Raw genomic sequence first — 57,671 nt, 5'->3', positions numbered from 1 at the left:
AGTGGTCCGACACCACGACTGGAAAGAGGCTCACCACGCCGCCGTACACCAGGCAGACGGCGGAGGCAAGGAGGGAAAAGAGGAGACCGGATGCCCGTGTGAGTCCGAGGACGGATATGGCGGACAGAAGATAGAGGGCAAAGAGCACCTTCCGGCGGCCGGTCCGGTCTGAGAGCCAGGGCAGGGCGAAGCGTCCGATGATGTTGGCCACGGAGGCGGCCATGACCGCTGCCAGAGCCTGGCCGGAGGTGAGGCCCCGCTCCATACCCAGGGACTTCATCACCGGGTTCACCAGCACGTAGGCCGGAACTGCCAGAGCCATGGTCAGGCTGATGACGTAGAAGGTCCTTGTGCGCATCATCTGGCCGGGGGTGTATTGCCTCCGGGACTGCTCCCGGATGTGGGGCGCCCTCTGCTTTGGCGGCTCTGTCACCAGGAGACCGCCCAGGCTCAGCACAGCGTAGATGGCGGTGACGCAGAGCATGGCGGTGCGGTAACCGAAGGAGGACAGGAGCCAGTCGCACAGCGGGTTCATGAGGATGCCGGAGATGCCCACCATGCCGATGGTGAGGCCGGAGACCATGCCCCGTCTCTCGGGGAACCAGGCCTGGGGCACGGCTGTCAGCATGCTGAAGGCGCACCCGGAGCCAAGGCCGCCCAGGGCTCCGTAGCCCAGGTCGATGAGCCAGGGCATGTGGAGGGGAGCCATGGCGGCCAGGAAGAAGCCGGCGCACATGACAAAGCTGCCCCAGAAGATAGTATTTCTGGCGCCGATCCGGTGCTGCAGATATCCGCCCAGCATGTTGCCGGCGGCAAAGATGCCGATGATGATGGTGAAGGGCTGGCTGGAGGCCGCTGTGGTGAGGCCGTACTCCTCCTTCACGCAGGGCTGAAAGACAGTCCATATATAGGGGTTCCCGTGGACGAAATTCACGATGGAGGCCACGGCGAGGATGAACCAGCGGTTCTTAAGGAGCTTCATCTCTTTTCTCCTTTCTCGCTTCAGATTGCGCTTTTGCACAATCATTATACCATGGACACAGAAAAGAAAGCGACGCGTCAGCTGGAAAATTTTTTGCTCCTGTGGTACACTTTTTTCAGGACAATCCGGATAGAAGGTGGTGCAAAAATGAAGATTGAGCAGGCTTCGATGGAAGATTTGGCGGAAATTATGTCCTTTTACAGCACAATGTGCGAAGTGCTGGGAGAAAAGGATTTTCTGCCCGATGGGAATAAGGGGGGCTTTCCTTCCCGGGACATGGTAGAGCGGGCTGTGGAAGACGGCTCCCAGTTTATCGGTATAGAGGATGAGAGGATCGTGGCGGCCTATATCATGGACCATGACTGCGACGAGGCCTACCACACTGTCCGTTGGCATATAAATGCCGCGGAAAATGAAGTGGTCATCCTTCACGCTCTGCGCGTCCTGCCGGACTACGGCGGAAGGGGTTTTTCTAAACAGCTTGTAAAGCACGCGATTGAGACTGCCAGGAGATGGGAACAGAAGGCCATACGCCTGGATTGCATCGTGGGAAATGACATACCTGTAAAAGTCTATCAATCTTTCGGGTTTGAGTATGTGGATACGGTCAGGATCACCTATGCGGATATAGGCGTTCCCATGGAGTTCAGGCTTTACGAGCTTGTCCTGCAAGGAAAGGGCGGAGAGTGAAAACAGATGATAAATCCCTCCTCCTGTGGTATAAATATCACAGGAGGATTTTTTTTATGGAAGACTATTCATATGTACTCCAGATGAAAAACAGAAAATTTTCGGACCTGTACCTGTGCTTCTGCGGCTATGCCAGGTGCCTGCCCCTCCACAGCTTTGGCCCGGCAGTCAGGCCCAACTATATCCTGCACTATATTTTGAAGGGGAAGGGCCGGTTCTCGGCCGGAAAGGAAGAACACCGCCTCCACGCGGGACAGGGCTTTCTCATTGAGCCGGAGGTGCAGACCTTCTACGAGGCGGATAAGGAGGATCCCTGGACCTACCTGTGGATCGGATTTGCGGGGGAGAAGGCGGGAGAGTACCTGCGGGATCTGGGGCTGAACAGCGGGCAGCTCATCTACCAGTGTGCCTGCGGGGAGGAGCTGGAGAGGATCGTCCTGGCCATGCTGGAGAACAAGAATTACACGGTGGCAAATGAGTACCTGCTGGAGGGGCTTCTCTACCAGTTCTTCTCCATCCTGGCCCGGAATATGGAGATCGAGGCGGACCGGGGCGGGAAGGACGACAATCTCTACATCCGCAAGGCGGTGGAGTATATCCAGCACCACTATTCCTACCCGGTGCAGGTGGGGGAGATCGCCGCCTATGTGGGCATCAACAGGAGCTATCTCTACACCCTCTTCCGGGACCAGCTCGGCATGTCTCCCAAAGAGTACCTGACCAGCTTCCGCATTACGAGGGCAGCCCAGCTTCTGGAGATCACCGAGCTTTCCATAGAGAGCGTGGCCCTGTCCTGCGGCTATCAGGATACCCTGGGCTTTTCCAAGATCTTCAAGGCCAGACTGGGAATGACGCCATCGGCCTACAGGAAGCGGAACGCGGAGCAGCAGAGGAAGACGAGAGAGGAAAACAGGGGGCCTCTTTAAGGAGAATGAAAATCTAACATTTTGACTGTTTTTTGTAACTTATTGTCCTGTTCTGACAGAGGCCTTCTGTATATAATAGATGCATAGATCGAAACGAGAAACATGCATTTTGGAAATGTATTGCAAAAAAACAGGAGGCAGTCAGAATGAACATCATATGGAGAGAAGAGAGCAGGACATTTCACCTGTACAATGACCAGGTCAGCTATATCATGAAGGTGCTCCGGTGCGGACAGCTGGGACAGCTTTACTTCGGAAAGAGAGTGCATGACAGAGACGATTTTTCCTATCTTCTGGAAAATCTGCCCCGGCCCATGGCGTCCTGCACCTTTGAGGACAGCAAGGCCTACTCCCTGGAGCATATCAAGCAGGAGTACCCTTCCTACGGCACAGGGGACTACCGCTCCCCGGCGGTGGAGATCCTGCAGGAGAACGGCAGCAGGATCAGCGCCTTTGTTTATAAGAGCCACCGCATTTCAGACGGAAAACCATCTCTTGAGGGACTTCCGGCCACCTACACAGAGGATGACAGCGAGGCCCGGACGCTGACCGTGACCATGGAGGACGCCGTCACAGGGATGACGCTGGAGCTGTCCTATACCATCTTTGCGCAGGGGGGCATTATTGCGCGCAGCGCCAGATTTGTCAACAGGGGAGAGCAGCCTCTTCACCTGACGACAGCCATGAGCCTGTGCCTGGACCTGCCGGATCACGACTATGACTGGATGCAGTTCTCGGGGGCCTGGGCCAGGGAGCGGTATCCGAGAGTGCGCCGCCTGGAGGAGGGCATTCTGTCCGTGGGAAGCAGAAGAGGACACTCCTCCCATGAGCACAACCCTTTCATTATATTAAAGCGCCATCAGGCGGATGAATTCCAGGGTGAAGCCATTGGATTCAGCCTTGTGTACAGCGGGAATTTCCTGGCTCAGGCGGAGGTCGGCTCCCACGACACGACGAGAGTTCTCATGGGCATCCATCCGGACGGCTTTGACTGGAAGCTGGAGCCGAAGGAGGCCTTCCAGACTCCGGAGGCGGTTATGGTGTACACAGACCGGGGGCTCAACGATCTGAGCCAGACCTTCCACAGACTCTACCAGAAGAGGCTGGCCAGGGGGTACTGGAGAGACAGGGAGCGCCCCATCCTCATCAACAACTGGGAGGCAACCTATTTTGACTTCACAGAGGGAAAGATACTGGAGATCGCAGGAAAGGCCAGAGAGTGCGGAGTGGAGATGTTCGTTCTGGACGACGGCTGGTTCGGAAAGCGGTGCAGCGATCGGGCCGGCCTGGGCGACTGGGTGGCCAATCGGGACAGGCTGCCCGGGGGCATTGCTGGTCTGGCACAGAAGATTGATGACATGGGCATGAAATTCGGTCTCTGGTTTGAGCCGGAGATGGTGAATAAGGATTCGGACCTCTACCGGGCCCATCCGGACTGGATCCTCCATGTGCCGGGACGCCCCTCCACCCACGGCAGATATCAGTATGTGCTGGATTTCTCCAGGAAAGAAGTGGTGGACTGCATTTACGGCATGATGGAAAAGATCCTGTCAGAGGCGAAGATTTCCTATATCAAGTGGGATATGAACCGGAGCATCACAGAATGCTACAGTCCCGCCCTCCCCGCAGACAGGCAGGGAGAGGTGTTCCACAGGTATATCCTGGGCGTGTATGACCTGTACGACAGGCTGACGCGGAAGTTCCCCTATGTGCTCTTTGAGTCCTGTGCCAGCGGCGGCGCCCGCTTTGACCCGGGCATGCTGTACTACGCGCCCCAGGCCTGGACAAGCGACGACACGGACGCGGTGGAGCGGCTGAAGATCCAGTACGGCACCTCCTACTGCTACCCTGTCAGCAGCATGGGAAGCCACGTGTCCACCTCTCCCAACCACCAGACAGGCAGGACTGCTCCCCTGCACACGAGAGCCAATGTGGCATGCTTTGGAACCTTTGGCTACGAGCTGGATTTGAACACCCTGACAGCAGAGGAGCAGGAGGCGGTGAAGGACCAGATCCGGTTCATGAAGGAGTACAGGCATCTCCTGCAGTTCGGTACCTTCTACCGCCTGCAGAGCCCCTTTGAGGGAAATGTGACTGCCTGGATGGCGGTCAGCAAGGATAAGAAGGAGGCCATCGCGGGCTGGTACAGAACCCTCTCCGGGGCCAACCTGGCCTACACAAGGCTGCCCCTCAGGGGGCTGGACCCGGAGGCCAGGTATGAGATCCAGGTGAGAAAAGAGACAGAGCAGCCCTTTGGCAGCTTCTACGGAGACGAGCTGATGAACATTGGCCTGATCACCACGGACGGAACCGCTGGGGAGGTGACAGACCGGGAGAATGCTCCGCGGGATTTCGACTCCAGGCTGTTCATCCTGAAGGCGGAGGAATAAAAACGGGATTTGCACTTGCCAAGCAGAGGAAGAACAGGCGTATTTTGCCCGTGCGGATTTAATCACGGGCAGGATGCGCCTTTTGCTGTTTGCTGTGCTGACACTTGCGTTTGAAACAGCATATGCCTATCCAAATGACCTGTCGGCGCTGGGAAATAAAGATCTGTGGAAAAAACTATGCGGCGGACAGCTATGCGTGGGGAACCGGGCAACATAGAATACTGGCACTGTGACGGCTCCTTTTTATATTCCGGGGTTAAATTCGTATTTCGTTACTTTCCAGATTATCAAGACCTGTACAAGAAGCAAAATACAGGAAACAATCAGGCCACATATCAACCCTGCTTTACCATACTCATAGACAGAATTCACGCTATAACTATAAAATACCCCTATTAAAATGGCAGATAATACCGGGATTAAATAATAGCAGCCATTCTTCTTTGTCAATATGTTCCAAAATTCTTTGTCTGTAATGCCTACCCGATATAAATTTAAAGCTATATGTTTTTCGTCATTTAATTCTGATTTCACTTTATAAAATATACTGATATTGGCCGTAGCAAAAAACATTGCATCCACAAAAAAGAGTAAGAAAGCCAGGACTTCTGAAGACTGCTTGGCAGTTTCATAGCTTTCAATTTTTGATGATAATGTGTATACATACTGATCTTCTTCAGATAAACTATTTTGTTTACTCATACTTTCCTGCAATTCTCTAATTGCTGTCCCTGATGTTTGCCAATCCCCAAACTGATACATAACTGCGGTTTCACACATGTATTCACTGGAATTTTCCTTAATCTTCATATAGTCCTGTTCATTTACAATAAGAGTCTTATCTGCCAGACTGCGACAGGAGTTCAGCAGTATTTTATTTTCTTGACCGTCTAATTCCAGATGAAGCTCGCTACCATCTCTGCATTTTACGGATATCTTTTTTACTGGCTGCAGATCATGTTCATATCCATCGTTTTCATCATATTGGAACAATTGGATGAACTGCCCTGGGGCCACCTTGAACTCACAGCCGAATTTGTCATTGACCTCATTAGACGGCAGAATGTTAAAGCTTTCATTTCTCAAGAAATCCAATGTTTTTTCTTCAGTAACGTTTACCCCATACTTATCCAAAATCTGAGTCATTTCACTCTTTGCCATATTATTGACCTGTGTAGAACGCACATAGAAAAGGTCATAAGGTGAGTATGCGAGCGCAGTATCTGCAAAGCTCGGAAAGGTCACTGCGCAATGTGCTGAAAAGAATATAACAACAATAAATAGAAAAGCAGAAATAAAACTTATCAGTCTCCATGATTTTATATACTGGAGAACAAGTGACAGGCTTATTTTCCACTTGTTATTTCTGTTTTTATAAAAAGTACAGTCAAAATTTCTGAATACAATGCTTAAACCGATGAATGCGATTCCAACACTTAAAAACCACACATTTGTACTTCCCAAATCATAATTATATATCATAATTGCAGCAGCCGATAAAATAACCGCCAAACCAATGATTAAAAACGCCGTGTTTCCCTTGCTTTTCCTTTCTTCCTTGTACCGTGCCTTAAAGAGATCCAACAACTGTGCATGTATAAGTTTGATAATATTCAAAAGCAGAATAATCGCAATCACTACAGCATACATTTTCCCTGAAGTCGTATAGGTGTCTATATGAAATTCCCATCCCATAGCGGACAATCCTATCACATTACGAAGGAAAAAGAAGAAAAAAACAGACAGGAGGGTACCCAGTACACTGGCACAGACAAAGCTGAGTACACCGATCACCAGGCACTCTGCCATCATGGTTCCGATTATTTCATATTCTGTCATTCCGAGTGTCATTAAAACAGCATATTCCTGTTTCCTGCTCTTAAAAAAAGCCTCATAAGTATATGGAATAAAAAGTATCATAAACAGTATAGTTAGAACCGTTGGTGCAAATACATTGCTAGAGATCATTGGATCAATTTTATTGCTGAACATGAAGGACTGATTCTGTCCGATTGATAAAAACGCCTGCAGAAAAGCTATGGTGAAACTATTACACAGTAAATATAACAGATAATTCTTACGATTAAACCAAACCATCTTTAAGAAAATACGAGCTTTTTCCATCAGATCATTCACCACCAATCTGTTTTAAAAAATCATAAATTTCTTCAAGAAAAACCTCTCTACTTTTTTTCCCTTTCTGCAATTCGGAAAATATGATACCATCTTTAAGCAAGATCACCTTATTACAGTAGGATGCCGCATAGGAATCATGGGTTACCATTACAAGTGTAATTTTAAATTGTTCATTTATATGGACCAGGTATTCCATCACATCTTTTGTTGATCTTGCATCCAGATTCCCCGTTGGTTCATCAGCCAGAATAATCCGTGGGGTATTGATCAATGCCCTTGCTATGGCTACCCGTTGCTTCTGACCACCGGAAATATCGGTTACGCTCTTATCTGCCAGATCGCTGATAGACAGAACATTCATTATTTTTTCAAATCTTTCTTCGCTGTTTTCTGTATTATTTTCCAAAATAAGCGGCAATAAAATATTATCTTTTACATTTAAGCTCTCTAAAAGGTTAAAATCCTGAAAGACCATACCTATATTATTTCTTCTGAAGATTGCCATTTGGGATTTCTTCATTCCTGTAATCTCTGTATGGTCGATCATAATACTCCCCTCATCAGCCTTATCAACTCCACATATCAGATTGATCAGCGTTGTTTTTCCGCAGCCGGAAGCTCCCATAACAGCTGCCATTTCTCCATGTGCAATAGAAAAACTCAATCCTTTGAGCACTTGCAGAGATTCTTCTTTATTAATCTGATATTTTTTCTTTAAGTTTTTTATTTTCAATAGCTTCTCATGCTCTTCCATGATGCATCCCCTCTTGCTGGATACTTTTGTCTATTTTCGATTGTACTATACTACCATTAGAAAGTTCAGTCAATTAAGCACACGAATCTTATCATTAAGCAAAGTGAATACCTGACGAAACGACTCGGAGCCGCCCTCACGGCGGCTCCTTTTGCTGACTTATATATCCTTCTCATCCAGCAGAAAGTCAATGATATTATAATGGACAATGCCATTCCTGCTCAGATCTACGATGTCGCTGCTGATCACATATTTCGGATAATTGTCATCGATATCGCAGTCAAAATCAATCCGGAAGGAAGGGATTACCGAGTGCCACTCTTTCACATGCTGGATTTCGTCAAAAAAGAGATGCTCTGCCCGTTCCGTGACGTACTGATAGAAGTGATCTGCATCCTCCAGCTTTTTAAAATGCCGGGACTCAAAATTAATCTCTATGATATTTTCCTTTGGCACTCCACGTCCTTTGTTGATTTTGTCATTATTATACCGTATACTTTTATTATAATCAACTTATTGTCTGCTTATACAAAGACAATTACACGTCCTTTTCCGGATTTCCCTGCTGCTCGTACCGCCAGGCTCTGGGGGAGACCCCGTACACATTCTTAAAGGCTCTGGAGAAATGGAGCTGGTTTGGATAGCCTACCGCGTTCCCCACGTCCGCGATGGACAGGGAGGTCATCTTCAGCAGCTCCCCGGCCTTGGACATGCGGTAGGAGATGAGGAACTCCTGGGGAGATTTCCCCACTGTGTCGTGGAAGATCTTTCCGAAGTAGCTCCGGTTTAGGTTGCAGAAGGCGGCGATGTCCTCCACAGAGATGTCGTTCTGGAAGTTCTGCTCAATAAATGCCATGGCCTCCCGGATGTAGAAGTCCCGCATCCGGTTTCCCTGGCTCTGGAGGGGGGAGGAGTTGGACTTGTTCAGGTAGTCCAGGAACAGATACAGGTGCCCGATCAGGTGGAAGGGGGACTCCTGGGAGTGGTTGGCGATGTAGACCATCTCCTCCATCATCTGCCGGGCCAGATCCTTGTGCCTGGGCCGGTATACGGGAGAGTTGACGGAGAAGCCGGAGGCCTCGATCAGCTCCTTGGCCTTCAGGCCGTCGAACTCCAGCCAGGTGTATTCCCAGGGCAGCTCATTGTCCGCTATGTAGGTGCAGATCTGGTGGGGGAAGATCATAAAGCCCTGGCCGCTCTTGATGTTGTAGGTGATAGACTCCTTTTTGGAGTTGTGGGCTGTCAGCGTCCCGGTCCCGGAGATCACGTAATGAAACAGGTAGTGGTTCCTGGCGGCGGGACCGAAGGAGTGAGCCGGGTCGCACTGCTCCCAGCCGTACTGGTACAGGCCCAGATCAATGAAATTTTCACTCGGAAAAATAGAATACAGAATATTGCTCATGACAGTACCTCCCGTGTTTTAAATATTATATATCAAAATGCTAGATGACATCAACATATAGATTGAAAACAAGTATTGTGGCATAAAACAAAAAAAACAGCGATATTTATAGACGCATAATGATATGTTAAAATATAGCTACCGTAAAAAGCAAGGCCAAAAAAAGAAAGGAGATATGAAAATGAGAGGAAAAAGTGCAAGGTACCTCAGTGCGGCGCTGGTCATTGTCATGACCGGCGGGCTGATGCTGTCGGGTTGCTCGGGAAAAAGCGAATCAAGCGGAAAGACCGAGATCGAGATCCTTCAGTACAAGCCGGAAGCAGCCACCTACTTTGACCAGGTGGAAGAACAGTTCAATGCCACTCACGATGACATCCATCTGACCATTGACTCGCCCAACGATGCGTCTACGATACTGAGGACAAGATTTATCAGGGAGGATTACCCGGATATCATCGGTATCGGCGGTGACATCAACTACTCCTACTACGTGGATGCGGAGATCCTGGCTGATGTGTCTGACTATGAGGGGATGGAGAATATCAAGGACTCTTACATCGACATTGCGGAAGGGCTGGAGTTCGTCCCCACAGACGGCACCTTCATTGTACCTTATGTGGCAAACGCAGCCGGTATCCTTTACAACAGGGATATGTTTGAGGAGCACGGCTGGGAGATCCCCACAAACTGGGGAGAGCTGATGAGTCTTTGTGAGGAGATCCAGGCGGAGGGCATTCTTCCCTTCTACTTTGGCTTCCGCGACACATGGACTTGTCTGGCGCCCTGGAACGGCATCGCCGTTGACCTGGCTCCGGCAGATCTGTGCAAGCAGGTCAACAGAGGAGAGGCAAACTTTACAGAGGGCTACAAGGAGGCGGCAGAGAAGTATCTCGAACTCATCTCCTACGGGCCTGAGGACCCCATTGCATACGGATACAATGATGCATGTACGGCTTTCGCCAGAGGCGAGTCTGCCATGTACCCCATCGGAAGCTATGCGGTTCCACAGATCCTCTCCGTGAATCCGGAGATGAACATTGATTCCTTTGTGATGCCGGCCAGCGACAATACAGAAGACAACACGCTAAACTCCGGTATCGACCTGGGCTTCTGCGTGACAGCAGAGTGTGAGAACAAAGAGGCGGCTTACGAGGTTCTTGACTTCCTTCTGGAGGATGAGAACATCCAGGCCTACATCGATGACCAGAACGCGGTTCCCTGCAAGGAGGGAGACTTTGAGCTGGCTCCTATGCTGGACGGCATGAGCGAGTACATAGAGACCGGCAACATGACAGACTACCAGGATCACTACTATCCGTCCGAGATGGCGGTGGATGCGCAGCTCCAGACCTTTGTCATCAACAAAGACGTGGACGCGTTCCTGGAGAAGTTTGACAGTGACTGGCTGCGCTACAACCGCGACATCATCCGTACAGTGGAAGAGTACGAGGAAGAGCACGGCAGCATCGAGTAGGAAAGGAGTGGGGATAGAATGAAAAATGAAAGAAAACGGACATTCCTGTTGATAACGATACCGATTCTGGCGTTGTTTGTCTGCTTCAACACCGTACCGCTGATCCGGGGCGTTATCTACAGTTTTACAAACTTTAAGGGATTTGGAACTTACGACTGGGTAGGTCTGAGAAACTATATTGACCTGTTCCAGGATCCCAGGGTGGGCGGTTCCTACCTGTTCACCTTCAAGCTGGCCATCTGCGCCACTATCGTGACCAACGTGATCAGTCTGATCCTGGCCCTGGGCCTGAACAGCAAGATCCGCGCCAAAGGATTTTTCCGGGCGGCCTATTTCCTTCCAAACGTGCTTGGCGCCCTGGTAGTGGGCTACGTGTTCCAGTACCTGTTTACCTACATCCTTCCGGCGCTGGGAGAGATGATGGGCAGCGAAGGTCTCAGCCAGAGCATGCTGTCTAATGAGAAGACTGCCTGGATCGCCATTATGGTGGTCTGCTGCTGGCAGAACATTGCCATGAACACCATTATCTATATCTCCGGACTTCAGACCGTGCCGGAGGACGTGTACGAGGCGGGTTCCCTGGACGGAGCTACAGGCTGGAAGCAGTTCAAACATCTGACCTTCCCGCTGATCATCCCGTTCTTTACCATCAACATGGTGCTGTGCGTGAAGAACTTCCTCATGGTGTTCGACCAGATCATGGCCATGACAAAGGGCGGCCCTGCACAGAGCACAGAGTCCATCTCATACCTCATTTACAATAACGGTATGTCAGGCGGACAGTTCGGCTTCCAGAGTGCTAATGCCGTAATCTTCTTCATCGTGATCGTGGCCATCTCCGCGGCTCAGATGAGCATCTCCAGCAGGAAGGAGGAGCAGTTATAATGAATAACAAAAAAGTAGTAGATAAAGTAAAGACAAACTGGCCGGTCATGGTCCTTCTGATCCTGGGCCTGAGCACCATCGTGTTCCCGCTCTATATGGCTGTCGTGATCGCTTTCAAACAGCCGTCTGAGATGACCAACAGCATCTCCGGCATCCTGTCCCTCCCGTCAAAGTGGAGTCTGGACAACTTTACCCAGGCCATGGAGGTCACAGATTTCTGGAGATCCCTGGGAAACAGTGTGCTGATCACCGTGGTGACCGTTGTGCTGTGTATCGTGCTCCACTCCCTGCTGGGATACGCCATTGGCCGCAACAGGGCTCACAGCAAGTTCTATAAACTTGTGTATCTCTTTGTAGTGAGCGGTATGTTCGTTCCGTTTGCTATCCTGATGATGCCTCTGGCAAAACAGACGGCAGAGATGGGACTTGCAAATTGGGCTGGCGTTATCATCCTGTATGTGGTATTCTATATGCCGATGAATGTACTGCTGTACTCCGGATACCTGGTGAACATCCCCATTGCCCTTGAGGAGGCTGCCAGAGTGGACGGCGCAAGCACATGGCGCACATACTGGAAGGTTATCTTCCCGATTATGAAGCCCATGCATGCGACAGTTGCTATTATTACAGCTCTGGCTGTTTGGAACGATGTTATGACACCCCTTGTTATCATGTCCGGAACAGGGCAGAACACGCTGCCTCTGGCACAGCTTAACTTCCAGACACAGTTCGGAACAAACTACAATCTCGCCTTTGCATCCTATCTGCTGGCACTGATCCCGATCCTGATCTTCTATGTGATCTGCCAGAAGCATATCATCAACGGCGTTGTAAATGGAGCTGTAAAATAATAAATACGTTCAGATGTATATTACTGCATCTGCCGGAGAGAGCGGGTGTGTGCGCCGGAGAGGCGCATAGGCCCGCTCTTTCAATTGAGTTATGTATTTGGTACATGCGTCAGTTTGAAAGAACATTTACAGAGCAGGAGAGAAAAAGATGAGCATTATTTACGATGAAAAGCAGAAGACGATTTCACTGCATACGAAGAACACGACTTACCAGATGCAGATTGACAGATATGGCTTTTTGCTGCACCTGTATTATGGGAGATACGCTGAGGGATGTATGGATTACCTGCTGACCTACTACGACAGAGGATTTTCCGGCAATCCATACGAGGCGGGGACGGACAAGACCTACTCCATGGATTCTCTGCCCCAGGAGTTCCCCTCCCTGGGCACCGGGGACTACCGGACGCCGGCCTGCATCATCAAAAATACGGACCGCACCTACTGCAGTGATTTCCGCTATGTGACCCACACCATCCGGGAGGGCAAGTATTCCCTCCCCGGCCTGCCTGCCGTGTACGCGGACGACAGTGAGGCCCAGACGCTGGAGGTGGTCCTGGAGGATCCGGTGACAGGGGTGCTGGCGGTGCTGCTCTACGGCGTGCTGCCCGAGTACGATGTGATCACCAGGAGCGTGAAGATCGTGAATGCCAGCAAGGGCTATATTTCTGTGAAAAAGCTGGCCCCGGCCTGTCTGGATCTCGTGGGAGGAGATTATGACTTCCTCACCTTCTACGGGCGCCACGCCATGGAGAGAAACTGCCAGAGGATGCCTGTGGGACACGGCACTTCAAAGATCGGAAGTCTCAGGGGAACCTCCAGCCACCAGTACAATCCGGCTGTCATCCTGGCGGAGCACGACGCCACTGAGGATGCGGGAAGCTGCTACGGCATGGCCTTTGTCTACAGCGGCGGCTTCCAGAGCGAGGCGGGCAAGGACCAGTACTCCCAGACCAGACTGCTCATGGGCTTCAGCGAGGAGCAGTTCGCCTACCCCTTAAATCCTGGGGAGGATCTCCAGTCTCCGGAGGTGATCATGACCTACTCGGGAGAGGGACTGGCAAAGCTGTCACAGAATTTCCACCGCTGCATCCGCACACACCTGTGCAGAGGGAAATATAAGGAGACAGTGAGGCCCATCCTCATCAACAGCTGGGAGGCGTCCTACTTTGACTTCACAGGGGAGAGTCTTCTTGCTCTGGCCCGGCAGGCGGCGGACTTAGGGATCGAGATGTTCGTCCTGGACGATGGCTGGTTTGGCAACAGGGACAGCGACCTGCGGGGACTGGGAGACTGGAAGGTCAACGAGAAGAAGCTGGGCTGCAGTCTGGGCGAGCTGATCACAAAGATCAACGGCATGGGCATGAAGTTCGGCATCTGGATCGAGCCGGAGATGGTCAATGAGGACAGCGAACTGTACCGGGAGCATCCGGACTGGGCCTTTGTCATACCGGGACGGCGGCCTAACCGCTCCAGATACCAGCTTGTCCTGGATTTCTCCAGAAAAGAAGTGGTGGACTACATTTATGAGCAGATCTGCGCTGTCCTGGATCAGGGCAATGTGGAATATATCAAGTGGGATATGAACCGGAGCCTTGCGGATATATACTCCGCCACAGCGGACAGCCAGGGGCGGGTACTTCACGACTATGTGCTGGGGCTCTATGATTTCCTGGAGAGGCTGGTGAACCGGTATCCCAATATTCTGATCGAGGGCTGCAGCGGCGGCGGTGGACGCTTTGACGCCGGCATGCTCTACTACACGCCCCAGATCTGGTGCAGCGACAACACGGATCCCATCGACCGGCTGGAGATCCAGTATGGAACCTCCTTCATCTATCCGGCCTCCTCTGTGGGAGCCCACGTGTCCGCGTCGCCCAACCACCAGACAAGGAGGGTGACCTCCATGAAGACGAGGGGCATGGTGGCCATGGCCGGCACCTTCGGCTACGAGCTGAACCTAAACGAGTTGGGCGAGGAGGAGAAGGACGAGATCCGGCGCCAGATCGCGGAGTACAAGAAGTATGCGGCTCTCGTGCAGCGAGGCACCTACTATCGGCTCACCAATCCCCAGACCGACAACCAGGGGGCCTGGGAGTTCGTGTCCGAGGACCAGAGGGAAGCCCTTGTGCAGGTGGTGGGCATCAAGAAGCACGCCAACATGACCGTGGACTACATCAAAGTGAAGGGCCTGAAGGAAAATACCATGTACCGGGATACGGAGACAGGCAGGCTGTACAACAGCACGGCCCTGCGTGAGGCGGGCGTGCCCAAGCCGGTGCTGGAGGGAGAATACCAGGCCTACCAGTGGCATTTTGTATGTGAAGACTAATCCAAATCATTGTAAACGGGGGATGAGACAGATGGCAGGAACAACGAAGAAGAAAAGCGTGACGGCAAAGAAGCCGGCGGCGAAGAAGACAACCGCGGCAGCGAAGAAGACAACTGCGGCGGCGAAGAAGCCGGCAGCTAAGACCAGGGAGACGGCGGCCCAGAAGAGAGATCGGGAGAAACGGGAGCAGTCCGACCGCGTTTTCGCAAAGCGGCTGGGACGCCACCACGATGAGCTGCGGTGGCTGTACATGGAGCTGTACGGCAATGATGATATGTTTGCCGAGCTCTGCGATCAGATGAAATGGTACTATGACCAGAGAAATGACAAGCTGAAAAAGCTGGACGCCCAGAGAGAGGCGGAAGGTGAGTGGTACCGGAAGAGAGACATGCTTGGCATGATGATGTACATTGACAATTTCGCCGGGAATATCAAGGGTGTGCAGGAGAAGCTTCCCTATCTGGAGAAGTGCAATGTGAACTACGTGCACCTGATGCCCTTCCTGGACTCTCCCAAGGGGCGGTCCGACGGCGGCTACGCTGTGGCCGATTTCCGGAAGGTGAAGCCGGAGCTGGGAACTATGGAGGATCTGTCAGAGCTGGCGGAGAAATGCCATGAGAAGGGAATCAGCCTGTGCATGGATTTTGTCATGAACCACACCTCCGAGGACCACGAGTGGGCCAGGAGAGCCCGCCAGGGGGACGGCGAGTACATGAGCCGCTACTTCTTCTACGCGGATCCGGCGATCCCCAGGGAGTACGAAAAGACCGTGCCCCAGGTATTCCCCACCACGGCTCCCGGCAACTTCACCTATCTGCCGGAGATGGGACACTATGTGATGACCACCTTCTACCCCTACCAGTGGGATCTGAACTATAGCAACCCGAGGGTGTTCAATGAGATGATGTACAACTTCCTCTACCTGGCCAACCAGGGAATGGATATTATCCGCATCGACGCGGTGCCCTATATCTGGAAGCAACTGGGGACCAACTGCCGGAACCTGCCCCAGGTGCACACCATCGTCCGCATGATGCGCATGATCGGCGAGATCGTGTGTCCGGGCATTGTGCTTTTGGGCGAGGTGGTCATGGAGCCCAAGGAGGTGGCGCCCTACTTTGGCACAGTGGAGAAGCCGGAGTGCCACATGCTCTACAACGTGACCACCATGGCCACTACCTGGCACACTGTGGCCACGAGGGACATCCGCCTGCTCCGGAAGCAGATGGACGTGGTCTGCTCTCTTCCGAGAGAGTACACCTTCCTCAACTATCTGCGGTGCCACGACGACATCGGCTGGGGCCTGGACTATGCATCCCTGAAGGAGTGGGGCATGGAGGAAGTCTCCCACAAGAAGTACCTGAACGACTATTTCCAGGGCAAGACTCCGGGAAGCGTCAGCAGAGGCGAGCTCTACAATGAGGACCCGGTGACCGGGGACGCCAGGTTCTGCGCCACCACCGCCTCCATGTGCGGCATGGAGAGCGCGGGCTTTGAGCAGAATGAGGAGAAGATGGACTGGGCCATCCGCAAGGATCTCATGCTCCACGCCTACATGTTCACGCAGTCCGGCATCCCCATGCTCTACAGCGGGGACGAGATCGGCCAGGTGAACGACTACACCTACAAGGATGACCCGGACAAGGCACCTGACTCCCGGTACATCCACAGAGGAAAATTCTGCTGGGAGCTGACAGAGCACATTAAGGATAAAGACAGCGTGCAGGGCCGGATCTTTAACGGGCTGGAAGAGCTGGAGCGGATCCGCAGGACAGAGGCCGTGTTTGACGCGGACGCGGAGGTGTACACGAAGGACTACAGCGATCAGTCCATCCTGTGGATCGTCCGCAGGTCCGAAGGGGAGGAGCTCCACGCTGTGTTCAACTTCAGCGACCAGGGGCGCACTATCTGGATGCCGGAGAAAGCGCGGTACACGAACCTCGTGACAGGCGTCACCAGGGAAGTGGAGACAGTGGAGCTGTCCGGCTGGGATTTTGTTTGGATGAAGAGATAAAAAAATAGGGGAAGGCAGACAAGAAGAGTCCGCAGCGTCTATGGCTGACGCTGCGGACTCTTTTCCGCATGGGCGGACTTCGCGTACTCCCTGGGAGTGCAGCCCATGAATTTTCGGAACAGCTTCGTGTAGTAGGAGGGGCTGGAGAACCCGCACTGCATGGAGATGTCTGTGATGCTGTCTTTTCCCTGGGCCAGAAGAGGGATGCTCTTCCGGATGCGGTAGTGGAGGAGATAGTCGAAGAGGGGCTGGTTCATATTCCGCTTGAACAGGCGGCAGCACTCGCTCTTGCACATGTTGACACAGACGGAGATGTCCTCCAGGGAAATGTGCTCCATATAGTGCTCGTGGATAAAGGTGACGATCCGGCGCAGCCGCTCCAGCTCCCGCACGTCCCCGGAGGAGGGGCGGGTCTCCAGATCCAGGTGGTCAAAGAGCAGGATCCAGATCTGGTAGAGCTCTGTCAGAAGACGCAGCTCGTAGGAGCGGGGCGGATCCTGCCAGAGCCGGCGGATGGCGGTCAGGTGGGAGAGGACCTCCCTCTCCCAGGGCACATCCGGGAAGAAGGAGGCAGAGGGGAGAAGCGGGTTCTCAGTCACGGGCTGGACGTACTTGGTCTGCAGGAGGCTGGCCTCGTAGCCGTACAGAAGGGAGGGGTTGACTGTGACGGACAGATAGGAGCAGTCCCGGCTGTTTGCGTGGCGCCCCGCGTGCAGCATGTTGGCATTGCAGAAGATCCCGTCCCCCTCCTTTAAATGATAGGTGTGGTCATTGATCTGGTACAGGATCTCCCCCTTCAGGATCAGGGTAAACTCGATCTCAGGATGCCAGTGGCAGGCAAAGCTTCCCATCTCGTAGGCGTCCAGCCGCTCCGGGCTGACAAGCACGGGGAAGGAGTAATCCCCGTGGGATTTGAGCTCTCGTCCATCGTTCCGCAGTGCGATCTGCATAGTTTCTCTCCTCCTGTTTTCTTACACAGTTTTTCAGATTCTTACCGAGTATTCGCAGTCTTCTTCAGCAGCCTCTCGTGCATCACAAACATCAGCACAAGGATGACCAGCAGATAGAATGGAAAGAGAGAGATGCTGATGTGGTTCGCGATCAGGCCAAACAGGGGAGGAATGAGGCAGGTGCCCACGTAGGCGGAGGCCATCTGCACGCCGATGACTGCCTGGGATCTGTCCGCTCCGAAGTGGGCCGGCGTGGAGTGGATGACACAGGGGTACACAGGGGCGCACCCGAGACCAATGATGATCAGGCCGGGAAGGGATGTGCCGCCGCCCAGAGGCAGGAGGATGATCAGCACGCCCGCCAGGATCAGCACCAGCCCCAGGCGGATCATCTGGGTGTCGTTGAAACGCATGGTGAGAAAGCCGCTGACGCCTCTCCCGATGGTGATGCCGATGAAGAAGAGGCTGGCGCAGAAGGCGGCGGTCTCAGAGGGGATCCCCTCGTGCAGGGTCAGGTAGCTGGAGGCCCACAGGCCGGCTGTCTGCTCCAGGGCGCAGTAGCAGAAGAAGGTCACCATCACCTCTCTGGCGCCGGGAATGGAGAGGATCTGCTTCAGGGACAGGGGCTTTTTCGGCTGCCGCGCGGTCTCCTTTTCCGGAGCCGGGGTGTCCGCCGCAGGACTTTTGCCTGCCTCCGCTCCGGAGATAGAGCGCCTGTCCTTCCAGAGGGGCAGGCTGATGAGCAGAATGGCTGTGAGCGCCACCTGGAGGATGCCCACGTACCGATAGCCGGTATTCCAGGAGGCTCCTCCGGAGAGGACAAGGCCCATGATGTAGGGACCGGCGGAGGCGCCCACGCCCCACATGCAGTGGAGCCAGCTCATGTGCCAGCTGGTGTAGTGGAGAGCCACATAGTTGTTGAGGGCCGCGTCCACGCTGCCGGCTCCCAGGCCGTAGGGAATGGCCCACAGGCACAGAAGGATGAAGGAGTGGCTGAAGGAAAAGCCAAAGAGGGCAGCCGCTGTCATGGCCACGCTGATGGCTGTCACCCGTCCCGGCCCCAGGCGCAGGGTCAGCCGGTCGCTCTGCAGGCTGGACACGATGGTGCCCGCCGCGATGATCATGGAGATGATGCCGGCGTAGGACACCGGCACCTGGAATTCCTGGTACATGGAGGGCCAGGCGGACCCCAGCAGTCCGTCGGGAAGGCCCAGGCTTATAAAGGCAAGGTATATGATAGCTAAGAGCAGATGAAACATGTTGTGACAGTCCTTTCTGTTGATCCCTCATATCTTACCTCACCGTCGGCAGACACGTCAATAGTGGACAGGTGGGCGGGATTTTCGTAGTCTTTTCCGTAGCCGTCGTCATCGTAGAGCGTGTAGCGGCATGTGCCCGCCGGGTAGGCGATGAGCTGCAGGCGGGAGGCGTCCAGCTTCTCCACGTTCCTGGCTGTCTGTGCCAGGGGCAGCAGGTGTCCTCTGCGGACAAAGAAGATGAGCTCATTTTCAGCCACAGGCACGTAGTGGTGTCCGGCGCCCATTTTCTCACAGCGGAAATCGTCCGGTCCGGAGGTGGTCACGCAGAGCATGTCTTCCGGCAGGTATACGTAGCGGCCGGCGGCGTTCTGCTGGCAGACGGGAGCCAGCATGAGGCTCTCCCCGAGGAGGAGCTGATCCTCCACCTGGGCTGCGTGTGGGTCCTCCGGGTAGGCGAAGGAGAGAGGCAAAAAGAGCATCTCATCTCCCAGGGCCGCCTTCATGTACTCGCTGTACAGGTAGGGCAGCAGGCAGTAGCGGAGCTTGATGATCCGGCCCAGAGCCTCTGCGTTGGAGAAGCGGTAGGCCTCCTGCATCCTTGTGCCCATAGCGGAGTGGTTCCGCATGAGCGGGGTGAAGATGCCGAACTGGAGCCAGCGCATGACCAGGTCCTCCGTGGTGTCCGCGCCGAAGCCTGCCAGATCCGCTCCCGTGTAGAGGAAGCCGCACATGCTCAGGGAGGGCATCATCTTTACGTTCATGAGCAGGTGGGACCACCAGGACAGATTGTCTCCCTGCCAGATGCCGCCGTAGCGGTGCATGCCGATGTAGGAGGAGCGGGAGAACATCAGGATGCGCTTGTCCGGCTCCAGCTCCTCAAAGGCCTCCCCGGCGGCCCGGGTCATGTTGTAGCCGTAGAGGTTGTGGACCTTGTCGTGGCGGATCCTTGGGAGGCCGTTTCCGGGTTCGTGGTAGAAGCTCTGGTAATCCTCCGGGTTGTTGGCCAGGGTGTTCACAAGACCCAGCAGATGGTTGTTCTTATCCAGATCCAGGTTCTGGCCCTTCATGGAGGCCACCTCGTCAAACACCTTATTTAAGCGCTTCTCTGAATAGAAGATGGCGGGCTCGTTCATGTCGTTCCAGAAGCCGTCAATGCCCTGGTCCAGGAGGAACCTGTATTTCAGGCCGAACCATCTCCTGGCGGCCGGGTTCAGCATGTCCGGGAAATGGGCCCGTCCCGGCCACACGGCTCCCACGAAGTCGGTGCCGTCCTCCTCCTTGCAGAAGTAGCCTTTCTCCACGCCCTCCTCGTAGACGGAGTAGCCCTCCTCGATCTTCACGCCGGCGTCGATGATGGGGACAAGATGGATGCCCTCCTTTTTCATATCCGCGGCCAGGCCGGGGAGATCCGGGAATTTTTCCGCGGACACGGTGAAGTCCTCATACCGCTCCATGTAGTCGATATCCATGTAGATGGCGTCCAGGGGGATGCCGGCCTCCTTATATTTCGCGGCCACCTCCCGCACATCCGCCTCGTTCCTGTAGCCCCAGCGGCTCTGGCCGTAGCCGAAGGCCCACTTGGGAGGAATGTAGCTTCTGCCGATCATCTGACGGAAGGTGTGGACGATGGAGAGGAAGCGCCTATCCTCCTCCTCGATGACATAGATGTCCAGATCCCAGTCCGTGGGCGTGATGCGCAGCGTATCCTTCTGGGTGTAGCCGATGTCAAAGGTCAGGTATCCGGGATAGTCGATGAAAAGGCCGAAGGGGTGGGATCCCCCGATCATCAGGAAATTGTGTGCCCCGTAGAGGGAGTGGGTGGTCTCCAGGTGGTGGGGGTCATCGGAGCAGTTGCTGGTGTAGCTCCAGCCCCTCTTGTTGATACCTCTCACCTGCTCGCCCAGACCGTACACGGGAGCACCCTCCTCCATGGTGAGGACCAGGCTGTCGCCCTCTCTGGTGAAATAGGGGAGAGCCCCCTCGGACGCGGGGATCTCTTTTACGACTGCCTCCGTGGGGAAGGGGTTTCCAAAGGTATATTTGCGGATCATATGCTTTTTCTCCTTTCGGTTCGATTTGTAATATGCTACTATTATATAAGTGAAAAGCAGGATTTACTTGCATATTCCTAGCAGTTTTTGACACAATCCTGCCATGGAGGAAAAGATATGGAGGAAAAGAGACAGTACCTTGAGAAGCGCCATCACGGGACCAGCCTGTTCCCGGCGGACTATTATCACTGCGTCTACCCGGCGGGACTGGCGGGCCTTCCGGTACACTGGCACGAGGAGTTTGAGATCACACGGGTACGCCGGGGGAGCTGCACCTATCTCATTGACCTGGAGCCCTGCCAGGTGGGGGAGGGGGATTTCCTCTTTCTGCCGTCAGGGATGCTCCACGGGATACCGGAGGGGAAGACGAGGCTGCTGGAGACCGACAGCTTTGTCTTCCATCCCTCCCTGCTGGGAGGCAGGGCGGATGCCTGCGGGGTGAAGTACCTTGCCCCGGTGGAGAAGGGAGAGATCCGCTTTCCTCCGGTGATGAGGGCAAAGGGCAGCAGTCCGGAGTTCTCTGAGAGGATGGAGAGGCTGTTTGACAGGCTAAAGGAGAGCTTTGCCAAAAGGGAGGAGGGGTATGAGCTGGAGGTGAAGGCCGGACTTCTGGAGATCCTGCTCCTTCTGTACAGGCAGGTTCCCTTTGAGAGAAAAAAACAGGAGAACCGGGAGGTCATTGAAAAGCTCCGGACGGTTCTCCAGTATATAAAGGAAAATTATCAGCGGCCCCTGAGCGTGGCCGAGCTGGCCGGGGTCTGTCACTTCAGCGAGTACTATTTTATGCGGTTTTTCAAGCAGCACATGAATATGACCTGCGTGGAGTACGTGAACCAGTACAGGATGGAGATCGCCGCCGGCAGGCTGGCCGGGGAGGAGGCCAGCATCACGGACATTGCCCTGGATACAGGCTTTAACAACCTTTCCTATTTTAACCGGGTATTCCGGAGGAGCTTCGGGATGACGCCCAAAGCCTACAGACAAGCGCTGTCACAAAAGTCAGCGACTGGGCAAGAGGAATACTCAGCCACACGCCGCTGAGCCCGGCCATCCTTGGCAGCAGAAGAAGGAGCAGGAAGAGGAATACCGGCTCCGCGTACACCAGGATGTAGGACAGGAGCGTCTTCTCCGTGGCGTAGAAGGCGGAGGTGGTGACCCGCACAAGGGCCAGGAAAATGAGGCTGACAAGGAAGCGGGGAAGCACCTGGCCGGCCTCTGCGCGGACCAGATCCGAGGCCCCGAAGAGTCCTCCGATCTGATACCGGCCAAGGAAGATGAGGACCATGCAGGCGGCTGCTATGCAGACGCCGCTTATGTAGGCAAGGCTGCACACCTTTTTCATATTTTTCAGATGGTTTTCCCCGTAGTATCTGCTGATGAGGGGCTGGCAGCCGTCGCCCACGCCCTGAAGCAGAAGGTACACGATGACGATGACATACACGATGCAGGCGTAGCAGGCAGCCGCTTTTTCCCCGCCGTAGTCCATGAGGAAACGGTTCATGAGAATGATCGTGATGTTGGGGGAGAAGGTGATCCCGAAGGGGGACAGCCCAATCTTCAGGATGCCGGTCAGCAGCCCCTTCACCCTTTCCCGGGAGAAGACAGAGCGGACCAGGTGGAAGGACACGCCTCGGCGCAGAAAGAAGAGCAGTCCTCCCGCCATGGTCACTGCCTGGCCGATGAGGGTGGCCAGAGCCGCTCCCGCCACCCCCTCGTGGAGAAGCCAGACGAACACATAGTCCAGCACAATGTTGGTGAGAAAGCCAGCCACCATGATCATCATGGCGTAGAAGGCGCCTCCCATGTTGCGGATCAGGGGTACCAGGCCGGTGCCGAAGATCTGGAACACAGAGCCGAGGACGATGATCCGCAGGTAGGAGATCCCCAGCTCCAGAATCTGTCCGGAGGTGCCCAGGGCTGTCAGGACAGCCGGGGCGGCCAGGTAAAAGACGAGAGTGGAGACGAGGGAGGCGGCCAGCAGAAGGACTACTGTGCTGTCTGTGTAGCGCTTTGCCTCCTCCTTTTTCCCGGAGGCCAGACGGATGGAGTAGTGCACGGCGCCGCCCATGCCGATGCCGGTGCCGGCGGCCTGCAGAAGAGCCACCACCGGGTAGGCGATGTTGATGGTGGTCAGCCCGGCGTCGCCGATGCTGTTTCCCACAAAGAAGCCGTCCACGATGGAGTAGACGCCGGACAGGGCGAAGGCCAGGAGCGAGGGGATTACATAGCTGAAAAATTCTCTATAAAGCTTCATATTCCATTTCCATTCCTTTCCTAAAATATTGACAGAACAGATCCATTCCGCTGATCATGGCGTCCACAAGGGCGGGATCCATCTGCTCCATGATAAAAAGCTCCAGTCTTTTCAGGTCCGCCAGGGTGCTCTCGCAGAAGAACTGCCCTTCCTTTGTGAGCCGTATGGCCTTGCTGCGCCGGTCCTCCTCCACGGGGACAAGCTCCAGAAGGCCCTTCTTCGCAAAATCCTTCAATATTGTGTTGACGGTCTGCTTGGGGAGGGCCCAATCCTGGCAGATGGTCTTCTGGGTACAGGATGCGGGAGCGCTGCCCGCGACGGCTATCAGGACTGTCAGGCTGTTGTAGGTCAGTCCCCGGCGTCTGGCCCATCGCTCGTACAGGACGGTCGTCTCCTGCCAGAGATTGTAATATTTCTCCAAAGATTTTCTGTTTTCTGTCATAGTGCCATCCCTCCTTGTGAAATCATGTAAAGATAAAGTTAGTCCGAAACCGGACAAAAGTATTATAGTCCGAAGTCGGACAAAATGTCAAGAGGAAACAGCATTTACGAACCACTCCCGTCATGCTACAATAGAGACGGCCGCAAAGCCGGCAAAAAGTGCCAATGGCCGCGCGGCCGCGGAAAAGTCAAGAGGAGTAGAGAAAAATGGAGAGAGCAGTTTTATTTTTTGACATAGACGGCACCCTGCTGAGCGAGGTCACCAGGACGATACCGGAGAGCGCTGTACACGCTTTGGAGGAGGCCAGAAGGAAGGGGCATCTGGTCTTTATCAACACCGGCCGGACAGCCTGCTCTGTGCCGCCCGAGATCCGCAGACTTCCTGTGGACGGCATTCTCTGCGGGTGCGGCATCTATGCGGAGTACCAGGACCGGGTGATCTTTGAGGAGCACCTGGACGCGAAGGCCGCCGCTTCCATCGTGAGGATGGCGGAAAAGTGCAGGGTGGACGCTCTGTACGAGGGGATGGAGGATGTGTATTTCTCCTCCCGGGTATCCAGGTTCGACAGTCTGGAGAATACCAGAAGATACATGAAGAACAGGGGACTGGGAGTAGAGAGATACATCGAGCAGGGCGGCTGTCCCTTTGACAAGATCTTTGCCTACACGGACAAGGAGAGCAAAAAGGAGGAGTTTTTTGATTTCCTTACCGATTATATGGAGATCCTGGACCGGGGGGACAATACCTACGAGTGTATCGTGAAGGGCTACTCCAAGGGGACGATCATCGAGTACATTCTGAAGTACTTCGGCCTGGGCCGGGAACGCTCCTACGTCTTCGGGGACAGCAGCAATGACCTGGCTATGTTCCAGTACGGGGCCCACGGGATCGCCATGGGAAAGCACGACAAGGTGCTGGATCCCTGGACTGAATATGTGGCTCCCAGGGTGGAGGAGGAAGGCATCTGGCAGGCCATGAAGCACCTGGGCCTGATTGATTGAGGAAAAGCGCAATATTTTTATAGTTTCTACCATTATCCTTATAGTTTTTAAAGGGAAACCCTATTATAATTATAAAAAAAGAGAGAGGTGTATGTGGAAATGAAAGAGAAAGTGTTGAGTGTCTTTAAGGAAAAATACGGCGACGGCGGAGACATCCGCATGTATTTCGCCCCGGGCCGTGTCAACCTCATAGGAGAGCACACCGACTACAACGGTGGACATGTCTTTCCCTGCGCGCTGACCATCGGTACATACGGAGCGGCCAGAAAGAGGGAGGACCGAAAGATCCGTTTCTACTCTATGAATTTTAAGGATCTGTGCGTCATCGAGACCAGTCTGGATGAGCTGGTGCCGGACAAGAAGGCCGGTTGGACCAACTATCCAAAGGGCGTGATGTGGGCCTTCAAGGGCAGAGGCTATGAGATGGACTGCGGACTGGACATCGCCATCTGCGGCGACATCCCCAATGGCTCCGGCCTGTCCTCCTCCGCTTCCCTGGAGGTTCTGACAGGGACCATGCTGAAGGATCTGTATGATTTCCCGGTATCCATGGTGGAGATCGCCCAGATCGGACAGTACTCAGAGAACAACTTTAACGGCTGCAACTGCGGGATCATGGACCAGTTTGCCAGCGCTATGGGCAAAAAGGATCATGCCATTTTCCTGGATACCAATACTTTGAAGTACGAGTACGCGCCTGTGAAGCTGGAGGACGCCAAGATCGTCATTACCAACAGCAAGGTAAAGCACAGCCTTGTGGACTCTGCCTACAATGACAGGAGAAACGAGTGTGAGCGAGCCCTGGAGGATCTGAAGAAAGTGGTAGATATCGGCACCCTGGGAGATCTGACAGAGGAGGAGTTCGAGGCTCACAAGGACGCCATCAGGGAGGACGTCTGCCGCAGGCGGGCAAAGCATGCGGTGTACGAGAACCAGAGGACTATCCACGCCGAGGCGGCGCTGAAGGAGGGCAATGTAGAGCAGTTCGGAAAATACATGAACCAGTCCCACATCTCTCTGCGGGACGATTATGAAGTGTCCTGCGAGGAGATCGACGTGTTGGTGGATCTGGCCTGGAGCGTGCCCGGCGTCATCGGCTCCCGCATCACAGGAGGCGGATTTGGCGGCTGTACAGTCAGCATTGTAAAAAATGACGCGGTGGATACATTTATCGAGACCGTGAAAAAGGGCTACCAGGACAAGTGCCACAAGACGGCGGAGTTCTATGTAGTTGAGATCGGAGACGGGGCCCACCGTCTGTCATAGAATGTCACAGAGAGGGCGAGAGCCTGTATTTAGGAGGAAAAGGGAATGTTATATAAAAATATAAAGAAGCTTGTGGAGTACGGTATCCGGACAGGACTGACACCGGAGTGCGAGAGGATCTACACCACCAACCTGCTGCTGGAGCTGTTTAAGGAGGACGACTACGAGGACGTGTCCATCGAGGGCGAGGAGCTGGATCTGGAGCAGATCTTAAAGGAGCTGCTGGACGAGGCTGTGGAGAGAGGACTTGTGGAGGATAGCGTGGTCTTCCGGGATCTCTTTGACACGAAGCTGATGAACTGCCTTCTGCCCCGGCCGGCACAGGTACAGAAGACCTTCTGGGAGGAGTATGAGAAATCCCCGGAGGCGGCCACGGCATTTTTCTACAAATTCAGCCAGGACAGCGACTACATCCGCCGCTACCGTGTGAAGAAGGATATGAAGTGGAAGGTGGACTCCCCCTACGGCGAGATCGACATCACCATCAACCTGTCCAAGCCCGAGAAGGATCCCAAGGCCATCGCGGCGGCGGGGGCGGCCAAGGCCAGCAGCTATCCCAAGTGCCAGCTCTGCATGGAGAATGAGGGGTACGCCGGGCGCGCCAACCACCCGGCCAGGGAGACCCACCGCATCATCCCCATCACCATCAACGACAGCAAGTGGGGCTTCCAGTATTCCCCCTACGTATACTACAACGAGCACTGCATCGTGTTCAACGGCCAGCATGTGCCCATGAAGATCGACCGGAACGCGTTCATCAAGCTGTTTGACTTTGTGAAGCAGTTCCCCCACTATTTCCTGGGCTCCAATGCGGATCTCCCCATCGTGGGCGGCTCCATCTTAAGCCATGACCACTTCCAGGGCGGAAACTACACCTTTGCCATGGCAAAGGCGCCCATCGAGATCCCGGTCACTATCCCCGGCTATGAGGATGTGGAGGCGGGCATCGTGAAGTGGCCTCTCTCTGTCCTGCGCATCCGCCACGCGGATGAGAAGCGGCTCATCGACCTGGCAGACCACGTACTCCAGGCATGGAGAGGCTACACGGACGAGGAAGCCTTCATTTTCGCCGAGACAGAGGGCACGCCCCACAACACCATCACTCCCATTGCCAGAAAGAAGGGAGACATGTACGAGCTGGATCTGACGCTGCGGAACAATATTACGACAGAGGAGCATCCTCTGGGCGTATACCATCCCCACGCCCAGTACCACAACATCAAGAAGGAGAACATCGGTCTGATCGAGGTTATGGGCCTGGCCGTTCTTCCCTCCAGGCTGAAGGAGGAGCTGGAGATCCTGGCGGACTACATGGTGGAGGGAGGGGACATCCGCTCCAACGAGAAGATCGCCAAGCACGCCGACTGGGTGGACTCCTTCCTGCCAAAATACGACAGCATCACAAGGGACAATGTAATGGATATCCTGAAGGAGGAGACAGGCATCGTCTTCACTCACGTGCTGGAGGACGCAGGCGTCTACAAGTGCACTGAGGACGGCCGAAAGGCATTCATGCGGTTTGTGGAGACGCTGTAAATTCCCCAAAGCAGGCTATTACTACACGAATGACCGTGGATCCTGTGAGGTGGATTTTGTCATTGATACCGGAGAGATGGCTGTGCCTGTGGAGGTGAAGGCGGAGGCAAATTTGAAAGCAAAGAGCCTGAAGACCTTCCGCGACAGGTTCCATCCTGAGATTTCCGTCCGCACATCCATGGCGGATTATAAGAAAGAGGACTGGCTCATCAATCTTCCCCTGTATGCAATAGAGGAAATTTATGAGTGTGTCCGGCCAAATATGAAAGAGAACCTTTAGCAAATCTTCAACAAATTTTAAGATTTCTTTCCACGAATTATCACAAATTCAGTTTAGACTGGTTTGGAGATAAGGCAGAGGCCCCGAAGGGGCCTCAAGTGGAAAGGAGTCTTTTTTTATGCTTGAAGAGAAAAAACCGCTTATCAGTATCGTTGTGCCGTGTTTCAACGAAGAAGAGGTCCTTCCCCTTTATATAAAGGCAATGGAGGATATCATTGACAGGATGAAGACTGCGAAGGTAGAGCTGATCTTTGTGGACGACGGGTCCTCGGACGGCACGCTGGAGCTGCTGCAGCAGTTCCACCGCAGGAGTCAGAATTTCAGGTACCTTGCCTTCTCCAGAAATTTTGGCAAGGAGGCGGCTATGTATGCCGGCCTTCAGGCGGCCGCGGGGGACTATGTGGCTGTCATGGACGCGGATCTCCAGGATCCCCCGGAGTATATTCCCCTTATGTTCCAGACGCTGAAGAAGGGAGAGTACGACTGTGTGGCCACCCGGCGGGAGGATCGCCGCGGGGAGGCAAGGATCCGCTCCTTCCTGTCCGCTTCCTTCTATAAATGCATCAACAAACTTTCAAAGGTAAAGATTGAGGAGGGCGCCAGGGATTTCCGGATGATGAACCGGAAGATGACGGATGCCCTCCTGTCCCTGAGTGAGAAAAACCGGTTTTCCAAGGGCCTGTTCGGCTGGGTGGGCTTTAAGACAAAGTGGCTCCCCTACCACAATGTGGAGCGGGCGGCGGGGGACACCAAGTGGTCCGTGGCCAAGCTGCTGCGGTATTCCCTGGACGGCATACTCGGGTTTTCCACCATCCCTCTGTCCGTGGCCTCCTACGGGGGAATACTTCTGTGCGGCGTGGCCTTTGTCATGATCCTTTTTCTTGTGATCAAAAATCTCATCTGGCACGATCCGGTAGCCGGGTGGCCGGCCATGATGTGCGCCATCATTTTTATAGGCGGCGTTCAGCTTCTGTGCATGGGCATCATGGGACAGTACCTGGCCCGGGCCTACACGGAGATCAAAGACAGACCAATCTATATCTTAAGGAGTTCCAGCGATGAGGAAGATGAAAAGCAGCAGGAAAATTTTGTTTCCATTGGTACTTACAGCCATACCGATCCTTCTCTTTCTGATGAAAATATGCGGAGGGTATCTGGCCGGATCTGAGACGGACTGGCTCTCCCAGCACATTGTGTTCCCGGAGTATTTCCGCCAGAAATTCTATGAGACAGGCAATCTCTGGCCGGACTTTGCCATGGAGCTGGGGGGAGGGCAGAACATATGGAATTTCGCCTACTACGGGCTCTACAATCCTCTGTATCTGCTGTCTTTTCTCCTGCCCTTTGTGGACATGGCGGACTACGTCCAGGCAGTCATGCTGCTGACCTGGATCAGCTCCGGACTTCTGTGCTATACCTGGCTGAAAAACGGCCATTTCCGACAGGAGGACAGCTTTTTCGGCGCGCTTCTTCTGATCCTGTCAGGCCCCACGGTGTACCACACCTCCATGCAGATCATGTTTGTCAGCTACATGCCCTTCCTGCTTCTGACACTCATGGGCTATGACAGGTATGTGAGCAGGGGAAAATACGGGTTCCTGACAGCGGGGACCTTCCTGATGGTGCTGACCAGCTTTTACTTTGCCGTGGGCGGCGTGGCGGCTCTCCTTGTCTACGGCCTGTGCGGGTGGAAGAAGGAGTGGGCGTCCTCTCCCCTTGTCCTCATACGCTCCCTGTGGAGACAGTTTTATCCCGCCTTCTTCGGGGGACTTCTGTCCTTCTTCTACCTGGTGCCCATGTGTCTCGCCATGCTGGGCGGCAGGAGCGAGGAGAACAGCTACAGCCTGACGGACCTTCTCCTGCCGGAGGGCAATCCGCTGAAGCTCCTCTACTCTCCCTATGGGATGGGGCTTACAGCCATGGCGGCGGTTGTTCTGTGCGTCAGCCTCTTTTACCGTCGGTGCCGTGAGAAATACATGGCGGCCTGTGTCTGCCTGCTCCTCCTTGTGCCGGCGGCCTCCTATATCCTGAACGGCGGGCTTTACATACGGGCCAAGGCGTTTATCCCGCTCCTGCCCCTGGTCTCTTATCTGGCGGCGGCCTTCTTCGGATACTTCCGCCGGGGCATTATCGCCAGGAAAAAGCTGTTGGCAGGCTACGGCCTGGCGGCTCTTGTCCTGCTTTTGGGAAGCGTCCAAAGCGGCGTGCCGGACCGGGTGAAGATGCTGCTTGGGGCGGATCTTCTGCTCTGCGCTCTTTTGTTCCTGGCCGGGGTAAAGCTCTGGAGGAGGGCTGTGTGCGCCGGGCTTGCGGCGGTCATGGCCTGCTTCGCCTGCGTTCAGATTTCCTTTGCCAGGGAAAGCCAGGTGGAGGCCGCCTGGATGGAGGAATTCCAGGATCAGGACCTGGCGGACGCGGCCCGTCAGGTGAGAAGTGAGGACAGCGGATTTTACAGGATGGAGGTGCGGGGCACGAGAGAGCAGGAGAAGGCTGCCGACAACCAGGTGTTGACGGATGGGCAGAATCTGACTACCCTGTACTCCTCTGTGGGAAACAGCGCCTACGAGACCTTCCGGGAGGAGATCCTCCATCTGGCCCGCCCGGCCAGGAACGGGCTCATGCAGGAGTCCACGGAAAATCCGGTCTTTCTGCAGCTCATGGGAGTGAAATACCTGCTGGTGAGAGAGGACGATGAGACCCAGGTGCCGGAGGGCTACGAGAAGACAGGCCAGGTGGGAACTGTGGGAATATACGAAAACCAGGATGTGGCTCCCATCGGCTACGTGACAGACCAGGTCATCTCCGCGGACACCTTTGAGAAGCTGTCCTGGCCGGAGAAGTCCCTGGCCCTCCTGACCGTGGCGGCGGCAGGGGATGAGGACACTGCCTCTGCTTCCTGCCGGACGAGGGAGGCGGAGCTTGCCTCTCTTGCGGGAGACTACGAGGTGACCTCCGAAGGGGAGACAAGGAAGATTGCGCTGGAGGACAGACAGGAGGGGGATCAGTACCTCTTCCTCAGCTTTCAGGTAAAAAATAAACATCCCCGCCGGGATGTGTCTGTCTCGGTAAACGGGGAGACGAACAAGCAGAGCGCCTCCCGTGGCTACGCCTACGACAATCAAAATCAGGTCTTCTACTTTGTATGCCCGCTCCGGGAGGGGCAGTCCTCGGTGGAAATCACGTTCGGGGAGGGCAGCTATGAAATATCCGGCGTGGAGGCCTGGTACGGAAGCGCCGGGGAGAGCCCATCCCAGGAGGAATACAGCGACGCGGGGCTGGAGCTGACAGGGGACGGAGACGCGCTGACCGGCAGCTATACGCTGGAAAAGGACGGCTGGCTCATCACATCCATTCCCTTTGACGAACATTTCACGGTTCTTGTAGACGGGCAGGAGGCGGAAGTAAGCCAGGTAAGCGGCGGGTTCCTGGGAGCCCGGGCGCAGGCCGGCAGCCACCGGATCGAGATCCGCTATGACGCGCCGGGGAAGGCGGCGGGCCTTGCGGTTTCTCTCCTTGCGGCGGTTCTTCTGGGGGCGGACGCGCTGCGGAGAAGATGCGGGACGGGGAAAAGAGTAAAGCAAGTGCAAAATCGCCTCTGATATGGTAGAATTGTCTCCGGAGGAATGAGACGATGAATGAAAATAACAAAGACATATCAGCAACGATCCGGCGGGCGGAGCGCTTTCAGGTCATTCTGATCGGGGAGGGCATCATCGTGGGCGGTATCGCCGGCCTTGTGGTGCTGCTTTACAGGATACTTCTGGAAAACGCCGGGCGGTGGCTGCAGATGATCCTGAATTTTATAGAGGGAAGGCCTCTGTGGATCCTTCTGTGGTTTGGAGTGCTGGCCCTTCTGGCTATTCTCGTGGCAAAGCTGGTGGACTTTGAACCTCTCATATCCGGCAGCGGAATCCCCCAGCTGGAGGGGGAGATGATCGGAAAGATCGATCAGACATGGTGGCGGGTGTTGCCGGCCAAGTTCGTGGGCGGCTTCTTATGTATCCTGGGCGGCCTGGCCCTGGGGCGGGAGGGCCCGTCCATACAGCTCGGGGCCATGGTGGGAAAAGGAGCCTCCCGGTATCTGGACAGAGGAAAGACAGAGGAGAGGTATCTTCTCACCTGCGGCGCCAGCGCCGGCCTGGCCGCGGCTTTCCATGCGCCGCTGGCGGGCGTCATGTTCTCCCTGGAGGAGGTGCACAGGAATTTCTCGGTGTCTGTGCTTTTGTCGGTCATGTCAGCCTCACTCACGGCGGACTTTCTGTGCACGGCTGTGCTGGGGACGGACTCGGTCTTTCAGTTTACGCTGACAGAGACGCTGCCTTTGGAGTACTATGGGCTTCTCGTCCTTCTGGGAGTCGTGCTGGGCTTCCTGGGCGTGTTCTACAACTGGTTCACCCTGAAGGTCCAGTCTCTGTACAGCCGCATACCGGGGCTCTCCACGGCGGGAAAGATCCTGATTCCCTTCCTGCTGGCAGGCGCTCTCGGGCTTGCGGCGCCTCAGCTTCTGGGGACGGGGCACAGTCTGGTGGAGGAGCTGACAGCGGGCGGGATGGCCGCCGGGACTATGGCGTTCCTGCTGGTCGGCCGCTTTCTCTTCTCGGCGGTGAGCTTTGGCTCCGGGGCTCCGGGGGGCATCTTTTTTCCGCTGCTCATTATCGGAGCCTTTATCGGCGGCATTTTCGCCCAGGCGGGGAACTGGATCTTCGGTATAGACCTCCTCTATCTGAACAATTTTGTCCTCCTTGCCATGGCGGGCTATTTTACGGCTATTGTGCGGGCTCCCCTGACCGGGATCATTCTGATCTTTGAGATGACAGGGACTGTGAGCCAGCTCTTTTCCCTGGCAGTGGTGTCCATATGCGCCTATATCGTGGCCACGCTGATGCGGTCAAAGCCCATCTACGAGAGCCTCCTTGCCAATCTTCTCAAGAAAAGGGGAGAGCCCCTGCAGGAGGGCGGCGAGAAGGTGCTGCGGGAATTTGTGGTGAGCCAGGGCTCCGACGCGGCGGGGAAACTGGTGCGGGAGCTGGAGTGGCCCCGCGAGAGTCTGCTTGTGGCTGTAAAGCGAGGTGACAGGGAGCTGATCCCCAGGGGGAGTACCAGGCTTTATCCCGGGGACAGCCTGGTAGTCATGGCGGACGAGTACGACACCGCGGACGTGATCGGGCAGATGGAAAGGCTCTGCTCGGAATAAGAATAGAAGATCGGATCAGACATTGTCAAAAATAGGAACAGGGAATTCTCCACTGGCGATTTCAATACTATTTATGCATTGAGCCCAGTGGAGATTTTTTTGACTTCATTTTAAAGCATATGCATACAAGTATCTCTTAGGTGCATGTTAAAAGAAAACGCTTTCTAATAAAATGAATGTACAAGCGCCGGAGGTAGAGATAAATGGATTACAAAATGCTTGGGAAGAGACTGAAAGAAATACGGAAGATGCGAGATATGTCCCAGCAGGACCTGTCCTATGAGATCGAGTATTCCATTCCCCACATCAGCCACGTGGAGAACGGCAGCACAAAGGCGAGCCTGGACTTTGTCGTGAAGGCGGCCAATGCCCTGGGTACAACGACAGACCATCTTCTCTGTGACAGTCTGGAGGACTCAGGGAGCATTTACCTCGGCGAGATATCGGAGGAGCTGGAACAGCTTGACGGCGCCCAGCTGAAGATCATCCGGCGTATGATCCGAGACATGAAAGAGAACCTGGAGGAAAACCTGTGAGAACGAGAGTGGGGAAATACTGTGTGGGAGCGAGGATACGCCTGCTCCGAAAAGAAAAGAATATGACGCAGCGGCAGCTTGCAACAAAGATAGGGGTGGACAGGACATCCCTTTCTTCATATGAACACAGCAAGCGGATGCCGGACATATTTACACTCTGCAAAATGGCAGATGTTTTCGAGATCAGTCTGGATGACCTTGTGGGCAGAAAATTTTAACCGGGCAAGGGTGCAAAAACGGCTCCGGTATGGTATACTCCTTGGTAAGGTACAGTTTTGTCAGACAAAGATGGCAAGGAGGGCGGGAGCATGTTTTTCAGAGAGCGGTGCAGCCTTTGCGGGGGAAAGCTGGACAGCAACAACATATGCACAGAGTGCGGGCTGGACAACAATAAATCAGAGAAGCACTATCATGTCAATCAGAGCAGCTGCGACGGACAGCCGCTGACCCATGTGCATACCAAGTCGGAGTACTACAGCGGAAGCGCGGATCGGGACACCCGGAGAAAGTCCGGGGCCGGAGCGGGGGGCGCCGGCAGGGCCGCGTCAGAGGCAGAGCGGACACAGAGCGGGACGGGACGCTCCCAGGCCGGACGGACACAGTCCCGTGGCGGCGTGCAGAGAACCTGGGGAACCAGGGGGAGGAGCGGATATTACAATACCTACACTGCGCAGGAAGGGCGGGCCAGGAGGGCCAGAGGAAAGAAAATAGCCATTGTCATTATCATCCTTGTAGTGCTGATCGCCGTGGTACCTCCTCTTCTGGGAGAGTACATAAGTCAGAAAGAATATGAGAGCAATTCCTATTCATCCTATGATTATAGCTACAGTGATGACTATGAGTACGATCCCTACGCCTATGTGACCAGGGAGATCCCGGCAGAGGGGGAGAGCTATTCCCAGCAGTTCTCCCAGGGCGACTACGTGGTGGGCGTGCATATACCGGAGGGAACCTATGTGGCGGATAGCTCCGGTGAGGACTACATCTCCCTGTCTGTCGATGACAGCGAGAACGGGATTTATCTCTATGAGTCCCTGGATGCGGATACAACGCAGGTTGACGACATCCGCCTCTACACAGGCGCGGTGGTCACTGTATCGGGAGACGGCTATCTGACTCTGTCGGCGGACAATGCCCAGACAGGCCAGATGGGCGGCCAGGCCAATCCTCTGACAGAGAGCGTGTCTATCAGAGGCGGGCAGACGGTGACAGCGGGAGATGATTTCCCGGCAGGTGTGTATGACATCAGAGCGGCCTCCGGCTATGGCTCTCCGGAGATCACGGTCTACGATGAGGATGGAAATGAGCTTCAGACGCTGTACATCTGGATCTCAGACTCCTCTGTGACAGAGAGCTCCTACCTGAATGCAGTGCTGCCGGAGGGAACTGTGATCGTCAATGCGGACGAGGATCTGGATCTGGAGCTGACGCCCAGCCAGACTATTGGGTCAGAGGATTATATGAGCTATTATCAATACGATTGATGAGCCTTATGACAGAGAAAAAGAACACACAGACAGAATAGGCAACTTGCTTTTACAGAAGGCGCTGTGCCGGCGGTATATCCACAGGGCGCGGCGGCCTTCTTTGTCTGCGGGATAAAAAGGCGGCAGGCGCCTGGGAATGAGAAGGAGAAAGATTATGGCAAATGCAAACGGAACACAGAAGAGAGACTGGTGGAACTCCAGGACCGGGTTTATCCTGGCCTGTGTAGGCTCCGCGGTGGGAATGGGAAATATCTGGCTTTTTCCGTACAGGATGGCAGCCTACGGAGGCTCCTTTCTGGTCGTGTATCTGATCTTTGACGTGCTGCTGGGATTTTCCGGCGTGGTCGGGGAGATGAGCTTTGGACGCGCCGTGCGCTCCGGCCCTGTGGAGGCCTTCGGGACGGCCTGCGCGTCAAGGGGAGAGAGCAGGAGAAATATCGGGCGGGCCATAGGCGCCATCCCCATGCTGGGGGCGTTGGCTCTGGCCATCGGCTATTCCGTGGTGGTGGGCTGGATCGTCAGGTATATGATCGGAAGCGTCACCGGATCAGCCCTGGCCCATGAAAGTGTGGACGAATTCGGGGCTGCCTTCGGGCAGATGGCCAGCGCCTTTGGAAACAACCTGTGGCTGATCGTTGTCCTGGCAGTTACATTTGTCATCATGGCGGCGGGCATCAGCAGCGGCATTGAGAAGGCGAACAAGATCATGATCCCTGTTTTTTACGTGCTCTTTATCGGCCTGGCAGTCTACGTAGCCCTGCAGCCCGGCGCGGCGGACGGCTACAGATGGATGTTCACCATCCGGCCGGAGGCCTTTAAGGATCCCATGCTGTACGTGTTTGCCCTGGGGCAGTCCTTCTTCTCCCTATCTCTGGCTGGAAACGGGACGATCATTTACGGCTCCTATCTGTCGGACAAGGAGGACACGGTGAGCTCTGCCATCACAGTGGCCATCTGCGACACCTGCGCGGCCATGCTGGCGGCTCTGGTCATCATCCCGGCCATGGCCACCACAGGGGCGGTGCTCTCCGAGAGCGGGCCGGGGCTCATGTTTATCTCCCTCCCCCATCTGTTCTCCACCATGCCGGGCGGGCAGATCGTCATGTTCATCTTTTTCCTGGCAGCCCTCTTTGCCGGGCTGACCTCCCTTGTCAACCTCTATGAGGCCCCGGTGGCCACGCTCCAGGACAACCTGAGGTTTGGCCGGGCAAAGGCGGTCATTGCCATTGCGGTGGTGGGGGCGGTTGTCTCAGTGTGCATCCAGGGGATCGTCTCCCGGTGGATGGACTTCGTATCCATTTATATCTGCCCTCTCGGAGCAGGACTTGCGGGCATTATGTTCGCCTGGGTCTGGGGAAGAAAAGCGGTGGAGGATGCGGTGTCCACGGGCCGCAAGCGGCCCATCGGCAGGTGGTATTACCCCCTCTATAAATACGTGTTCTGCATCCTCACCATCGCGGTGTTTATCCTGGGGGCAGTCAACGGAGGGATTGGCTAAGGCCTAAGAAAAATCAGATTGTGCAACGGAAGAAGCCGTTCGGCGCGGACACTGCGCCGGGCGGCTTCTTCCGTTTTCGCCGCCCTTTAAAAATCTATTCTAAAATTCTTATAAACTTCCTTTTTCGGATAGTACAATCCTCCTCTCCGGTGTTATAATAGCACTATATAAGCAGAGGTATACCGGCTCGTATTAGGAGGATACATATATGGCAGAATTCGTGTCTCTGAGGGATGTAAAGAAAATCTATCACATGGGTGAGGTGGATATCGCGGCGGCCAACGGCATATCCTTTGACATAGAAAAAGGAGAGTTCGCCGTGGTGGTAGGGCCCAGCGGCGCCGGCAAGACGACGGTCCTGAATATCCTGGGAGGTATGGACACGGCTACCAGCGGCGAGGTGTGGATCGACGGGCAGGATATCACGAAGTACAGGGGAAAGGCGCTGACCGCTTACCGCAGGGATGACATAGGCTTTGTCTTTCAGTTCTACAATCTAATCCCGAATCTGACGGCCCTTGAGAATGTGGAGCTGGCTCTTCAGATCTGCAAGGATCCGCTGGACGCCAGGGAAGTTATGGAGCATGTGGGACTCGGGGAGAGGCTGGATAACTTTCCGGCTCAGCTCTCTGGCGGTGAGCAGCAGAGAGTTTCCATCGCCAGAGCTCTGGCGAAAAATCCCAAGCTTCTCCTGTGTGATGAGCCGACAGGCGCCCTTGACTACAATACGGGAAAAGCAATCCTGAAGCTTTTGCAGGATACCTGCCGTCAGAGGGGGATGACAGTGATCCTGATTACCCACAATTCCGCCATCGCGCCGATGGCGGACCGGATTATAAGGATCAAGAACGGCAAGGCGGAGAGTATAGAGATCAACCCGCATCCGGTGCCGGTTGAGACGATAGAATGGTAGGGGTTATATGAAGAAAAATATGTTGCGCAAGGATTTCTTTATGGAAATCCGAAAATCCTGGGGACGTTTTATCTCCATTTTTCTCATAGTGGCGCTGGGAGTCGCCTTCTATGCGGGCATCCGCTCCTCGGAGCCCTCCATGCGCATCTCCGGCGACGCCTATTTTGACAAGGAGCATCTCATGGACATCAAGGTCATGGGAACACTGGGGCTGACGGAGGAGGATGTGGAGGCCATAGAGGATGTGGACGGCATTGAGCTGGCGGAGGGGAGCTACAGCGTGGACGCCCTGTGCGATACGGGGGACACAGAGCAGGTGGTCCATGTCATGGCCATGCAGGAGCATTTCAATGATATCCAGGTGAGCGAGGGACGGCTCCCGGAGAAGGAGGGAGAGTGCCTCCTGGACGAGGAGTTTGCCCTCTCGTCAGGCTACGGGGTGGGAGACATCATTACCCTCTCCTCCGGAAGTGAGGATCCTCTGGAGGACAGCCTGACAACAGACACCTTTGAGATTGTGGGGATAGGGAACAGCCCCCTCTATATTTCCTTTGGGAGGGGCAGCAGCACCATCGGGAACGGTGAGGTCAGCGGCTTTATCGCTGTGGATCCTGACTCCTTCTGTATGGATGTCTTTTCTGAAATCTACGTGCGGGTGACAGACGCTGCCGGGGAGGTCGCCTTTACAGACGGCTATACCTCTCTGACAGACGCTGCTGTGGACGCCCTGGAAAAGATAGAGGACGAGAGATGCCGGGCCCGCCGGCAGGAGATCGTGGACGAGGCGGAAGCGGAGCTTGGGGACGCCCAGGCCACAGTGGACGAGGAGAGCCAGACGCTGGCAGATGCCCGGACTGAGCTGGAGGAAGGGCGCAGCCAGGCAGCCCGGGAGCTTGCGGACGCCCGGAAGGCCCTGGAGGATGCCCAGGCTCAGATGGACGCAGCCAGGCAGCAGATCGCCGACGGGGAGGCTCAGCTCTCCGCAGGCAAGGAGGAATTGAATACCCAGCAGGCGGCGCTGGACAGCGGAAGGGCGCAGTACGAGAGCGGCATGGCCCAGCTGGAACAAAAGCAGGCGGACCTGGACGCGTCGGAGGTGCAGTACCTGGCCCAGTATGCCCAGCAGATGCCCCTCATAGAGCAGGGGAAACAGGAGATCGCGGCGGGGAAGGACGCATTGACAACGTCCATCTCTGAAATGGAGACGCTGGCGGATCAGCTTTCTTCCTTAGAGAAGGAGCTTGAGGAAATCACCAATGCTCTGGATGAAGGGGAGAAAAAGTATGAGGAATACAAAGCGATCAAGGACAGCGAAAGAACGGAGGAGCAGAAGCAGTTTTTAGAGTCCTGGCCCGGTGAAGCGGAGAAGCTGCAAGCCCGGCAGGCCGAGAAGACCCAGAGTCTTGCTTATGCCGAGGCTGTGGAACAGCAGGCTCTTGACGCCCTGGCAGAACAGGGAGAGGGTTACGTCTATGAGAGCGCCCGGGAAGCAGTGGCCGGACTGCAGGGGAAAATGGAGGAGCTCCTTGCCCGGGAGCAGACCCTCCTTGACGGAGAACAGGCTCTGAACGATGCCGGGCAGCAGATCGCGGACGGGAAGGCTCAGCTTGCGGCCGGCCGGCAGACACTGGAGACGTCCAAACAGCAGATCGACGCGGGACAGGCTCAGATTGACGACGCATGGGCGCTCATAAGCAGCCAGGAGAGTGAGCTTGCCAGCGGCAAGGCAAAGCTGGCCGCGGGTGAGCAGGAGATCCAGGATGGCTGGTCCGATTACGAAAAGGGAGCTGCCCAGGCAGCCCAGGAGATCGCTGACGGAGAGGCCCGGATTGCCGACGGAGAGCGGCAGCTCGAGGAGGCGAAGCAGGAGATCGCGGACGCCCAGGCCGAGATTGACAAGATTGAAAATCCAAAGTGGTACATACAGGACCGCAGCAGCGCTCTCTCCGAGTACGACGGGTACGGGGATAACGCGGACCGGATGCGGGCCATCGGCCAGGTGTTCCCGGCTGTGTTCTTCCTTGTGGCGGCCCTCATCAGCCTGACAGCCATGACCAGGATGGTGGAGGAGCAGCGGATACAGATCGGCACTCTGAAGGCCCTCGGATACAGCAAGTTCTCCATTGCCGGGAAATACATAGCCTACGCTCTGACAGCCACTCTGGGCGGAAGCGTCCTTGGCGTCCTGTTCGGGGAGAAGGTGTTCCCCTGGATCATCATTTACGCATACAAGATCATGTACCAGCACATACCGGATATCCTTGTGCCCTATCACCTGAGCTATGCCGTGCAGGCCACGCTGATCGCTGTGCTGTGCACTCTGGCGGCCACCATTTTCTCGTGCTACCGGGAGCTGGCGTCCGTGCCGGCCCAGCTCATGAGACCCCCTGCGCCGAAGCAGGGGCAGCGCATCCTTCTGGAGCGGGTGAAGATAATCTGGAAGCATCTGAACTTCTCATGGAAATCTTCCATCCGGAACCTGGTGCGGTACAAGAAGCGATTTTTCATGACCGTGTTCGGCATCGGGGGCTGTATGGCCCTGATGGTGGTGGGCTTCGGGCTGAAGGACTGTATCTTTGTCATTCCGGAGCTTCAGTACAGCAGCATCCAGACCTACGACGCGGCAGTGTACTTTGATGCGGGTCTTTCCCCTGAAGACAAGGAGGAGATCGCGGACAGCGTCCGGGATGAGTCGGCTGTCAGCGATGAGCTGATGGTGCGCATGCAGAATCTGGAGGTGACGGCAGGGGATGAGACGGAGGAAGTGTATCTGACCGTGCCGGAAAGCCTGGATGATGTAGGGAACTTCCTGGATTTCCACAGCAGGACAAAGCCGGACGTCTACTCTCTTCAGGAGGATGAGGCCATCCTGACAGAGAAGGCGGCGGATGTGCTCGGTGTGGAGCCGGGGGATACGGTGACGCTGGAGGACGACGACATGGGCGAGAAGGAAGTGACCATTGGGGCTATCTGCGAGAACTATATGGGGCATTATCTCTACCTCTCCCCGGACTACTATGAAGAGCTGTTCGGGAAACAGGCTCAGTACAACGGCGTCCTGATTAAAGTGAAGGAGGGGCAGGAGGACCAGATCGAGAAGGTGGGAAGCAGCCTTCTGGAAAACAGCAATGTACTGAATGTCAGCTACACCTCCAGCATAGAGGATCAGCTTGACGACATGCTGCGAAGCCTGAACCTGGTCATCGTGGTGCTGATCATCTCGGCAGGCATGCTGGCCTTCATTGTCCTCTACAACCTGAACACCATCAACATCACAGAGAGAAAACGGGAGCTGGCCACCATCAAGGTGCTTGGCTTTTATGACACAGAGGTGGCGGCCTATGTGTACAGGGAAAATGTGCTGCTCACCTTCATCGGAGCGGTGGCGGGCATGATCCTTGGCTGGGTGCTGCTCCAGTTTGTCATCGTCACCGTGGAGGTGGATGACGTCATGTTTGGCAGGGTGATTGATCTTACCAGCTATCTGTACAGCTTCCTGTTCACGCTCGGGTTCTCCATGTTCGTCAACTGGGTGATGTACTTCAAGCTGAAGAAGATCGACATGGTGGAGTCTTTGAAGAGCGTAGAGTAGTGAGAAGGACAGAATTTATAGAAAGTTTATAAATTTAACAAAGTTATTAGCACTCATTTTTGATGAGTGCTAATTTTTTATTGACATTTGCGATTTCGGGTATTATCATAACATGCAGAGGGTGCGGATTTTTGTTCCGCGCAAAACAGATTGGAATTTAAGGAGTGATATAAATGGAAGCAAAAAAAGGCAGTCTGTCTATCAGCAGTGAAAACATATTTCCTATTATCAAGAAATGGGTCTACTCAGACCACGATATCTTTGTCCGTGAGATGATCTCCAACGGATGTGATGCCATCACCAAGCTGAAAAAGCTGGATATGATGGGAGAGTATCAGCTTCCGGACGGCTATAAGCCCCAGATCCATGTGGTTGTAAATCCTGAGGAGAAGACGCTGAAATTTATCGACAACGGCGTGGGCATGACAGCCGGCGAGGTGGAGGAGTACATCACCCAGATCGCTTTCTCCGGCGCCACAGAGTTCCTGGAGAAATATAAGGACAAGACAACAGAGGATGACATGATCGGCCACTTCGGACTTGGATTTTACTCCGCCTTCATGGTGGCTGACGAGGTTCACATCGATACACTTTCCTACCAGGAGGGAGCCACTCCGGTACACTGGACAAGCGACGGCGGCACAGAGTACGAGATGTCTGACGGCGACCGTCAGCAGGTGGGAACAGAGATCACACTCTTCTTAAATGAGGACAGCCTGCAGTTTGCCAACGAGTACAAGGTGCGTGAGGTGCTGGAGAAATACTGCTCCTTCATGCCGGTTGAGATCTTCCTGGAGAAGGCAAACGCGGAGCAGGAGTACGAGACCATCGATGAGGCGGATCTTAAGGATGACGACGTGATCGTAGAGCGCATCCACGAGGACGCCAAGATGGAGGAGAAGGAAAATGAGAACGGTGAGAAAGAGATGGTTGAGGTCTCCCCGGCCAAAGATAAGGTTAAGATCAACAAGCGTCCCGTTCCAATCAACGACACCCAGCCTCTGTGGACAAAGCATCCAAATGAGTGCACAAAGGAAGACTATATAGAGTTTTACCGGAAGGTATTCCTGGACTACAAGGAGCCTCTGTTCTGGATCCACCTGAACATGGACTACCCATTTAACCTGAAGGGTATCCTGTATTTCCCGAAGATCAACACAGAGTACGACTCCATCGAGGGAACTATCAAGCTGTACAACAACCAGGTGTTCATCGCGGACAATATCAAGGAGGTCATCCCGGAGTTCCTGATGGTGTTGAAGGGCGTCATCGACTGTCCGGATCTGCCGCTGAACGTATCGAGAAGCGCGCTCCAGAACGATGGATTTGTAAACAAGATCGCGGACTACATCTCCAAGAAGGTTGCCGACAAGCTAAGCGGCATGTGCAAGACCGACAAGGAGAACTACGAGAAATACTGGGATGACATCAGCCCCTTCATCAAGTTCGGCTGCCTGAAGGACGAGAAATTCTGCGACAAGATGATGGACTACATCCTCTTTAAGAACCTGGATCACAAGTACCTGACGCTGAAAGAGTGCGTGGAGGAGAACGGCGGAAAGCTGATCGATCCCAAGGCGGAAAAAGAGGAGCCAAAGGAGGGCGAGGAGAAGAAAGAGGAGCCCAAGACCACCATTTACTATGTGTCCGATGAGCAGCAGCAGAGCCAGTACATCAACATGTTCAGGAACCAGGGACAGGATGCGGTGATCTTAAACCACAACATTGACTCACCCTTCATCACGCAGCTTGAGCAGAGAAATCCGAACCTCCAGTTCCAGCGCATTGACGCGGATATCACGGACAATGCCAAGGAGGAAGTGAAGGAGGAGGAGAAAGAGGCCTTCCAGAAGACCACAGACTCCCTTGTGGAGACCTTCCGCAAGGTTATGGAAAACGACAAGCTGAACGTGAAGGTGGAGAAGCTCAAAGATGACAAGGTAGCCTCCATGATCACCCTGTCCGAGCAGAGCCGCCGCATGCAGGAGATGATGAAGATGTACGGCATGGCGGGCATGGATCCGTCCATGTTTGGCAGCGAGGTCACACTGACTCTGAACGCCAATCATCCCCTTGTACAGTTTGTGGCAGAGCACGGGGACAATGAGAATACGCCTGTCATCTGCAAGCAGCTCTACGACATGGCCATGCTGGCCCACAAGCCGCTGACTCCGGAGGAGATGACCGCCTTCGTGCAGAGGAGCAACGACATCATGATGCTGCTGACAAAGTAGGCTAAAAAGGCATATAAAAATGTATAGAAAATAAGTATAATAAGCTATTGCATTTAAGTATTTGCGGTTTTTGTATCAGGGAATTATAATAAAATATAGTTCCCTGATACTTTTATGTAGAATGACTGAAATGAAGAGAAGGAGAGTGAACAAGGATGATTTACAGAGATTACAAAGACTTAAAGCTGTCCGCCTTAGGGATGGGCTGTATGAGACTGCCTGTCATTGACGGCGATGACGCGAAGGTGGACGAGGCGGCTACAGCGGAGATGGTGCGGTACGCCATGGATCACGGCGTGAACTACTACGACACCGCCTGGGGCTATCATAACGGCACATCCGAGCTGGTGATGGGGCGTGTCCTCTCAAAATACCCGAGAGAGAGCTTTTACCTGGCAGATAAATTCCCGGGCTACGATCTTTCCAACATGGACAAGGTGGAGGAGATTTTTGAGGAGCAGCTGAAAAAGTGCCAGACAGAATATTTTGACTTCTATCTCTTCCACAACGTGTGCGAGATGAACATTGACGCCTACCTGGACGAGTCCCACGGCATCCACAAATATCTCATGGAGCAGAAGAAAAACGGACGCATCCGCCATCTGGGATTTTCCGCTCACGGGAACTATGACGTGATGAAGCGGTTCCTGAAAAAGTACGGCAAGGATATGGAGTTCTGCCAGATCCAGCTCAACTACCTGGACTGGACCTTCCAGGATGCGAAAGGGAAAATGGAGCTGCTGAAGGAGTATGACATTCCTGTGTGGGTGATGGAGCCGCTGCGGGGCGGATCTCTGGCGAAGCTGGACGATGAGGCGACAGAGAAGCTGAAAGCGCTCCGCCCGGAGGAGAGCATCCCGGCATGGGCGTTCCGGTTCCTGCAGACTATGCCCGAGGTGAAGGTGACCCTCTCCGGCATGTCAAACGAGCAGCAGATGATAGAAAATATCGCCACCTTTGAGGAGGATAAGCCTCTGAACAAGGAGGAGATGGACACTCTTCTTGGCATTGCGGACGACATGGTGAAGAAGATCGTTCTCCCCTGCACGGCCTGCCACTACTGCGTGAGCCACTGCCCGCAGGGCCTTGATATTCCCAGGATCCTGGAGCTCTACAACGAACACTGCTTCACAGGAGGCGGATTTATCGCACCCATGGTGGTGGCCACTCTGCCGGAGGACAAGAGACCTTCCGCCTGCATCGGATGCAGGAGCTGTGAGGCAGTCTGTCCCCAGCAGATCAAGATCTCGGAGGCAATGGCTGATTTCACAGAGAGGCTGAAGGGCTAGGAAAGAGTACAGAAGAAATCGGGACTGCATGTGACTGCAAAAAACAGGACTGGAAAATGATACATAAGGGCTGCGCGGATGAGAGCGCAGTCCTTTTTTGGAGCCCTTTTCAGAGCTCAGACTCAAAGGGGATGTGAAGGCCTGCGAAGAAGGTCTGTGCCCATTTGTCCCAGGTCTGCTCCAGGGATTTGTCCAGCGTGAATTTGGAGACAGACACTCCCGTGGTGCAGGTAAGGCGCGTGCCGTCAAAGCGGAAGTTCAGGAAGAGCCCCTGTATCTCCTGGGGCGTGAAGTCCAGACTATGCTCTTCAAGGAGGGCAAGAATGTCCTCGCCGGACAGGGAGAAGATGAACCGGAAGCCAAGAGGCGTGCGCTTTCCCTTTATGAGGGAGAAGCAGTAGGGCCGGAGATCCCTCCAGAGGGCGTAGGTCTGCCGCGGTGGCTCCTCGAAGAAATCCTTCTGCAGGTAGCCGTCCATGGTGAATTTTCCAAAGGTCGTGATCTCGCCCTCGATGAAGGAGAACTGGTCGAAGGCTTCTGAGAGAAGCAGGGAGGACATACATTTTTTCGTGTCCAGAGTTAAGATGATCATAGAAAAAATCCTTTCTGAGTGTGAATTGCATTATAGATATTTTAGTATATTTTTCCTTGTTTGACAAACACTGATTTTGATTTCCGGGTGTTCCAAGGGAAGGGAAAGCATGGTATAATGACCACATCGTGGTTAATATACCTGCGCATAGAGCGGTTTCTGCGGAACCGCAGAAATCCGCTGCGCATCTGCCGGAGGCCCGTGGCCGCTGTGCGGCCATGGTATAATGATTGCGCAAAAGTGACAGGAAGGCAGGAGGACGAATGGAAGAGATCCGTCTGAATAAATATATAAGCGAGGCAGGGGTCTGCTCCCGCAGGGAGGCGGACCGCCTCATCGAGGCAGGCAGGGTGCTGGTGGACGGTGTCCGGGCCACACAGGGAATGAAGGTGAGAGAAGGCCAGAAGGTGCAGGTGGGGGATCGGGTTATCGGCGGGAAGGACGAGAAGGTCGTCCTGGCTGTCTACAAGCCGGTGGGCATTGTCTGTACCGAGGACAAAAGGACGAAGAATAACATTGTCCGCTTCCTCAAATATCCTGTCCGGGTCACCTATGCGGGGCGCCTGGACAAGGACTCGGAGGGGCTCCTTCTCATGACCAACGACGGGGATCTGATCAACCGGATCATGCGGGGCAGGAACCTCCATGAGAAGGAGTACAAAGTCACCGTGGATCGGGAGGTCACGGACGATTTCATAGAGAGGATGAGCGCCGGAGTCCACATCGTGGACGAGGAGAAGGGGCTTAATGCGGTGACAAGGCCCTGCAAGGTCCGCAGGGAGGGGAAACACACCTTCCGCATCATCCTCACCCAGGGGCTGAACCGGCAGATCCGGAGGATGTGCCAGGCCTGCGGCTGCCGGGTGCGGACGCTGAAGAGAGTGCGGATCATGAATGTCAGGCTGGGAGATCTAAGGCCTGGCGAATACCGCAAGGTGACGGGGGAGGAGCTGGAGACGCTCAGGGCTCTGGCAGGATGCCCGGCAAAAAAGCAGACAGGAGAAGCAAAGCATGAGCGAGACAGGAAATAAAAACGAGACAGGAAATAAAAAAACGGACACAGCGAAGAAGAGGCAGAGGATGGAGGAGCTGGTGGAGCTTCTGAACCGGGCCGGGAGAGCCTATTACCAGGAGTCCCGGGAGATCATGAGCAACTACGAGTACGACGCCCTCTACGACGAGCTGACGCAGCTGGAGAAGGAGCTTCAGGTCACTCTGGCCGGCAGCCCCACCATCCACGTAGGGTACGAGGTGGTCAGCGAGCTGCCAAAGGAGAGACACGAAAGTCCTATGCTCTCCCTGGACAAGACAAAGGATGTGGAGGAGCTGCGGGCCTTTGCCGGAGACCAGAACGTGGTCATGTCCTGGAAGATGGACGGCCTCACCATTGTCCTCACCTACCAGGGCGGGGAGCTCACCAAAGCCGTAACCCGGGGAAACGGGGAGGTGGGGGAAGTGATCACCGGAAATGCCCGGGTGTTCAAGAATGTTCCCCTTCGAATTCCCTACCAGGGAGAGCTCATCCTGAGGGGAGAGGCTGTCATCGGCTATAAGGATTTTGAGCGGATCAACGAGGAGATCCCGGACGCGGACGCCAGGTATAAAAATCCCCGGAACCTGTGCAGCGGCTCTGTGCGCCAGCTGAACAGCGAGGTCACGGCCAGGAGGAACGTGCGATTCTACGCCTTTTCCCTCGTCCAGGCGGAGGGAGTGGACTTCCGCAACTCCAGGGCTTATCAGCTGGACTGGCTGAAGGATCAGGGCTTTGAGGTGGTGGAGCACTATGTGGTGGCGCCGGCAGATATTGAAGCCGAAGTTATTAAATTTTCAGAAAAAATAGCGCAAAATGATTTTCCCTCAGATGGTCTTGTGCTAATATATGATGATATAAGGTACGGCGAGTCCCTGGGGAGGACAGCAAAATTCCCGAGAGACTCCTACGCCTTCAAGTGGGCGGACGAGACCCGGGAGACGACTCTGCAGGGGATCGAGTGGAGCCCCTCAAGGACCGGCCTTATCAATCCGGTGGCCATCTTCGATCCGGTGGAGCTGGAGGGAACTACAGTGAGCCGCGCCAGCGTCCACAACATCAGTATTATGGAGGAGCTAAAGCTGGGCGTCGGAGACAGGATCGAAGTATACAAGGCAAATATGATCATTCCCCAGATTGCAAGAAATCTCACCTGCAGCGGCGTGAGAGACATCCCCAGGGCCTGTCCGGTGTGCGGAGGCGAAACCGAGATCCGGCAGGAGGGCAGCGCGAAGATGCTCTACTGCACCAATCCCCGCTGCCAGGCAAAGCAGATCAAGGCCTACGCCCTTTTTGTGAGCAGGGACGCCATGAATATAGAAGGGCTCTCTGAGGCCACCCTTGAAAAATTTATCGGCAGGGGATTTATCCAGACCTACGATGATCTCTTTCACCTGGACCGCCACCGGGAGGAAATCCAGGAGATGGAGGGCTTTGGGGAGAAATCCTACCAGAATCTGATGGAGAGCGTGGAGAGGGCCAGAGGGACCACTCTTCCCCGGCTGCTCTACAGCCTGGGCATCCCGGGCATCGGGGTGGCTAACGCCAGGGTGATCTGCCAGGAGACAAAGGCCTCTGCGGAGGCCCTTCCGGATCTCACCGAGGAGGAGCTCAGTGCAGTGCCCGGCGTGGGCGGCGTCATTGCAAAGGCCTATGTGGATTACTTTGAGGACGAGACCCACCGGCAGGTGTACAGGGAGCTCTTAGGAGAGGTGCACATTGAACAGGAGACGGTGGACGAGGGAGGCAGGACCCTGGAGGGCACCACCTTTGTCATCACCGGGAGCGTGGAGCACTTTGCGAACCGAAGCGAGCTGAAGAGACTCATCGAGAGCAAAGGCGGCAAGGTCACAGGCTCTGTCACCTCAAAGACCAGCTATCTCATCAACAACGACGCTGCTTCCACATCTTCCAAGAACAGGAAGGCAAAGGAGCTGGGCGTGCCCATCCTGACGGAGGAGGAGTTCCTGCAGATGCTGGAATAGGGGATGATGCCCGGATATTGGATCCGGCACTGTATATAGAAAGGATGTAACATGTCAGAGAACGATAACAACAGAAATGAAAACGAAATAGAGAAGGTAGAAGACAGGGACGTACATGTGGAGGACAAGAAGGACGACGGGTACGAGAAGTTCTGCTTTATCTGCCACAGGCCCGAGAGCGTGACGGGAAAGCTCATCGACCTGCCCAACAACATCTCTGTCTGCCCGGACTGCATGCAGAAGAGCTTTGACGCCATGACAAGCGGGCAGATCGATTACAGCAAGCTGATGAACATTCCGGGCGTTCAGATCTTCAACATGTCAGACCTGGAGAACGCGGCTCCGCGCCAGCAGAAGGTGAAGAAGAAAAAGGAGGGGGAGGAGAAGAAGCCCCTCATAGACATCAACCACATTCCCGCGCCCCACAAGATCAAGGCCAGGCTGGATGAGTATGTGGTGGGACAGGAGTATGCGAAAAAGGTAATCTCCGTGGCGGTCTACAACCACTACAAGAGGGTGGCCACAGACACCATGGACGACATAGAGATTGAGAAGTCCAACATTCTCATGATCGGACCTACGGGATCAGGAAAGACCTACATGGTGAAGACACTGGCCCGGCTTCTGGATGTGCCTCTGGCCATCACGGACGCCACCTCCCTCACCGAGGCGGGCTACATTGGGGACGACATTGAGAGCGTTGTGTCAAAGCTTCTGGCGGCCGCGGACAACGATGTGGAGAAGGCAGAGCAGGGCATCATCTTTATCGATGAGATCGACAAGATCGCCAAAAAGAAAAACACGAACCAGAGAGACGTGAGCGGCGAGTCCGTGCAGCAGGGAATGCTCAAGCTCCTGGAGGGCAGCGAGGTGGAGGTGCCGGTGGGCGCCAACAGCAAGAACGCCATGGTGCCCCTGACTACAGTCAACACGAGGAACATCCTCTTTATCTGCGGCGGCGCCTTCCCGGATCTGGAGGGCATCATCAAGGAGAGACTGACCAAGCAGTCCTCCATCGGCTTTAACGCGGACCTGAAGGACAAATACGACAATGACAAGGAGCTTCTGTCAAAGGTGTCCACCGAGGATCTGCGGACCTTTGGAATGATCCCTGAGTTCCTGGGACGTCTCCCCATCATCTGTACCCTTCAGGGGCTGGATGAGGATATGCTGGTCAAGATACTGAAGGAGCCAAAGAACGCCATCCTCAAGCAGTACCAGAAGCTGCTGGCCCTGGATGAAGTGAAGCTTGATTTTGACGAGGGAGCGCTCCGGGCCATCGCCAGAAAGGCCATGAAGAAGGATACGGGAGCCAGGGCTCTGCGGGCCATTATCGAGGACTTTATGCTGGATATCATGTACGAGATCCCCAAGGATGACAGCATCGGACAGGTGACTATCACCGAGAGCTACATAGAGGGCACCGGAGGGCCCGTCATCACCCTGCGGGGACAGGAGCCCATGCGACTGGAGGGCTAAAACCGTCATAGAGTGATTTTCACCTCATATACTGAATACAAAAAGTATATGAGGTGTTTTCTATATGGCGGAAAGACAGCTCTGCCGTCAGAGGATCCTGTCGGAGGAGTACAGGGATTTTATTATTCAGTCCGGGGGCAGCAGGATCGGGTTTACAGTGCCTGAGGAGCAGCTCTGCCGTCAGGGGACCCGGGCCGGATACGATGTGGTCTATGTGGAGCAGGTGCTGGCAGAGCCCCTGAATTTCGGCAGCTTTACCTACAGCTCTATTCCCAGGTGCTACACCCTTCTGGACATGGAGGCCATGGGGCAGGCGGGCATCACCCCGGTGCAGAGCTATCCCACCCTGGAGCTGATGGGGGAAAATGTGATGATCGGATTCGTAGATACCGGTATTGACTATACCCACCCTGTGTTCCGGGGGCTGGATGGCAGAACGCGGATCGAGGCAATCTGGGATCAGACCCTGCAGGACGGCCCGATGCCCGACGGTTTCCTGTACGGCAGCGAGTACACGAGGGAGGAGATCGACCGGGCGCTGGCGGCGGAGGATCCTTTTTCCGTTGTGCCCAGCCGGGACGAGAGCGGGCACGGCACCTACGTGGCCAGCCTGGCGGCGGGGAGCGCGGACGAGGAGAACCAGTTCCTGGGAGCGGCCCCCGAGGCTGTCATCGCCGCCGTCAAGCTGAAGGAGGCAAAGCAGTATCTGCGGGATTTCTACTATATAGCGGAAAATGCGGCCTGCTACCAGGAAAATGATATTATGCTGGGCATCCAGTACCTGGTGGACCTGGCGGAGAGGAAGGGACTGCCGCTGATCCTGTGCGTTGCCCTTGGCAGCTCCCTGGGCGGACACAACGGCACCACTCCACTGGCTGTGATGCTGGAATACTATTCTAACAGCCTCAATAAGGGCGTGGTGGTGGGAACCGGCAATGAGGCCTCACAGAGACATCACTTTTACGGCGCCCTGGAGAGCGGGGAGGACCGGGAGGAGGTGGAGATCCGGGTGGGGGAGAATGTGCGGGGATTTGTCACGGAGCTGTGGACAGATATCCCCAATATCCTCACCGTGTCTCTTGTATCACCCTCCGGGGAGGTGCGGGAGAGAATTCCCATCATCCAGGGAGGCAGCTCCCAGTTCCGGTTTGTCTTTGAGGGGACTCTCGTGACCGTGGACTACCGCCTTCTTGTGGAGCGGAACGATTCCCAGCTCATTTTTATGCGGTTTGGCGCGCCGGCTCCCGGGATTTGGAAGATTTTGGTGGAGCCGGTGCAGCTGGCGGGAGGCGCCTTCCACATGTGGCTCCCGGTGCAGGAGTTCCTGGACGGGGAGGTCTACTTCCTGCGGTCCAATCCGGATGTCACCCTGACGTCTCCGGCAGCGGTGCGGTCTGCTATCACGGCGGCCTTCTACAATGGACGGGAGAATAGTATTGATATTCATTCCGGCAGAGGATATACTAGAACTGACAAGATAAAACCGGATCTGGCAGCCCCCGGAGTGGACGTGAAGGGAGCGCTGCCGGGCGGCAGGTTTACTGTCCGGTCCGGCTCCAGCGGGGCGGCGGCCATCACGGCCGGAGCTGCGGCGCTCCTGATGGAGTGGATCCTGTACTACACAGGCAGCAGAGGGGCGGACACCCTTCAGCTGAAAAATCTTCTGATCCTGGGGGCGCGTCAGAGACCAGGGGAGGACTATCCCAACAGAGAGTGGGGATACGGGACTCTGGATCTGTACAGAACATTGGACCGGTTAAGACAGATCTGAGGCAAAGGAGAGATGAGATATGGCAGATTTTTTTGATGAATTCGGCAAAAAAGTGGCAGATGCGGCGAGCGACCTGAGCAGGAAAGCAGGAGACACCATAGAAGTACAGAAATTAAAAAGCGAGATCCGCTTTTTGAAGAGAGGAAACCAGCGGGATTTCGTGGATATTGGAAAATCCATCTATGAGAAATTCACGAAAAATGAGATACAGGATATGGATATGATCGCCCTCTGCGAGGCCATTGAAAAGAGAGATGAGCAGATCGAAAAGTACGAGGAGCAGATCGTGCGCATTAAAGAGGAAATGTAGATGATATTTTGTACCATTGCGGCCGCGTCTGCGGCGCTGGATCTTGGGATCAAGCAGTATGTCCTGGACAATGTGACCGATGGAGAGGACCGGGAGCTGGCCGGCGGCCGCCTGGTCCTGCGCAGAGTCTACAACCGGGGCGCTGCCTTTAATTTGCTGGAAAAATCTCCGCAGTTTGTGACAAAGCTCTCAGCCTGGCTGGGAGCTGTCCTTCTTGTGCGGGATGTATTTCTCATGAGGAAAAAGGGACACACAGCGGAGAAGACAGGGATGATGCTCCTCACAGGGGGAGCCCTCAGCAATCTTTACGACCGCGTTGTGCGGGGAAAGGTAGTGGACTATCTTGCCGTTAAGAGCAGATGGAAGAGACTTTCCAGACTGACCTTTAATCTGGGGGATGTATGCATTGCCGCAGGCGCTCTGCTGGCGGCTTTGTCCAGAAGAAAATAACCATAGCAGAAGAGGAAGACAGACATGATACATAGCAGAAGAGACAAAAAGCAAAGGTCTGCAGATGGCAGCAAAGGGATAAAGGAACAGAGGGAAAGAAGAAAAACACAGAGACTGATACTGGGGACAGCTGTCCTGATTTTGGCGGTGGGCATTGCGGGGGGCTTTGCCATGCACCATGCCACCCAGGAGAAGGCCCGGGAGGCGGCGCAGCAGAGGGAGGAAGAGCGCCAGGAGGAGAAGACCCGAAAGGAGGAGCAGCTGACGCCCGAGGAGGAGAAGGCCCGGGAGATCGCCGAGGTCAAGGAGCAGGCCAGAGAGGAGGGCTGCCCGGAGGAGATCATCGGCCTTATCGACCAGAACGAGGAGACCCTGGATTTTGTGCGGGACTATGCTGAGAACAAGGACAAGCCTGTGCCGGAGACGGTGGAGGCCTCCACAGGGACCGGAACCATTCCCCACTATCTCCAGTGGGACGAGCGGTGGGGCTACAGCTCCTACGGCACCAGCACCATCGCCTCCAGCGGATGCGGCCCGACCTGCATGTCCATGGTCATTGTAGGACTCACCGGGGACACGACGGCCACTCCCTACCGGCTTGCGAGGTACAGTGAGGAGAACGGCTTCATCGACGAGGAGAACAATACCTACTGGGCCTTCCTTGACAGCGCGGCCCGCCAGTGGGGGCTGAACTGCCGGGAGGGAATGATGGACGAGGGCACCCTCGCCGCCCAGCTGCAGGCAGGTAACCCGGTGATCTGCAGCATGCTGCCGGGAGATTTCACGGACGGGGGACATTTCATCGTGCTCACCAGCTATGAGAACGGCCAGGTGACGGTCAACGACCCCTTCAGCATCAGCAACACAGAGAAGACCTGGAACTACAGCGACATCTCCGACCAGATCAAGGAGATGTGGACGGTCTCCAGGGCATGAGGGAAAAATTATTTGAAAGGGAGCGGACAGAGGATGTTCCGCTCCCTTTTTCTATGGCTTTACCGTATGAGCGAGAAACAGAATGACAGGGGAATATTCAGGGTGTTATAATAGGGTAAATAGATTGAGAACGTGGAAGTTAAAGAGGTTAAAAAATTATGGAAAAAGAGAAAATCAGGTTTATATGTTTTTTGTTTGCTTCAATATGTTTCTTTATAGTGGCAATAATGAATTTTATGGATAAGAATACTGCCTCGGCAATAACATTTTTATTATTAGGTATTTCATTTTTACTTTTGTCAACTACACATTTAAAAAATGATCAATAAGTACAATTCCTAATGTCTGGAGGTGTCGAAAATGAGAATAAATTTCCGGACGCAAATAATCGTTTCTATGATTTTAATTATTATGGGATTTATAAGTTCTTTATGGTTCACTAAGGATATGTACTATAATCTTGCGTGGGCTTTTACAGGTTTTCTTTTTTTCATTAACCCTGTATATCCTATAAATATAACAGATTTAGAACAAGACAAAGTGAAAAAGGGAATACGAATAGCAGGGATGATTTTAGTTTTTATCGGATTAACAAATGGATTTGGTGTTTAAATCCTGATTTGCTAAGTGGAAGGTTGAAAAAATTCAGAAAATAGCACTCGAGTGTTGACAGTGCTAACAAAAAGTGTTATAGTTCTAATAGAACAGGAAAACCAGGTGCCTGAGAGGGCACCTTTTCAGTGAAAGGCAAGGAGGGACCTTTATGAATATAAATAAATTTACACAGAAATCCCTACAGGCAGTCCAGGACTGCGAAAAGACAGCAATGGAGTATGGCAACCAGGAGATCGAGCAGGAGCATCTTCTCTACGCTCTGCTGACCCAGGATGACAGCCTGATCCTAAAGATGATGGAAAAAATGGGCCTGGATAAAAATCTGGTCATTGACCGGGTGGAGCAGGCCATAGCAAAGCGCCCCAAGGTGCAGGGCGGCCAGCCCTATGTGGGGCAGTACCTCAACAAGGCGCTCATAAGCGCTGAGGATGAGATGAAGCAGATGGGAGATGAGTATGTCTCTGTGGAGCATCTGTTCCTGGCTCTTCTGAAGCATCCAAGCAGAGAGATGAAACAGCTCTTCCGGGAGCTTGGCATTTCCAGGGAAGGCTTTCTGCAGGCACTCTCCACAGTGAGAGGAAACCAGAAGGTGACAAGCGACAACCCGGAGGCTACCTACGATACACTGAACAAGTACGGCACAGACCTGGTGGACAGAGCCAGAGAGCAGAAGCTGGATCCGGTCATTGGGCGTGACAATGAGATCCGCAACGTGGTCCGGATCCTGTCCCGTAAGACGAAGAATAATCCGGTCCTCATCGGTGAGCCCGGCGTCGGCAAGACAGCCGTCGTGGAGGGCCTGGCCCAGAGGATCGTCAGCGGAGATGTGCCGGAGACGCTGAAGGACAAGACTATCTTCTCCCTGGACATGGGAGCTCTGGTGGCCGGCGCAAAATACAGAGGCGAGTTTGAGGAGCGTCTGAAGGCTGTTCTGGAGGAAGTCAAGAACAGCGACGGCAAGATCATCCTCTTTATCGATGAGCTCCACACCATCGTGGGAGCGGGAAAGACAGACGGCGCCATGGACGCCGGCAACATGTTAAAGCCCATGCTGGCGCGGGGCGAGCTCCACTGCATCGGAGCGACTACGCTGGATGAGTACAGACAGTATATAGAGAAGGATGCGGCTCTGGAGAGACGTTTCCAGCCGGTTATGGTGGATGAGCCCACAGTGGAGGATGCTATCTCTATCCTCCGTGGATTGAAGGAGAGGTATGAGGTCTTCCACGGCGTGAAGATCACAGACGGCGCCCTTGTGGCGGCGGCCACCCTCTCACACAGATATATCTCTGACCGGTTCCTGCCGGACAAGGCCATTGACCTGGTGGATGAGGCCTGCGCCATGATCAAGACAGAGCTTGACTCCATGCCGGCAGAGCTGGATGAGCTTCGCCGGAAGGTGATGCAGCTTGAGATCGAGGAGGCAGCCCTCAAGAAGGAGGACGACCGCCTCAGCCAGGAGCGCCTGGAGCATCTGCAGCAGGAGCTGGCAGAGATGAGGAGCGAGTTCGCCACCAGAAAGGCTCAGTGGGACAACGAGAAGGTAAGCGTGGAGCGGGTACAGAAGCTCCGCGAGCAGATCGAGCAGATCCGGGGCGATATCCAGAAGGCGCAGCAGTCCTATGACCTGGAGAAGGCGGCAGAGCTGCAGTACGGTAAGCTGCCTGAGCTTCAGAAGACGCTGGAGGCCGAGGAGGCGAAGGTGAAGGACGAGGATCTCTCTCTTGTGCACGAGAGTGTGACGGAGGACGAGATCGCCAAGATTGTCTCCAAGTGGACGGGTATCCCGGTGGCCAAGCTGAACGAGAGCGAGAGGAGCAAGACGCTGCATCTGGCAGACGAGCTCCACAAGAGAGTTGTAGGCCAGGACGAGGCCGTGGAGCTTGTGACCGAGGCTATCATCCGGTCCAAGGCGGGCATCAAGGATCCCACCAGACCCATCGGCTCCTTCCTCTTCCTTGGCCCCACAGGCGTGGGCAAGACGGAGCTGGCAAAGGCACTGGCCCAGAGTCTGTTTGACGATGAGAACAATATGGTCCGCATCGATATGAGTGAGTACATGGAGAAATACTCTGTGTCCAGGCTCATCGGAGCGCCTCCGGGATACGTGGGGTACGATGAGGGCGGACAGCTGACCGAGGCGGTTCGGAGAAAGCCCTACTCCGTAGTCCTCTTTGACGAGGTGGAGAAGGCTCACCCGGATGTCTTTAACGTGCTCCTCCAGGTGCTGGATGACGGCCGTATCACGGACTCCCAGGGGCGGACGGTGGACTTCAAGAATACCATCCTCATTATGACCTCCAATATCGGATCATCCTACCTGCTGGAGGGGATTGACGAGAATGGCAATATCAGCGAGGCCAGCCAGAAGGCAGTGACAGAGGACCTGCGGGCTCATTTCCGCCCGGAGTTCCTGAACCGTCTGGACGAGATCATCATGTTCAAGCCTCTGACCAGAGACAACATTTACCACATCATTGACCTGCTTGTGTCAGATGTGAACCGCCGTCTGAAGGAGAAGGAGGTCAGCATTGAGCTGACCGAGGCCGCTAAGGCCCGCATCGTGGAGGGCGGCTACGAGCCCATGTACGGTGCAAGGCCGCTGAAGAGATATCTCCAGAAGAATGTGGAGACCACTGCCGCAAGGCTGATGCTGGAGGGCAATGTGGGAAGCGGCGACACGATCCTCATAGACGACGAGAACGGAAAGCTGACAGCCAGGGTGAAGGAAGGACTGACTGCCACGGATTGATCCGCCAGGCATTGCAGAAGCGACAGCAGGAAGCAACAGTAAGAAGCAACAGTAAAGGGAGACGTTTCACAGGGGCGTCTCCCTTTTTTGTGATTTGATTAACCTTGTTGACATTTCCGGCGGGCCGGATACAATAATGAAATAAGAAATCCCAAGCTTCCAGGAGAGGAGGAGAGCCCATGTCCCGCATCATATTTCACATAGACGTCAATTCAGCGTATCTGAGCTGGACCGCTGTGGAGCAGCTGAAAAGCGGCGCTAAGCTTGACATCAGGACTATTCCCGCCATCATAGGCGGGGACCGGAAATCCAGACACGGCGTCGTGCTGGCCAAATCCATCCCGGCAAAAAAGTATGGGATACACACCGGGGAGCCGGTGGCAAATGCTCTGCGGAAATGTCCGGATATCCACATGGAGCCGCCCAACCATGCCCTGTACCACGAGTACAGCAGAAGGCTCATGGACTTTCTGCACACCTACACGCCGGATATCGAGCAGGTCAGCGTGGACGAGTGCTACCTGGACTTTACCGGCATCGCCCACAGGTATCACTCCTGCGTGTCCGCAGCCTTTGAGATCAAGGACAGGGTGCGGGAGAAATTCGGGTTTACAGTCAATATAGGCATCTCCACCAACAAGCTGCTGGCCAAGATGGCCTCAGATTTTGAAAAGCCGGACAGGGTCCACACCCTTTTTCCAGAAGAAATTAAGGTGAAGATGTGGCCCCTCCCTGTCCGGGAGCTGTATATGGCCGGCGGCTCCAGCGTGGAGACCCTGAAGAAGCTGGGCATCCGCACCATTGGGGAGCTGGCCCAGGCGGACCCGAAGATACTGGAGCTGCATCTGAAAAGCCACGGCAGGATGCTGTGGAATTATGCCAATGGCATCGATGACTCCCCTGTGGTTACCTGGAAGACAGAGGCAAAGGGCATCGGCAACTCCACCACCCTGCCTGCGGATGTGACAGAGCGGGGGGAGGCCGCAAAGATCCTCCTTAAGCTGGCGGAAAGCGTAGGAGGAAGGCTCAGGAAGGCCGGGCAGAAGGCGGGCATGGTCAGCGTGGAGATCAAGTACGCAACCTTTGAGACAAGCTCCCATCAGAAGCAGCTCTTCGGGGAGACGGCGAGCGAT

At 54.8% G+C, this 57,671-nt stretch carries 45 protein-coding genes (2 of these 45 running past the window's edge); 34 read left to right on the top strand and 11 right to left on the bottom strand.

The genetic code is table 11. The annotated features are described in order from the left end of the window. A protein-coding gene (locus H7U36_RS09120) for an MFS transporter (protein WP_033126435.1) crosses the window boundary here: on the bottom strand, window positions 1-982 show its 5' portion. It extends 164 nt beyond the left edge of the window; 982 of the gene's 1,146 nt are visible here — the first part of the coding sequence; the start codon lies at window positions 980-982; its stop codon lies beyond the left edge, outside the window. Between the two features lie 147 nt (window positions 983-1,129). Here H7U36_RS09120 and H7U36_RS09115 point away from each other — a divergent pair, with 147 nt between their 5' ends. The 3 genes from H7U36_RS09115 to H7U36_RS09105 all read left to right on the top strand — a co-directional run bounded on the left by H7U36_RS09115 (window position 1,130) and on the right by H7U36_RS09105 (window position 4,988). After that, complete coding sequence (locus H7U36_RS09115; RefSeq protein WP_033126434.1) at window positions 1,130-1,672, top strand: GNAT family N-acetyltransferase; 543 nt, start codon at window positions 1,130-1,132, stop codon at window positions 1,670-1,672. Window positions 1,673-1,728: 56 nt separating this feature from the next. Beyond that, window positions 1,729-2,598 carry an AraC family transcriptional regulator gene (locus H7U36_RS09110; protein ID WP_205156048.1) on the top strand — a complete coding sequence of 290 codons (870 nt, stop codon included), beginning with the start codon at window positions 1,729-1,731 and terminating at the stop codon, window positions 2,596-2,598. Window positions 2,599-2,744: 146 nt separating this feature from the next. Next, a complete protein-coding gene (locus H7U36_RS09105; RefSeq protein ID WP_191428422.1) occupies window positions 2,745-4,988 on the top strand; it encodes an alpha-galactosidase in 2,244 nt (747 codons plus the stop codon). Window positions 4,989-5,231: 243 nt separating this feature from the next. On the opposite strand, the gene H7U36_RS09100 is transcribed toward H7U36_RS09105, so the two are convergent. The 4 genes from H7U36_RS09100 to H7U36_RS09085 all read right to left on the bottom strand — a co-directional run bounded on the left by H7U36_RS09100 (window position 5,232) and on the right by H7U36_RS09085 (window position 9,280). Further along, window positions 5,232-7,124: an FtsX-like permease family protein gene (locus tag H7U36_RS09100; RefSeq protein WP_205156047.1), complete on the bottom strand. Its 1,893-nt coding sequence runs from the start codon at window positions 7,122-7,124 to the stop codon at window positions 5,232-5,234. Continuing rightward, window positions 7,117-7,878: an ABC transporter ATP-binding protein gene (locus tag H7U36_RS09095; RefSeq protein ID WP_033126430.1), complete on the bottom strand. Its 762-nt coding sequence runs from the start codon at window positions 7,876-7,878 to the stop codon at window positions 7,117-7,119. Before H7U36_RS09095 ends, H7U36_RS09100 begins: the two co-directional genes overlap by 8 nt. 159 nt (window positions 7,879-8,037) lie before the next feature. Continuing rightward, on the bottom strand, window positions 8,038-8,334 hold the full coding sequence (locus tag H7U36_RS15220; RefSeq protein WP_243127170.1) for an AAA family ATPase: 297 nt from the start codon (window positions 8,332-8,334) through the stop codon (window positions 8,038-8,040). A gap of 82 nt (window positions 8,335-8,416) precedes the next feature. Then, a complete protein-coding gene (locus H7U36_RS09085) occupies window positions 8,417-9,280 on the bottom strand; it encodes an AraC family transcriptional regulator (RefSeq protein ID WP_033126428.1) in 864 nt (287 codons plus the stop codon). Between the two features lie 181 nt (window positions 9,281-9,461). On the opposite strand from H7U36_RS09085, the gene H7U36_RS09080 reads away from it, so the two are divergent. The 5 genes from H7U36_RS09080 to H7U36_RS09060 all read left to right on the top strand — a co-directional run bounded on the left by H7U36_RS09080 (window position 9,462) and on the right by H7U36_RS09060 (window position 16,836). Next, a complete protein-coding gene (locus tag H7U36_RS09080; RefSeq protein WP_138303131.1) occupies window positions 9,462-10,754 on the top strand; it encodes an ABC transporter substrate-binding protein in 1,293 nt (430 codons plus the stop codon). A gap of 18 nt (window positions 10,755-10,772) precedes the next feature. Continuing rightward, window positions 10,773-11,639 (top strand): carbohydrate ABC transporter permease, encoded by an 867-nt coding sequence (locus H7U36_RS09075; RefSeq protein WP_033126426.1) that lies wholly within the window; start codon window positions 10,773-10,775, stop codon window positions 11,637-11,639. Further along, window positions 11,639-12,490 carry a carbohydrate ABC transporter permease gene (locus H7U36_RS09070; RefSeq protein WP_033126425.1) on the top strand — a complete coding sequence of 284 codons (852 nt, stop codon included), beginning with the start codon at window positions 11,639-11,641 and terminating at the stop codon, window positions 12,488-12,490. The genes H7U36_RS09075 and H7U36_RS09070 overlap by 1 nt, the downstream gene beginning before the upstream one ends. Window positions 12,491-12,638: 148 nt before the next feature. After that, window positions 12,639-14,822 (top strand): alpha-galactosidase, encoded by a 2,184-nt coding sequence (locus H7U36_RS09065; RefSeq protein ID WP_033126424.1) that lies wholly within the window; start codon window positions 12,639-12,641, stop codon window positions 14,820-14,822. Window positions 14,823-14,853: 31 nt separating this feature from the next. Next, a complete protein-coding gene (locus tag H7U36_RS09060; protein WP_205156046.1) occupies window positions 14,854-16,836 on the top strand; it encodes an alpha-amylase family protein in 1,983 nt (660 codons plus the stop codon). A 38-nt stretch (window positions 16,837-16,874) separates the two neighbouring features. On the opposite strand, the gene H7U36_RS09055 is transcribed toward H7U36_RS09060, so the two are convergent. From H7U36_RS09055 to H7U36_RS09045, 3 genes are read right to left on the bottom strand one after another with little or no spacing between them, the layout of a single operon-like run. Further along, the gene (locus H7U36_RS09055) at window positions 16,875-17,786 is read right to left on the bottom strand and encodes a helix-turn-helix transcriptional regulator (RefSeq protein WP_205156045.1); all 912 of its coding nucleotides are present in this window, start codon (window positions 17,784-17,786) and stop codon (window positions 16,875-16,877) included. A gap of 41 nt (window positions 17,787-17,827) precedes the next feature. After that, complete coding sequence (locus tag H7U36_RS09050; protein WP_205156044.1) at window positions 17,828-19,045, bottom strand: MFS transporter; 1,218 nt, start codon at window positions 19,043-19,045, stop codon at window positions 17,828-17,830. Further along, window positions 19,027-21,096, bottom strand: coding sequence for a TIM-barrel domain-containing protein (locus tag H7U36_RS09045; RefSeq protein WP_138303128.1), 2,070 nt, complete (start codon window positions 21,094-21,096; stop codon window positions 19,027-19,029). Before H7U36_RS09045 ends, H7U36_RS09050 begins: the two co-directional genes overlap by 19 nt. A 117-nt stretch (window positions 21,097-21,213) precedes the next feature. Here H7U36_RS09045 and H7U36_RS09040 point away from each other — a divergent pair, with 117 nt between their 5' ends. Beyond that, on the top strand, window positions 21,214-22,137 hold the full coding sequence (locus tag H7U36_RS09040; protein ID WP_081958068.1) for an AraC family transcriptional regulator: 924 nt from the start codon (window positions 21,214-21,216) through the stop codon (window positions 22,135-22,137). Here the strand turns inward: H7U36_RS09040 and H7U36_RS09035 are convergent. Further along, window positions 22,028-23,350 carry an MATE family efflux transporter gene (locus tag H7U36_RS09035; protein WP_138303127.1) on the bottom strand — a complete coding sequence of 441 codons (1,323 nt, stop codon included), beginning with the start codon at window positions 23,348-23,350 and terminating at the stop codon, window positions 22,028-22,030. The two genes, H7U36_RS09040 and H7U36_RS09035, sit on opposite strands and share 110 nt — an antisense overlap. Continuing rightward, entirely contained in the window at window positions 23,337-23,792 is a 456-nt protein-coding gene (locus tag H7U36_RS09030) for a MarR family winged helix-turn-helix transcriptional regulator (RefSeq protein ID WP_033126417.1), read from the bottom strand. Before H7U36_RS09030 ends, H7U36_RS09035 begins: the two co-directional genes overlap by 14 nt. Before the next feature lie 206 nt (window positions 23,793-23,998). Between H7U36_RS09030 and H7U36_RS09025 the strand changes: the two genes are divergently transcribed. The 15 genes from H7U36_RS09025 (at window position 23,999) to H7U36_RS08955 (ending at window position 44,618) form a co-directional block, all read left to right on the top strand. Further along, a complete protein-coding gene (locus H7U36_RS09025) occupies window positions 23,999-24,793 on the top strand; it encodes a Cof-type HAD-IIB family hydrolase (protein ID WP_033126416.1) in 795 nt (264 codons plus the stop codon). Between the two features lie 99 nt (window positions 24,794-24,892). Then, window positions 24,893-26,059, top strand: a complete 1,167-nt coding sequence (locus H7U36_RS09020; RefSeq protein WP_191493348.1) for a galactokinase — start codon at window positions 24,893-24,895, stop codon at window positions 26,057-26,059. A 45-nt stretch (window positions 26,060-26,104) separates the two neighbouring features. Continuing rightward, complete coding sequence (gene galT / locus H7U36_RS09015) at window positions 26,105-27,595, top strand: UDP-glucose--hexose-1-phosphate uridylyltransferase (RefSeq protein ID WP_191493349.1); 1,491 nt, start codon at window positions 26,105-26,107, stop codon at window positions 27,593-27,595. Continuing rightward, window positions 27,579-27,875: a DUF4143 domain-containing protein gene (locus H7U36_RS09010; protein ID WP_243426736.1), complete on the top strand. Its 297-nt coding sequence runs from the start codon at window positions 27,579-27,581 to the stop codon at window positions 27,873-27,875. The genes galT and H7U36_RS09010 overlap by 17 nt, the downstream gene beginning before the upstream one ends. A gap of 118 nt (window positions 27,876-27,993) precedes the next feature. Continuing rightward, window positions 27,994-29,043 (top strand): glycosyltransferase family 2 protein, encoded by a 1,050-nt coding sequence (locus tag H7U36_RS09005; protein WP_191493350.1) that lies wholly within the window; start codon window positions 27,994-27,996, stop codon window positions 29,041-29,043. After that, window positions 28,934-31,474 (top strand): YfhO family protein, encoded by a 2,541-nt coding sequence (locus H7U36_RS09000; protein WP_205156043.1) that lies wholly within the window; start codon window positions 28,934-28,936, stop codon window positions 31,472-31,474. The genes H7U36_RS09005 and H7U36_RS09000 overlap by 110 nt, the downstream gene beginning before the upstream one ends. Window positions 31,475-31,506: 32 nt before the next feature. Next, complete coding sequence (locus tag H7U36_RS08995; RefSeq protein WP_191493352.1) at window positions 31,507-33,069, top strand: H(+)/Cl(-) exchange transporter ClcA; 1,563 nt, start codon at window positions 31,507-31,509, stop codon at window positions 33,067-33,069. Between the two features lie 203 nt (window positions 33,070-33,272). After that, a complete protein-coding gene (locus H7U36_RS08990; RefSeq protein WP_033126410.1) occupies window positions 33,273-33,605 on the top strand; it encodes a helix-turn-helix domain-containing protein in 333 nt (110 codons plus the stop codon). Further along, a complete protein-coding gene (locus H7U36_RS08985) occupies window positions 33,602-33,823 on the top strand; it encodes a helix-turn-helix domain-containing protein (RefSeq protein WP_052084085.1) in 222 nt (73 codons plus the stop codon). Before H7U36_RS08990 ends, H7U36_RS08985 begins: the two co-directional genes overlap by 4 nt. Window positions 33,824-33,913: 90 nt before the next feature. Then, the gene (locus tag H7U36_RS08980; RefSeq protein ID WP_191493365.1) at window positions 33,914-35,089 is read left to right on the top strand and encodes a hypothetical protein; all 1,176 of its coding nucleotides are present in this window, start codon (window positions 33,914-33,916) and stop codon (window positions 35,087-35,089) included. 157 nt (window positions 35,090-35,246) lie between these two features. Continuing rightward, window positions 35,247-36,590: a sodium-dependent transporter gene (locus H7U36_RS08975; RefSeq protein WP_243426735.1), complete on the top strand. Its 1,344-nt coding sequence runs from the start codon at window positions 35,247-35,249 to the stop codon at window positions 36,588-36,590. A gap of 208 nt (window positions 36,591-36,798) precedes the next feature. Beyond that, window positions 36,799-37,503 (top strand): ABC transporter ATP-binding protein, encoded by a 705-nt coding sequence (locus H7U36_RS08970; protein ID WP_191428984.1) that lies wholly within the window; start codon window positions 36,799-36,801, stop codon window positions 37,501-37,503. Window positions 37,504-37,543: 40 nt separating this feature from the next. Beyond that, window positions 37,544-41,095 carry an FtsX-like permease family protein gene (locus tag H7U36_RS08965; protein ID WP_330637076.1) on the top strand — a complete coding sequence of 1,184 codons (3,552 nt, stop codon included), beginning with the start codon at window positions 37,544-37,546 and terminating at the stop codon, window positions 41,093-41,095. A 173-nt stretch (window positions 41,096-41,268) separates the two neighbouring features. Next, a complete protein-coding gene (htpG, locus tag H7U36_RS08960) occupies window positions 41,269-43,329 on the top strand; it encodes a molecular chaperone HtpG (protein WP_033126405.1) in 2,061 nt (686 codons plus the stop codon). A 155-nt stretch (window positions 43,330-43,484) separates the two neighbouring features. Then, window positions 43,485-44,618: an aldo/keto reductase gene (locus H7U36_RS08955; protein ID WP_205156040.1), complete on the top strand. Its 1,134-nt coding sequence runs from the start codon at window positions 43,485-43,487 to the stop codon at window positions 44,616-44,618. A gap of 109 nt (window positions 44,619-44,727) precedes the next feature. Here the strand turns inward: H7U36_RS08955 and H7U36_RS08950 are convergent, their stop codons facing one another. Then, complete coding sequence (locus tag H7U36_RS08950) at window positions 44,728-45,210, bottom strand: DUF5721 family protein (protein ID WP_033126403.1); 483 nt, start codon at window positions 45,208-45,210, stop codon at window positions 44,728-44,730. Window positions 45,211-45,473: 263 nt separating this feature from the next. On the opposite strand from H7U36_RS08950, the gene H7U36_RS08945 reads away from it, so the two are divergent. The 10 genes from H7U36_RS08945 to H7U36_RS08900 all read left to right on the top strand — a co-directional run. Continuing rightward, window positions 45,474-46,241, top strand: a complete 768-nt coding sequence (locus H7U36_RS08945) for a pseudouridine synthase (RefSeq protein ID WP_205156039.1) — start codon at window positions 45,474-45,476, stop codon at window positions 46,239-46,241. Between the two features lie 49 nt (window positions 46,242-46,290). After that, window positions 46,291-48,225: an NAD-dependent DNA ligase LigA gene (gene ligA / locus H7U36_RS08940; RefSeq protein WP_205156051.1), complete on the top strand. Its 1,935-nt coding sequence runs from the start codon at window positions 46,291-46,293 to the stop codon at window positions 48,223-48,225. A gap of 51 nt (window positions 48,226-48,276) precedes the next feature. Then, entirely contained in the window at window positions 48,277-49,704 is a 1,428-nt protein-coding gene (gene clpX, locus H7U36_RS08935) for an ATP-dependent Clp protease ATP-binding subunit ClpX (RefSeq protein ID WP_205156038.1), read from the top strand. Window positions 49,705-49,768: 64 nt separating this feature from the next. After that, window positions 49,769-51,475 carry a S8 family peptidase gene (locus H7U36_RS08930; protein WP_205156037.1) on the top strand — a complete coding sequence of 569 codons (1,707 nt, stop codon included), beginning with the start codon at window positions 49,769-49,771 and terminating at the stop codon, window positions 51,473-51,475. 19 nt (window positions 51,476-51,494) lie between these two features. Beyond that, window positions 51,495-51,785, top strand: a complete 291-nt coding sequence (locus tag H7U36_RS08925) for a hypothetical protein (protein WP_033126399.1) — start codon at window positions 51,495-51,497, stop codon at window positions 51,783-51,785. After that, window positions 51,786-52,235, top strand: a complete 450-nt coding sequence (locus H7U36_RS08920) for a signal peptidase II (protein ID WP_205156036.1) — start codon at window positions 51,786-51,788, stop codon at window positions 52,233-52,235. 24 nt (window positions 52,236-52,259) lie between these two features. After that, window positions 52,260-53,171 (top strand): C39 family peptidase, encoded by a 912-nt coding sequence (locus tag H7U36_RS08915; protein WP_205156035.1) that lies wholly within the window; start codon window positions 52,260-52,262, stop codon window positions 53,169-53,171. A gap of 396 nt (window positions 53,172-53,567) precedes the next feature. After that, the gene (locus H7U36_RS08910; protein ID WP_243426734.1) at window positions 53,568-53,783 is read left to right on the top strand and encodes a hypothetical protein; all 216 of its coding nucleotides are present in this window, start codon (window positions 53,568-53,570) and stop codon (window positions 53,781-53,783) included. Between the two features lie 151 nt (window positions 53,784-53,934). After that, window positions 53,935-56,538 carry an ATP-dependent chaperone ClpB gene (gene clpB, locus H7U36_RS08905; protein WP_205156034.1) on the top strand — a complete coding sequence of 868 codons (2,604 nt, stop codon included), beginning with the start codon at window positions 53,935-53,937 and terminating at the stop codon, window positions 56,536-56,538. Window positions 56,539-56,717: 179 nt separating this feature from the next. Next, on the top strand, window positions 56,718-57,671 hold the 5' portion of the coding sequence (locus H7U36_RS08900) for a DNA polymerase Y family protein (protein WP_205156033.1). The gene runs 423 nt beyond the window's last position; only the first 954 of its 1,377 coding nucleotides appear in the window; its start codon is at window positions 56,718-56,720; its stop codon lies beyond the right edge, outside the window.

Source organism: Faecalicatena fissicatena, assembly GCF_016900595.1.
GTDB classification, from domain to species: Bacteria; Bacillota; Clostridia; order Lachnospirales; family Lachnospiraceae; genus Claveliimonas; species Claveliimonas intestinigallinarum.
Note: the sequence above shows the minus strand (reverse complement) of the source record. Positions and strands in the feature narration are given on the sequence as shown.

Coding starts and splice junctions, on each gene's coding strand:
- htpG (WP_033126405.1), top strand. CDS start 41,269: ATGGAAGCAAAAAAAGGCAGTCTGTCTATCAGCAGTGAAAACATATTT.
- H7U36_RS09095 (WP_033126430.1), bottom strand. CDS start 7,878: ATGGAAGAGCATGAGAAGCTATTGAAAATAAAAAACTTAAAGAAAAAA.
- galT (WP_191493349.1), top strand. CDS start 26,105: ATGTTATATAAAAATATAAAGAAGCTTGTGGAGTACGGTATCCGGACA.
- clpX (WP_205156038.1), top strand. CDS start 48,277: ATGTCAGAGAACGATAACAACAGAAATGAAAACGAAATAGAGAAGGTA.
- H7U36_RS08990 (WP_033126410.1), top strand. CDS start 33,273: ATGGATTACAAAATGCTTGGGAAGAGACTGAAAGAAATACGGAAGATG.
- H7U36_RS09085 (WP_033126428.1), bottom strand. CDS start 9,280: ATGAGCAATATTCTGTATTCTATTTTTCCGAGTGAAAATTTCATTGAT.
- clpB (WP_205156034.1), top strand. CDS start 53,935: ATGAATATAAATAAATTTACACAGAAATCCCTACAGGCAGTCCAGGAC.
- H7U36_RS08930 (WP_205156037.1), top strand. CDS start 49,769: ATGGCGGAAAGACAGCTCTGCCGTCAGAGGATCCTGTCGGAGGAGTAC.
- H7U36_RS09110 (WP_205156048.1), top strand. CDS start 1,729: ATGGAAGACTATTCATATGTACTCCAGATGAAAAACAGAAAATTTTCG.
- H7U36_RS09030 (WP_033126417.1), bottom strand. CDS start 23,792: ATGACAGAAAACAGAAAATCTTTGGAGAAATATTACAATCTCTGGCAG.
- H7U36_RS08995 (WP_191493352.1), top strand. CDS start 31,507: ATGAATGAAAATAACAAAGACATATCAGCAACGATCCGGCGGGCGGAG.
- H7U36_RS09005 (WP_191493350.1), top strand. CDS start 27,994: ATGCTTGAAGAGAAAAAACCGCTTATCAGTATCGTTGTGCCGTGTTTC.
- H7U36_RS09115 (WP_033126434.1), top strand. CDS start 1,130: ATGAAGATTGAGCAGGCTTCGATGGAAGATTTGGCGGAAATTATGTCC.
- H7U36_RS08925 (WP_033126399.1), top strand. CDS start 51,495: ATGGCAGATTTTTTTGATGAATTCGGCAAAAAAGTGGCAGATGCGGCG.
- H7U36_RS09025 (WP_033126416.1), top strand. CDS start 23,999: ATGGAGAGAGCAGTTTTATTTTTTGACATAGACGGCACCCTGCTGAGC.
- H7U36_RS08975 (WP_243426735.1), top strand. CDS start 35,247: ATGGCAAATGCAAACGGAACACAGAAGAGAGACTGGTGGAACTCCAGG.
- H7U36_RS09020 (WP_191493348.1), top strand. CDS start 24,893: ATGAAAGAGAAAGTGTTGAGTGTCTTTAAGGAAAAATACGGCGACGGC.
- H7U36_RS08915 (WP_205156035.1), top strand. CDS start 52,260: ATGATACATAGCAGAAGAGACAAAAAGCAAAGGTCTGCAGATGGCAGC.
- H7U36_RS09050 (WP_205156044.1), bottom strand. CDS start 19,045: ATGTTTCATCTGCTCTTAGCTATCATATACCTTGCCTTTATAAGCCTG.
- H7U36_RS08950 (WP_033126403.1), bottom strand. CDS start 45,210: ATGATCATCTTAACTCTGGACACGAAAAAATGTATGTCCTCCCTGCTT.
- H7U36_RS08920 (WP_205156036.1), top strand. CDS start 51,786: ATGATATTTTGTACCATTGCGGCCGCGTCTGCGGCGCTGGATCTTGGG.
- H7U36_RS09080 (WP_138303131.1), top strand. CDS start 9,462: ATGAGAGGAAAAAGTGCAAGGTACCTCAGTGCGGCGCTGGTCATTGTC.
- H7U36_RS08955 (WP_205156040.1), top strand. CDS start 43,485: ATGATTTACAGAGATTACAAAGACTTAAAGCTGTCCGCCTTAGGGATG.
- ligA (WP_205156051.1), top strand. CDS start 46,291: ATGGAGGAGCTGGTGGAGCTTCTGAACCGGGCCGGGAGAGCCTATTAC.
- H7U36_RS09055 (WP_205156045.1), bottom strand. CDS start 17,786: ATGCAGATCGCACTGCGGAACGATGGACGAGAGCTCAAATCCCACGGG.
- H7U36_RS09105 (WP_191428422.1), top strand. CDS start 2,745: ATGAACATCATATGGAGAGAAGAGAGCAGGACATTTCACCTGTACAAT.
- H7U36_RS09045 (WP_138303128.1), bottom strand. CDS start 21,096: ATGATCCGCAAATATACCTTTGGAAACCCCTTCCCCACGGAGGCAGTC.
- H7U36_RS09065 (WP_033126424.1), top strand. CDS start 12,639: ATGAGCATTATTTACGATGAAAAGCAGAAGACGATTTCACTGCATACG.
- H7U36_RS08980 (WP_191493365.1), top strand. CDS start 33,914: ATGTTTTTCAGAGAGCGGTGCAGCCTTTGCGGGGGAAAGCTGGACAGC.
- H7U36_RS09075 (WP_033126426.1), top strand. CDS start 10,773: ATGAAAAATGAAAGAAAACGGACATTCCTGTTGATAACGATACCGATT.
- H7U36_RS09070 (WP_033126425.1), top strand. CDS start 11,639: ATGAATAACAAAAAAGTAGTAGATAAAGTAAAGACAAACTGGCCGGTC.
- H7U36_RS08945 (WP_205156039.1), top strand. CDS start 45,474: ATGGAAGAGATCCGTCTGAATAAATATATAAGCGAGGCAGGGGTCTGC.
- H7U36_RS09035 (WP_138303127.1), bottom strand. CDS start 23,350: ATGAAGCTTTATAGAGAATTTTTCAGCTATGTAATCCCCTCGCTCCTG.
- H7U36_RS09000 (WP_205156043.1), top strand. CDS start 28,934: ATGAGGAAGATGAAAAGCAGCAGGAAAATTTTGTTTCCATTGGTACTT.
- H7U36_RS09040 (WP_081958068.1), top strand. CDS start 21,214: ATGGAGGAAAAGAGACAGTACCTTGAGAAGCGCCATCACGGGACCAGC.
- H7U36_RS09060 (WP_205156046.1), top strand. CDS start 14,854: ATGGCAGGAACAACGAAGAAGAAAAGCGTGACGGCAAAGAAGCCGGCG.
- H7U36_RS08970 (WP_191428984.1), top strand. CDS start 36,799: ATGGCAGAATTCGTGTCTCTGAGGGATGTAAAGAAAATCTATCACATG.
- H7U36_RS08910 (WP_243426734.1), top strand. CDS start 53,568: ATGATTTTAATTATTATGGGATTTATAAGTTCTTTATGGTTCACTAAG.
- H7U36_RS08965 (WP_330637076.1), top strand. CDS start 37,544: ATGGAAATCCGAAAATCCTGGGGACGTTTTATCTCCATTTTTCTCATA.